Origin of the sequence: Kouleothrix sp. (assembly GCF_046328425.1) — a bacterium.
Taxonomy (GTDB): domain Bacteria; phylum Chloroflexota; class Chloroflexia; order Chloroflexales; family Roseiflexaceae; genus Kouleothrix.
Genome location: NZ_JAXLWP010000003.1, coordinates 689402 through 747072 on the forward strand (window position 1 = coordinate 689402; position 57671 = coordinate 747072).

A 57671-nucleotide genomic window follows, 5' to 3' on the forward strand; every position below is an offset into this window, starting at 1 on the left:
GACGATCGCCCTGCTCGACACCGGCGTGTCGCCGAGCCACCCCGACCTGGCCGGCAAGCTGCTGCCCGGCTACGATTTCTTCAACAACGACAGCGACCCCAGCGACGACGAGGGCCACGGCACCTATACCGCCGGGGTCGCCGCCGCCAACACCAACAATGGCATCGGCATCGCCGGGATCTGCTGGGGCTGCCGCATCCTGCCGGTGAAAGTGCTGGGCAGCCGCGGCCAGGGCGACGACGCCACCATCGCCCAGGGCATCCGCTGGGCCGTCGATCAGGGCGCGCGCATCATTAGCATGAGCCTGGGCGGCCCTGAAGATACCCAGGTGATGCGCGACGCCGTGCAGTACGCCCACGATCGCAACGTGCTGATCATCGCTGCGTCGGGCAACGGCCAGGCCGAGGGCAATCTGCCGAACTACCCGGCCGCCTACCCTTCGGTGCTGGCCGTCTCGGCCACCAACAGCAACGACGGCGTCACCGGCTTCTCGACCACCGGCAGCTTTGTCGATATCGCCGCGCCGGGCGTGGGGCTGTGGAGTACGATCTGGAGCCGGAGCGAGGGCGATAGCTACGGCGTGGAAAATGGCACCTCGGCCTCGTGCCCGCACGTGGCCGGCGCCGCCGCGCTGGCGCTGACGCTGCGCCCCGACCTGAGCGCCGACCAGCTGGCCGAGATCCTCGAGGCCGCCGCCGACGACCAGGGCGCGCCCGGCAAGGACCCGGAGTATGGCTACGGCCGCCTGAACCTGCTGCGCACGGTGCAGCTCGCCGCCGACCCGAACATCCTCAGCCGCGCGCGTATCCAGGGCGTGGTGGCCGGCGCCGCGCCTGGCCAGGTGACGGTATCGCTCAGCAATGGCCAGCAAATTCAGCCCGACGCCACCGGCGCGTATCGTTTTGAAAACTTGCCGGCCGGCGCCTATACGGTGACGGTGAGCGGGCCGAGCCTTGCCAGCACCGCGCAGCAAGCCTGGGTCAGCGGCACGCCGCTCAGCGTGGCGACGCTTAACTTCAGCGTCGGGCCCGACGCGGCGCAGTTTTTCGCGCCGGTGCCGGCCCCCGCCGACGGCGCGGCCTATTTCGCGGCCACTGGCCACACGCTGCGCGGCACGTTTCTGGCCTACTGGCAAAAGCACGGCGGCCTGCCGATCTTTGGTTACCCCACCAGCGAGGAGTTTGCCGAGCGGGGTGAGGATGGGCGCGACTACACCGTGCAGTACTTCGAGCGCCACCGCCTCGAGCTGCACCCCGAGAACCCCCCACCCTACCATGTGCTGCTGAGCCGCCTGGGCGATACCATCCTGCGCCAGAGCGGCCGCAGCTGGTTCGACTTCCCCAAAGGCACCGCCGGCCCCGGCTGCCTGTTCTTCGCGGCCACCGGCCACAGCCTGTGCGAGCCGTTCCTGAGCTACTGGCGCGCCAACGGCCTCGAGCTCGACGGCCGGCGCGGCAAAACCTACGCCGAAAGCCTGGCGCTGTTCGGCGCCGCGCTCTCCGAGCCGCAGGTCGAAACGCTCAGCGATGGCCAGCCGCATATCGTGCAGTGGTTCGAGCGCGCGCGCTTCGAAAGCCATGGCGACCAAGGCGTGCTGCTCGGGCTGCTCGCAAACGAGCTGGCCACGGCGCGCGGCTGGCGGCGCTAGCTAAAACTAAGCAGTATGGTTAGGTCTTTGCGGACGGCATCCTAAAAAACAGTCGAGCTACGTTCAATAAGCGAATGATATGCTGCGTGGCATATGCAGCAAAGGAGGCGCGAAGCAGGCAGGCTTATACAGGCCTACCCCGGCGCTGGGCCTGCCCTACGCAGCTATCTCATACGCTGTTCGCTTGATCACGTATAGATAGTGTTGCACGACGTGGCGAAGCGTCGTGCAACACAATAAGAAATTTGGGGGCGGGAAGCCGCCCCCAAACCCCCACCAAAGTGTAAGTAATCAAGCGAATTTCGTATCACACGTCTTTCTTTCGTTAAAGCACAGGAGTGAGAAATGAACCGATCCCGGTTATCTCGTTGGGCGGTGCTGTTGTTTGGCGCTGCGGTGATCCTGGCGATTGCTCCGCAGGGCCGCGCCCAGGCGCAGACGAGCCAGCGCTGCTTTGCCGAAACGGGCTTTTGCATCGAAGGGCGCATCCGCGAGTTCTGGGAGCAAAACGGCGGCCTGCCGGTGTTCGGTTTCCCGGTTGGCCCGCAGCAGCTCGAAACGATCGAGAACCGCCAGCTCCAGGTGCAGTGGTTCGAGCGCAACCGGCTCGAGCTGCACCCCGAGAATGCGCGCCCCTACGACGTGCTGCTTGGGCGGCTTGGCGCCGACCGGCTGGCGCAGCAGGGCCGCGATCCCTTTACCTTCCCCAAGACCAGCGCACAGCCCGGATGCCGCTTTTTCGCCGAGACCGGCCACAATGTCTGCGGCGACATCCTGAAGGCCTGGCGCGCCAGCGGCCTGGAGTTCGACGGCAAGAAAGGCAAGAGCGAGGCCGAGAATCTGGCGCTGTTCGGCCTGCCGCTGAGCGACCCGCAGGTCGAGACGCTCGGCGACGGCAAGCAGTACACCGCGCAGTGGTTCGAGCGCGCGCGCTTCGAGCTGCACCCCGAGAACCAGCCGCCCTACACCGTGCTGCTGGGCTTGCTAGGCAACGAGATCCGCGCCAACACTGCGGCGCCGGCCCCCACGCCAGCGCCCAACCCCTGCGCCGACGTGCCCGAGCCGAAAAACGCGCGCATCCGCCCCGGCAAGTGCGTGAAGCAGGGCGAGGTGATCGCAATGGACATCTACGGCTTCCAGCCGAACGAGCAGATCGGCTTCTGGCTCACTGCGCCGAACGGCGCCGTTCTCGGCACGGTGCACACCTACAATGTCGGGCCGAATGGCGCCGTCGAGGGGCTGCCGTTTGATACCAAGGATCTTGACCCCGGCCTGTGGTTCTGGGTGTTCAAGAGCTCGACCAGCGACTATGCCTCGGTGATCTACTTCAAGGTGCTGAAGCCCTAGCGCCCTGCTCGGCCTGAGTGGCCTGTACGAGGGTGCTCGCGCTGCGCGAGCACCCTCGTACGATTCTGATGTCAGCCGAACTCTTTTGCCCCGATGTCGCCGCGGTAGCTGCGGCCCTCGAACGCCACCCGGTCGGCATTCACAAGCGCCACGCCACGTGTTCCCGCGAGCGTGGCGCCGCTGGCCACCAGCGTCAGCACCAGCCCGCCGCTGCTGCGCAGCGCGCCGCCGGGCTGGCCCGCGCCAAAAAAAGGCAGCCCGGCAGATAGCCCGCCGAACAGGCTGCCCGCCGAGCGCTGGCGCTGCGGCGTGTAGCGCAGCCCGGCGCTGCTCTCGGTGGCGCTGTGAAACGCGCGCACGCCTTCGTCGAGCGTTTCGAGCCCGTCGATCGGCCCGCCGACCGCAAAGTGGTGCGGGTAGCCGCGCGCGAACAGCCCGAGCCCGACCGTGGCCAGCGGCGACCACTCCGGCGCTGGCCGCTCGTGCAGGCGCTGCGCGATCATGGCCTGCACCCACGGCAGCAGATCGTCTTCGAGGCGCGGCAGCACCACCTGGGCCTCGCCCTCGTGCATGCCGGCGCGCAGCGCGGTGAGCCGCGGCCCCTGCTCGGTGACAATGCAATCGACGCCGATGATGCCCCAGAACGGCAGCCCGTCGCGCGCAAGGCCATCGACCACCGGCAGAATCAGGCGCTCGTGCAGGTAGGCGCCAAGCTTGCGCGCGTAGGTCGAGGCGCTGGTGTGCGCGCCGATCCCGCGCGCCGGCGCGCCGCCCTCGCCTGGCTCGGCGCGGTCGTACAGGCGCGTGGGCAGCATCGGCACGGCGGTGCGCCCGTCGGTGAAAGCCGACATCACCACGCGCGGGCCGCTCAGCGCCGCTTCGATCACCACGCCGCCATTCGCGCCGCCCGGCACGCTGGCTGCGAACAGCTCGCGCAGGCCCTCGATCGCCAGGTAGCGGTCGTCGTAGCACGCCTCGCCGCCAGCCGGGTCGTCGGCCTTGATCATCACAGGCAGGGGCAGCGTCGCCAGGTATTTCTCGGCGGTGGCGTGGTCGGTGAAGGCGCGGCCTGGCGCCGTAGGCAGGCTGTGGCGCAGCATGAACTCTTTGGCCTGGCAGCGGCTGCGCGCCAGCTCGCTCGAGCGCTGCGACGGCCCGCACACGCCGATCTGCATCGACACGACTTCGTCGACCAGGCCGGCGTGCAGCGGGCGGCTGCCGGCCGGCACAATGATGTCGACGCCCTCGTCGAAGGCCCAGCGCGCAATCGCGGCGGCGTCGCCGAGGTCGATCTCGGCGGCGGGCGCCAGCGCGCTGGTGCCGCCATTGCCGGGCGCGCAGATCAGCTCGGTCACCAGCGGGCTGTTGAACAGCTTCCAGGTTAGCGCGTGCGCGCGGCCATCGCCGCCAAGCACGAGTACTTTCATGGCATTTGCGTCGTTTGTGTGCGGCCTCGCCAGCGGCCATTATAGCATGCGCCCCCTGGCGCCCGGCAAGATGGCTCGCAGCGGTATGCGTAATCTCTTCGTCATCCCCAGGCCAAACAAACCACTATCTCGAACGTTTATAGGGTATATGGTGCTGCTCTTCGCAGCCAACGGCCTGCCGATGTTGGGCGATCAGCCAGGCTATTCGCAACGCAGGCCGAATGAGAGGCAGTTATGTTCGATCGATCGCTGTGCATTCACGGCCACTTTTACCAGCCGCCGCGCGAAGACCCGCTGCTCGGCTCGATCCCACAGGAGGCCGGCGCCGCGCCGTACGCGAACTGGAACGAGCGCATCCACGCCGAGTGCTACCGCCCGAACGCCGAGCGCGGCAACTTCGGGCGTATGAGCTTCAATGTCGGCCCGACCCTGTTCGGCTGGATGCAGCAGCACGACCCGGCGGCGTACCGCATGATCGTCGAGCAGGATCGCGCCAACCTACGGCGCTATGGCGTCGGCAACGCGATCGCGCAATGCTACAACCACACGATCATGCCGCTGGCGACGCGCGCCGACAAGGCGGCCCAGGTGGCCTGGGGGATCGCCGACTTCGCGCACCGCTTTGGCCGCCGGCCGCAGGGCATGTGGCTGCCCGAAACGGCGGTAGATAGCGAGACGCTGGCGATCATGGCCGATTTCGGGATCGAGTTCACCATTCTGGCGCCCTGGCAGGCCGCCAACGACCAGCTCGATCCAACCGAGCCGTATCGCGTCGAGCTGCCGGGCGGGCGCTCGATCGTGGCATGCTTCTACCACCAGGGCCTGAGCGGCCGCGTCAGCTTCGACTCGGCCATGACCTCCAACGCCGACGCGTTTGCGCTGCACGATCTGGCGGCGCAGTTCAACCCGGCGAAGGCGCAGCGCGGCGAGCCGCAGCTCATCCTGGTGGCGAGCGACGGCGAGCTGTACGGCCACCACCAGCCGTTCCGCGATATGTTTCTCGAGCACCTGCTGGGCACGGCCAGCGCGCAGAGCGGTATCGAGCCGACGTTCCTGGCGCGCTGGCTGCGCGATCACCCGCCGCGCCGCTCGGTCGGGCTGCGCGAGCGCACGTCGTGGAGCTGCCACCACGGGGTGGCGCGCTGGATGGATAGCTGCGGATGCACGCCCGAGGCTGGGCGCTGGAAGGCCGCGCTGCGCTATGCCTGCGACCAGGTGGCGGCGGCGTTGGACATGGCCTACGCGGCGGTGCTGCGGCCGTTTATCGCCGACCCGTGGCGCCTGCGCGAGCGCTACATTCACGTGCTGCTGGGCGAGATGACGGTGGCGGATCTGATCGGCCAGGCCGCCGGCCGCCGCCTGCCGGCCGACACCGCTGGCCGCATTCATATGCTGCTCGAGGCCCAGCGCGAGCGCCAGCGCATGTTTACCTCGTGCGGCTGGTTCTTCGAGGATTTCGACCGGATCGAGCCGAAGAACAATGTGGCCTATGCCGCGCGCGCCGTTCAGCTGACGCACATGGCGGCCGGCGTGAACCTGGCGCCGCTCGCTGCCGATGCGCTGCGCCAGGTGGTGAGCCAGCGCACCGGCCTGCGCGGCGACCAAGTGTTCGCGCGCCATTTTGAGCGTGCGTATGCGTACGGCCCCGAGCCGCAGCCGATGCTTGCCGGCGCGCTGCCTCTGCGCAATCTTCAGCTGCTGTAATACGCTCTGCGCTTGATCACGTAGAAGCTGTCTGAAAAGTGGATATTTGGAGGGACGAAGTCCCTCCAAATATCCACTTTTTCTGGTGGGTGGCGGCCACGCGGCCGCCACCCGCCAGAGGGGAAGTGCGAGGGGCATAGCCCTTCGCGCACTCCCCTTAGGTAGGTGGCACCGATGGCTTCGCCACGCAGTGCCACAATTGTCCGAGCCCCTTGCTTGCACCAGCGACTGCAGCTGCTCGATCTGGTAGCCCGCCTTCGTGGCGGCGTCGCGCAGCTGGCCCAGCAGCTCGTAACACCGGCGACGTCTCGCCCGTGCCCTCGTCTGCCGCGCTGAGCGAGATCAGCGCCACCTGCCCCAGCCAGGCCAGCAGCTGCTCGAAGGCGTTCTTGTCGAACCAGAGCACGCCCTGGTAGCGGTTGATCCGCAGCAGCTGGCGCACCTCGGCGTCGGCCAGCAGCGCCCTGGCGCAGCTGCGCGGCTGCTGCAGCTCGGCCGATTTAAACCAATCCTGGTAGCTGGTGAGGTACTTCAGCACCTGGCCGCCTGGCCAGGCGGCCGGGTCGTCGGCGCCAAGCTCGTGCAGCACGCTGCTGAGAATGCGGCCCAGCCGCCACTCGTCGATCCAGCTGCGGCTCTGCTCGGCGTAATCGCCGGCGCCGGTGAGCTTGCCCAGCCCGTGGATCGCCGCCCAGCCGAACAGGCTGCCCCAGCTCGCCGTGGTATCCTCGATCGCCGGCGCGTCGGCGGGTGCCAGGCGCTGCTCGAGCGCCGGCAGGCGCAGGATGGCCGCCAGCTCGGCGCGCGCCTCCCCGGCCCCACGATGATCATCGATGCGCATCATCGTAGAGACGTCACCCTGCGTCAGAAACCCATATGAGAACGATGCGTCGTGTCAGGGCGCGATATGTGCCTTTGCTGCCCCAGCTTCCGAGAAAGGGTACTATAAACACCTAGTACCTTTGGGCTATTACGGGGGGGGGGGGAATTCGTGTACTATGGATGCATCTACGAGTATTCCTTCCTCTGGTGTGTAGTGCATACTTCGTGCGTTTGCCTACACAGTACAGCTTCTGCATCTGTTCTTCTGCAATTCCTTCGGTCTGGGCTTTGCCTGTACTAGCCTGACAACTATGTGCTGTGCTTGATACTATCAGTCAAAGTACTATCGGCACAACACATAACCGTACCTGTGCGCTTAGTGCAGGTAAGCGGCGTTCTCGCGCATTTGCAGAAGAAAGGCACTCCCATGCGTAAGGCGTTATCGATTCTCGTGCTGACCGCGCTGCTTGGCCTGACTTTACCGAGTAGTATTGCGTTTGCGCAAGCAGTAGGCACCGGAACATACGATGATGCCAATACTGCGATACAGTATAGCGGTACTTGGTCAACCGTGAGCGGCGGGACATATGCAAATGCTATGTCTGGTACGTTGCATTTTACTCAAGATCCAAATGCGACAGCCTCGCTTACATTTATTGGGAGTTCGATTACAGTTTGGTATACGGCAGCGTATAACCGTGGCATCATGCAAATACTCCTTAATGGGACATCTATTGACGTTTTTAATACTAATCTCCCAGAAATACGCCGGCAAGTAGGTAAAACATACTACACAACCAGCTCAACTACCCCACAGATCATTACGGTCAGACCGTATGGTGGCTGCGTATGCACAATTGATGTTGATGCCTTTTCCGTGAATATCGCATCGAACGGAGTGGGGACATACGACGATTTCGGTACGTTGGTAAGTAGTCGATTTTTTGGCTCCTGGACCTCATCGACAAGCACAAGCGGCGCTTTCCAGAGTACACTTCACTGGAGTGATACGCCTGGTTCGTTAGTACGTTTCACATTCTTTGGCGAGCAAATTCAGGTTGTATTCAGTCGCGGTCCTAATCGAGGTCGCGCGCTAGTTACAATCGATGGAAAAGATAAAGGAACCATTGATCAATACTCATCAGATAGCGCATATCCAAGGCAATATACCAGAACCTATAAAAATTTGGGATCTGGTATTCATGTCATAAATATCGTTGTATCCAGCAATAAACATTCGTCGTCCACCGGTACCCGTGTTGATCTCGATGCTTTCGATGTACCTGCTTGCCCAGGTGATGTGAAGTCTTGTAGAGCTTATGCTAGAGTGCATAAAGAGTATGATAATACTTATAGCGCAGTTGCCAGCAATATCGATTTCGCAGATCCGCTACTTAGGAATACAACAAACGAATCATTTTCGTCTGGTGTTCTTTGGATTGGAGATTTCAAGTTCAAAAATATCGGTAGTTATTTTGAAGCTGGGTGGCATAAAGAGATGGGAGGAAACAATAATGCCTCTGTCCTTTATTATGGTTATTACGTTAGCGGGAGTAAATTCCAACCAACGGTCTTTGCATATGCATACGACACTCGCTATAAAATCCAAGCATATCAACAGGCTGGTCCGCCAGGATGTTACTGGCGTATGTATACTGATGCTGTAGAACGGACAGGACCCCTTGGAGCTGACCTTGGTATTTGTGCTGGAAATATTCGTGCTGGCGGCGAAGTGACCGATACGAGCATTTCTATTCATAATGAAATGGGTGTCTCATTCTTCTCGTCGCTCACATATGGGCGGAATCTTTCTGCTCCAACAACATCTTGGAATGGCTGGGATTTTCAAACTGAGGACTATAACTACGGTATTGACAGAGTCGATGGGAATTCATTCTATATTAAGGGATATAATGGGTCACTCCCATGACAGCAGCATATCGGGCGCCGAAGGCGTTCCCGCGCTGGCTTGTCAGAATCTCACACGACGTTCTTTGCCCGCAGGGAAGGAGTATGTCATGCCCTGGAAAGTAGGCAGTATTCTCATCATTCTTTGTTTGCTACTCAATGCCTGTGGCACGCCTGACGCAGTCACCTCGCAAGGCGCAGGCGGCGATGCCGCCACAGCCATGCCGGTGCTGGCCTCATCATCGGTAGATGCCGCAATCAGCCACGACATTGCCAAGCTGCTGCGTAAGCGCCCAACGCCGGGCGAGCAGGTCGAGCTGGATGTCTATAATTGGGTGGGAAGTTATCGCGAAGCTAGCTACGATTGGGATAGCCAAAGTTGCCCAAATTTGGCAACTGAGAGTCTGCTAACTGATCAGCCGGTTGCTGGCTTCATCAATTATGTGAACAGCGGCCAAACCAATTGGTTGCCTACATACCCACCTGACACCGAGCCCTGGCTGGTGCCAATGTTTGCCGCGCAAAAGATCCTGGCCTACCCGCCGCCGGATGAGCAGGCGGCCAATCCGCGCAACCTGGGCTACCGCCTGCGCGTGCGCGGGCATCTCGACGACCCGTATTTCGGCCATTGCGAGCACGCCGATCGCATCTTTGTGATCGACCAGATCGTGACGATCTATGCCGAGAGCGAGCCCAATCCCGGCAGCGTGTTCGACGTTACGCTGCCGGTCGATTTCCCGCAGTGGCAGCGCTTTAGTGCGCCCAGCAGACGGCTACATTTTCCGCGTCGCGTGGGCTGGGCCGTTGCGCCTGTGGCCGACCCAACGGCGCGCGAGGCGCTGCAGGTGCACATGCCCGAGTGGCCCAAGCACCCGATCAACATCCGCGTCCTAGACGCGCCGTCACCCCGCACGCCGCGCGCCAATGGCAACGGCGATGCGCCGCTCGACCAGGCGTTCCTGCGCCAGCGCTTGAAGCTGCCTACGAATGGGCAGGTGTTCACTGGCGAGGCATTGATCGAGAACGTCGATGCCTACACCCAATCCTGCACGGTGGTGCTGACGCAGGGCGATACGACCTACGAGCTACAGGTAAGCTTCCCGGTGGGGCTGCACGCCGACCGCGACTTGCTGCTGGCCTTTACTGCGCTGGTGGCCGGGTTCGAGGTGGATCAATAATGAGGTAGTCCCCCTCACCCCCCTGCCCCCGCTCCCCACCGGGGAGCGGGGGGTATTTGTTGTGGTGCTGGTGCGGCGGCAAAGCCGCCGCACCACAAAACGTTTTCCCCTTTCCCTGCCAGGGGAGGGGGAAGGCGGTGGGGTCAGCTAAAGAGCCTGGCGCAGCTGCTCGATCTGGTAGCCCGCCTTCGTGGCGGCGTCGCGCAGCTGGCCCAGCAGCTCGTAGCAATCGGCGATTGTGTCCTCGCCCGTGCCCTCGTCTGCCGCGCTGAGCGAGATCAGCGCCACCCGCCCCAGCCAGGCCAGCAGCTGCTCGAAGGCGTTCTTGTCGAACCAGAGCACGCCCTGGTAGCGGTTGATCCGCAGTAGCTGGCGCACCTCGGCGTCGGCCAGCAGCGCCCCCAGCAGCTGCGCGGGCTGCTGCAGCTCGGCCGATTTGAACCAATCCTGGTAGCTGGTGAGGTACTTCAGCACCTGGGTCGCCTGCCAGGCGGCCGGGTCGTCGGCGCCAAGCTCGTGCAGCACGCCGCTGAGAATGCGGCCCAGCCGCCACTCGTCGATCCAGCTGCGGCTCTGCTCGGCGTAATCGCCGGCGCCGGTGAGCTTGCCCAGCCCGTGGATCGCCGCCCAGCCGAACAAGCTGCCCCAGCTCGCCGTGGTATCCTCGATCGCCGGCGCGTCGGCGGGTGCCAGGCGCTGCTCGAGCGCCGGCAGGCGCAGGATGGCCGCCAGCTCGGCGCGCGCCTCGGCCGCGATCGGCGCCGCGTCGCCGGAGGCGCCCGCGAAGCGCTTGACTTCGTCGAGCAGCCGCAGCATCTTCTGCTCGAAATCGTCCAGCAAAGTTTGCAGGCTGCCAGGTTGCAGGCTGTCGGGTTCCTGGGGGGCCGGCTGTGCTGGCTCGGCCTGCGAGCTTGCAACCGTGTCGGCCTGTGCTGCCGCAGGCGGCTCGGCCTGCGCGGCCTCAACAGCGTCGATCAGCCGGCGGAACATATCGGCGTTTACCAGCTCCTTGAACGGGTAGTGCAGCGGCTGGAGGAACAGCTCTTTGAGCGCCTCGTCGATGCTGGGCACGCCGCGCCCGGCCAGGAAGCCGGCCAGCTGCGCATACTGGTGCACCGCGTCGCTGCGCACCTCGCGCCAGTCGATGAACACGTGGCATTTGTAGGCGCTCAGCTCGATATACATGCCCTGCTCGGCCAGCTCGGCGCCGTTGCGCAGGTACTCCAGGCCGGTGACGTGATCGCGGAAGATGTAGAACACATCGCTGGACGATTGCAGGCCCAGCCCTTCGCCCAGCGTGCGCTGCACCAGCGCGCGCTCGTCGCCGCTGCCCGTTCTCACCGAGAAGGCCGCCGAGGTGCGCACCCAGCCACGTACATCGGCGTACTTGTTGTGGTACACCACCAGCGCGCGCTCGTCGCCGTAGCGGTTCGAGTAGGCGTACACATCCTCGGCCACGCCGCCGTCGGCGGTGAAGAAATCGTACAGCAGGAAGCTATCGACATTGGCAAACAGGTAGCGCCGGTGCGCCAGCGGAAAGATCTCGCGCTCGTGACGCTCGATCAGATGCTCGTCGGGCTGCTCGTCCCAGTAGGAGCGCTGGTACTCCATGCCATACTTCTCGGCGAAGCCCTCGATCTGGCCGTGGCCCAGCATCGGCAGCCCCGGCAGCGTCAGCATCACGGTGCAGATGCCGAAGTATTTGTCGCCTTTGCCGAACTGCTCGACGGCGGTTTTTTCGTCGGGGTTGTTCTGAAAGTTTACATAACGCTTGAGAATCTCGGGGTCGAACTCAAGCGTCTGCTTCATCAGCGAGCGATACTTGGCGTTATCTTCGTCGCGCAGCAGGTGCATGAACGCGCTGTTGTAGACCCGGTGCATGCCGAGGGTGCGCACGAAGTAGCCTTCCATCAGCCAGAATGCCTCGGCGAGCAGCAGCGTGTCGGGCACCTCGGCGGCCACCCGGTCGACGACCTCGCGCCAGAATTCGTTTGGAATAGCGGCCTCGAAGTCGGCTTTGGTCATGGCGTGCTCGGCGCGCGAGGGGATGGCGCCGCCCGCGCCGGGTTCGGGGAACCACAGCCGTTCGATATGGCGCTTAGCCAGGGTCATAGCGGCGTCGAAGCGGATCACCGGGAACTGCCGGGCGACATGGAGGATCGTCTGGATCACGCCCTCGCGCGCCTCGGGGTTGAGGTAGTTGATCTGCGCGGTGTCGTTCCAGGGCATGCTGGTGCCGTCGTTGCCGTGGTAGATATAGCGCACGTCGTCGTTCCAGCGGTCGTGGCGCTTGAACACCACTGCCGCGTCGGTGCGGTCGTAATAGTGATCTTCCATGTAGATGCCCACCCGGCCATCCCACGAGAGGTCGGGGCCGTTGAAGCTATACGATGGGTAGGGGCTCTCGGGCACTGCGAGGAACCAGTCGGGGTGCTCGATCACCCAGCGGCCGTCGATGCCGACGTGGTTAGGCACCATGTCGCTGGCCAGGCGGATGCCGCGCTGCCAGGCGCGCTCGCGCAGGTTCTGGCATGCGGCCTCGCCGCCCAGCCGCGCGGCGATCTGGTAGTCGAACAGCGAGTAGGCCGAGGCCACCGCGTCGGGGTTGCCCATCATCTGCTTCACGCGCTGCGACGCGGCGCTGCGCTCCCACAGGCCGATCAGCCACAGGCCGGTGACGCCCCAGCGCTGCAGCTTGTCGAGCTCTTCGTCGGGCACTTGGTCGAGCGTGGCGACCGGCCGCTGGTACTCTTTGGCCAGCTGGTCGAGCCAGACATACGCGTTCTTGGCCAGCATCACCAGCCGCGGCATCCAGTCTTTGTCGGGGCTGAACTGCTCGGGCTCGGCCACAAGCGCGTCGAACGCGTCGGTGGGCAGCTCGACCGGGCCGGGGCCGAAGAACACCGGCTTCTCTTCTTCTTTGATCAGGTCGAGCCCGCCGAGCAGGCGGTAGACCTCTTTGCCCAGCGTCAGGCCCCAGCGCCCGCGGATGAATTCGAGCTGGGCCTCGAGCGAGTAGGGCGCGGCGCGCGACGGCGCCAGCAGCAGGTCGATCAGGTTTTCGCCGGCCCCCGCGAGGCCGAGCGCGCGCCCGCCGCGCCCACCGGTGTCGTCGGCGGCGGCAGCGCTTGCCCCGCCGAAGAAGCTGTACAGCGACGACATAATCGTCGGGTAGGGCGTCTCGCGCTCGAGCTGGTGGTCGTCGAAGAGCTCCTGAAACGGCGCGAACGCCGGGTTCGCGTTCTCGATCCACAGCATCAGCATCTCTTCGAGCACGACATGGCGATTGGGCGTGCCGTCGGTCTCGCCGGCAAGGTAGGTGTCGACATCGGCTTCGCGCCGGTAGACTGTTAGCGCAGGGAACTCGTCGGCGAACTTGCGCAGCGAGGCCTCGACGGCGGCGGGGCCGATCTGGCGGTTCAGCCACTCGAGCGACTGCTCGAGGATGTGCGGGTTCTGCTGCTCGCGGTACACGCGGAACATGTGGTGCGTCAGCTCGTGGATGAGCGCCAGCGCGTTGATCTGCGACGCCTTGACGGCATCTTCGGGGAAGCTTACCAGATCGCGCTTCTCGTTCATGCGCTGGGCGAACAGCCGGGCCGCGCGGAAGTTTGCGAACACCACGTTTCCGCTGATCGAGTACAGCCAGTCGTCGAAACGGTAGCGGTCGCGCGCGTCGCGGGCTACGTGGAACTCGAGCCCGCGCGGGCCAGGGCTGCGGTATGTCGGCATAGTCCCCTCTTCATGTATAGCAGGTTGCGCGTAGTCGCTTCTGGCATCAGAACCGCGCGGCCGGCGCTTCTGCGGGCCGCTCCGCTGCGCTCTGCGCCTGCCTACTACGGCAATGCTTATGTGCGGCGAGCGCGAGCATTGGAGCCGAGCCGGCTCGGCCGATCTGCCGCAGGCCGCGTTGTCTCGCGCGGGCATCCGCGTGTACGGTGTATAAGGCGCAGGCAGAGATGCTGATACATGCTAGGGCATAGTTGCGATTTGGTCAATTGCTGCGGCGCTGGCGCGCCGTGGCCGTGCGCGACCCTGATGCCGGCGCGCTAGGGCTCGCGAAGCTGTCCGAGCACGCGCTTGAGCGCAGGCTCGTCGTTGGCCTGGTCGCCCTGCTCGATCAGCCAGCGCGTCGCTTCGGCCAGCGTGGTGCCGGCCAAGGCGCCGCTCAGCACGTCGCCGGGGTAGTGCGCGCCAAGGTAGATCCGCGAGAAGCCAACCAGCCCGGCGATCGTGTACCACAGCGCGGCCAGGCGCGGGTAGTGCCGGCGCAGCAGCCAGGCGCCCGCGAACGCCGCCGCCGAGTGGCCCGAGGGGAACGAAAAGGTGCCGGGCTTTTTGCCCACCGCGATCGCCTGGACGATATCGATGAACGGCCGGCGGCGGCGGAAGTAGTATTTGATCGGGTATTCCACCGACATCGTGGCGAACCAGAGCGGCGGCAGCACCTGCAGCAGCGCCTGGCGCCCGCGCCGCCGGTCGAACAGCGCCGCGAGCACCAGGCCCAGCACCCAGCCAAAGCCGCCGTTCATGATCACCGTCAGCGCATACATCAGCCGGTTGGTCAGCGGCGTGTGCGGCAGGTGGTTCACCGCCAGGTACAGCCGTGCGTCCAGCGCCTGGTAGGGCTTCATCTGGTGCAAGATCGCCTCGCGCAGCAGGTCGAGCGGCGCGCGCTCGGGCGCGTCCACGCGGCCCTCCTGCTCGGGGTTGGTGGCTTGCTGGATCGCCTGCTCGAGCGCCTCGCGCGTCTCGCCGCTGCTGCTGGCCACCTGGCGCGCGGCCTCGACGATCGTGGCGGGCGCTTTTTGCGGGCCGTCGGTTGCCTCTGCGGCGGCCTGAATGGCCTCGGCCGGGTCGGTTGCCGCCGGCGCCTGCGCCCGCAGCTCGTGCTCGGTGGTGCCCTGGGCGGCGGCGGCCAGCTGCTGGGCTACCTGTGCCGCCTGCTCGGGCGTGGCGATCGTGCCCACGGCCTGCTTCACCGCCTGCTTGGCCGGCTCGGCTGCGGCCTTGGCGGCGGGCGAGGGCTGATCCCAGGGGTGCGGCGTGGCCGGGTCGATCTCGAGCTGGTCGGCGCGCGGCGCGCCGCTGGCCGCATCCTCGCGCTCGCCCGCCGGGGCCGGCACGATCACCTGGACGGCGTGCGGCACGACCTGGATCTGCAGCGGGGTATCGCCGACGATCTCGCCGTCGGCCTGCACCGGCAGCGGCTGGTCGGCGCTGATCGAGATGCTTGACGTGGCGGCCAGGTAGCGCACGTTGCGGTCGCGGCGCTGCTGGCCCAGCACGGTGTGCCAGATCAGGCCAACGTAGTCGAGCAGCGTGCGCGCGCTGACGATGCACACGTCGATGCGGCCGTCGTTGGGCGTGATGTGCGGCCCCCAGCGGAATGGCGGCACGCCGAGCACGCCGCCGTTGGCCACCAGCACCTGCGAGGCGCGCGGCCGCAGGCGCTTGCCGTCGGCCACGATGGTGAAGCGCAGCGGCTGGTAGCCAAACAGCCGGGTCAGCATCGTCCAGATATACGCCGCGCGCCCGAAGCGGCGCTTGGCCTGGCGGTCGGTGTCGCGGATCATCAGCGAGTCGATGCCGATGCCGATCTGCAGCACGAAGTATTTCTCGCCAACTTTCATGGCGTCGACGGGCGAGGTCGCGTGATCGCCAGCTATCAGCGCGCAGGCATCGTCGAGCGTGAGCGGCAGCTCCAGCTCGCGCGCGAACACATTCGCGGTGCCCACCGGGATGATGCCGAGCGGCACGTCGCTGCCGATCAGGCCCTCGGCTACGTCCGAGACGGTGCCGTCGCCGCCCGCAGCCACGACCAGCCTGGCGCCGCGGTCGGCGGCGGCGCGCACCAGCTCGCCGATATTTTCGCCCTCGTCGCCGGTGGTCTCGTATATGTCCACATTGGTGTCGCCAAAGCTGCGCTCGAGCGCGGCGCGCACGTCGTCGGCAACCGAGCTGCCGGCCATCGGGTTTAGAACTACGAACACCCGCGCGTCGGCCGGCCCATCCTGGGCGTCCGCGGCGGGCGAATCGGGCGCTTGCAACATAGCATACACTCCATCCACTGGCGCTGGCGTGGCCAGCATCGCACCCACTCCTGCGCGCTTCGAAGTGCAAGATCTATTCCGTTGCTTGGCGCGGCGCTGGTTGCTGCCGGGGGCGCATAGCGGTACAATACACCGGCTAAACAAAGATGTAGAGGACGCCAGTGATAACCTACGACGAACTCGCGGCCGGCCTTGAAGATGCGTGGCTTCTGGCCGGGCTGCACGACCACCTGCTGGCCGAGAGTGTTCACCCCGACACACTCGAGCGTGTCTATCGCGTCGAGCTGTTCCCCGAACATCCCGAGCCGCTCACCGAAGGCACCGCGCCGCCGTGGGTTGAGCTGACGTTCACGTGGACCGCGGCACACCAGTTGCACTCTGAAGGCAACGAGATCTCGCCGGGCCTGCTCGAGCTCGCCTGGACGTATACCGTCGATGTGCGCGGCCACGCCGATCGTGGCGATATCGACCTGACGCGCGCGTTCAACGCGGCCGTGCGCGCCGCCCTGCGCCGCGCCGCGCCGGATATGCCCACGCCTGGCGAGTATGTGGCGATCGAGGTACGCCGTGGCTACCGCACCAGCGGCGACCGGCCGGTGCAGGCGTATGTCCAGCTGGTCGGCACGAATGTGACCGACCTGGGCGACCTGTGGAGCGACCGCCATCACGACGCCCTGCGCGATGCGCTGCGCGACGAGCTGATCATCGTGGCTGCGCTGCTGCACTCGCTCGGCGAGGCGTTTACCCCCGGCGGCCTGGGCGGCTATCGCTCGGTCGATACCGCCTGATCGCTCGGCGGTATGGTATAATTTCGCCGGTCACGGCCGCGCTGCGCCGCAATGCTGGGGCGCCGCCGAAGTCTTCGCGATGTGGAGGAGCTATGGCCAGCAACGAAGTATTCGAAAGAATCCGCGCGCGCCTCGAAGCCGAGCGCCGCGAGCTGCAAGACGATGTCGCCGCGATCGATGCCGAGAACAAAGCGCCGCAAGACGACGCCGGCATTGGTAACCATCTGGCCGACGACGCCAGCGATGTCATGAACCGCGAGCGCAACCTGGCGCTGCGCGGCAACGCCGAAGATCTGCTCAGCCAGGTCGACGCGGCGCTCCAGCGGCTCGACGCCGGCTCGTACGGGGTCTGCGAGCGCTGTGGCCAGCCGATCAACCCCGAGCGTCTCGAAGCGCTGCCGTATGCCATCCACTGTATCACCTGCCAGTCGGCGATCGAGCGCGAGCGCTGATCGCCGCGCTTGCGTGTAGCCGAGCCGACGTATTGAGCCAGCCTAAGCGAGAGCTAGCGGCCTCGGTGCGCCATAATTGCCAACTGGCCCTTGCCTCCTGCTTACTGGTATAGACGCGGAGAATGACGTGCGCGAGGAGTTTCGGCTGCGGTGGGCGCGCCCGCTGGCAGTGGTGGTTGCGGTTATTCTGCTCGATCAGCTTACCAAAGCCTGGATCCTACAAACCCTTGGCCCGAACGAAGGGACGACGCGCCCGCTGCTGGGCGCGTGGCTCAGCTTCACCTACGTGAAAAACAACGGCGTTGCCTTTGGCCTGTTCCGCGGCATCCCGTACTTTTTTACGATCACTTCGATCGTAATCAGCATCGGCGCAATCCTGTTCTACCGCTTTCAGCTGCCGAATAACCGCCCCTGGGTGCAGTACAGCCTTGGCCTGATCGTCGGCGGCGCGATCGGCAATATCATCGACCGCGTGCGCTACAGCTACGTGGTCGATTTTGTGCATGTGCGCTGGTTCCCCGGCATCTTCAACCTTGCCGACAGCGCGATCACCATTGGCGTGATCATGCTGGCCGGCTACCTGCTGCTGTTCGGCGAAAGCCGCGCCACCGCCCCCAGCAGCCCCGGCGACGAGACGCTGCTGGGCGAGCTGCTCAGCCAGGAGCAGTGGCCCGGCCGCGGCGATCGGCAGTGATGCGATGACGATGGACGACGATAGCGCGCCCGATGCGCGGCGCCACGCCGAGGTGCTGCGGCTGGCGGTCGAGCCTTCCGACGAAGGCGCGCGCCTCGACCGCTACGTTGCCGACCGCATCGCCGACCTTTCGCGCAGCTATGCCCGCCAGCTGATCGAAGACGGCCACATCCGCCTGAATGGCGCCGACGCGCGCCCCAGCGCCGCGCTGCGCGCCGGCGACGTGGTGCTGGTGCTGCGGCCGATCGCCCAGCCGACCGACCTGCTGCCCCAGCCTATCCCGCTCGACGTGGTGTATGAGGATGGCGACGTGGTGGTGATCGATAAGCCCGCCGGTATGGTGGTGCACCCCGCGCCTGGCCACCTCGACGGCACGCTGGTGAATGCGCTGCTGGCGCGCTACCCCGATATCACCGTCGGCAGCGACTTGCGGCCCGGCATTGTGCACCGGCTCGACCGCGATACCTCGGGGTTGCTGGTGGTGGCGCGCAACGACGCCGCGCGCCACAGCCTGCAGGCCCAGCAGCAGGCCCATACCATGGCCAAAGCCTACCTCGCGGTGGTCGAGGGCCGCTTCAAAGAGCCTAGCGGCCTGATCGACGCGCCGATCGCCCGCCACCCGACCGACCGGCTGCGGCAGGCGATCGTCGCGAGCGGGCGATCGGCGCGCACCCACTGGCGCGTGCTCGAAGCGCTGGGCGAGTATACGCTGATCGAGGCGCGGCTTGAAACCGGCCGTACGCACCAGATCCGCGTCCATTTCAGCTATAAGAGCCGCCCGCTGCTGGGCGACCCGCTGTATGGCCCGAAAAAGCCGCGCGCCACATTTGGCCTGGCGCGCCAGTTCTTGCACGCCTACCGGCTCGGCTTCGCGCTGCCCTCGAGCGGCGCGTGGGCCGAGTTCGAGTCGCCGCTGCCGGCCGATCTGCAGGCCGCGCTGAACAAGCTGCGGGCGCAGGCCGCCTAGCTCTAGCTGGCGCAGCACGCGCTAACTGGTGCTATACTAGGTGGCGTCGATCAGCAGGCGCCGAGCGTGCCCAGCTCGCCGCGGTTTGCCATCCGCGATGTGGAATTCGCAACTCTAGGTGGTGTAGCTGTAACCCAATCGGTACGGGGCTGTGTTTCGATCAAGCCGTACTTCCGTATCGCTCTCTGAACCTAAGGAGAAGTCTATGCGACCGAAAATCACCATCATTGGTGCTGGTTTCGTCGGTTCGACTGCCGCCCACTGGATTGCCGCGAAAGAGCTTGGCGACATTGTGCTGGTCGATATTGTCGAGGGTATCCCGCAGGGCAAAGGGCTCGACCTGCTTGAATCCGGCCCGATCGAGGGCTTCGACCTGCACGTGAAAGGCACCAACGACTACGCCGACACCGCCGGGTCGGACGTGATTGTCGTCACGTCGGGCGCGCCGCGCAAGCCCGGCATGAGCCGCGAAGACCTGATCAAGATCAACGCCAACATCACCCGCGATTGCGTCTCGAAGGCTGCGGCGCTCTCGCCCGACGCGGTGATCATTATTGTCAACAACCCGCTCGATACCATGGCCTACCTGGCCAAGCAGGTCAGCGGGTTCCCCAAGAATCGCGTGATCGGCCAGGCCGGCGTGCTCGATAGCGCGCGCTACCGCACGTTTATCGCGCTCGAGGCGGGCGTGTCGGTCGAGGATATCCAGGCGATGCTGATGGGCGGCCACGGCGACGAGATGGTGCCGCTGCCGCGCTACACCACTATCGGCGGCATCCCCGTCACCGAGTTCATCGGCGCCGAGCGCCTGAACGCGATCGTCGATCGCGCGCGCAAGGGCGGCGGCGAGATCGTCAACCTGCTGAAGACCGGCAGCGCCTACTACGCGCCTAGCTCGGCCACCGTGCAGATGGTCGAGGCGGTGCTGCGCGACAAGAACCGCGTGATCCCGTGCTCGTGCTACCTCGAGGGCGAGTACGGCCTGAACGATATCTATTTCGGCGTGCCGTGCGTGCTTGGCGCCGGCGGCGTCAAGAAGATCGTCGAGCTGCCGCTCAACGACGACGAGCTGGCGCTGATGAAGAAGAGCGCCGACGTCGTGAAATCGTCGATCGACGCGCTTAAGGCCATGTAGTGGCATATGATCTGCTGCGCGCTGTGTGTGGCTAGTCCTAGCGCAGCGCGCGGCACTGTTGGGTCGCCGACGATGAAGTCGGTGGCGCACTTATGAACAAGACGAGCCAGCACAGCGACGAAAGCGACGCATCCGCGCTCCAGGCGATCGCGCGTGGTCGCCTCGACGCGCTCGAAACCGTGTTCGGGCGCTATCAGCGGCAGGTATACCAGCTGGCGCTGGGTATCACCCGCAACGCCGAGACGGCCGAGGAAGTGCTGCAAGATACATTCTACCGGCTGTACCGGCAGGCTGGCGAGCTCGACGGCGCGCAGCCACTGCTGCCATGGCTGTACCGCGTGGCCGCCAACCTATCGTACAATTGCGCGCGGCGGCAGCGGCTGTGGCACGAACCGTTTCACGCGCTGGCCGAGCGGCTGTTCGCGCCGGCCCGGCGCTCGCCCGAGCAGATTGCCGAGCAGCACGAGCTTCAGACGATCGTCCGCGCCGTGCTCGACGACCTGCCGCCCAATCATCGCTCGGTGCTGGTGCTACACTACCTGGAAGATCTGTCGATTCCTGAGGTTGCCGCGATCCTCGATTGCCCTGAGGGCACGGTCAAATCACGGCTGCATCACGCTCGCAAGCTTCTGAAAGGCCAGCTTCAGCGACGCTATGGCAGCGGCGCGATATTGCCCGATCAACTATGAGTGCATCGACCACCTCGCCCCGAACCATAAGCTCACGCGTCCGCTGGCAGCTGCTTGGCGGCGATCGCTTCTACATCGCCGCGCGCTGGGGGGTGTTCATACTGCTGGCGCTGATCGGCACGCTGCTGGTCAAGCAGCCGCTCTGGCCGTTCACGCTCACGATGCCGCCGGTGCTGATGCTGGTGTGGGCCTATGGCCTGTTCAATCTGCTGGCCACCCTGGCGCTGTTTGTGTCGGCGCTTAGCGGCTTGCTGAACATCGCCTTCGTTATCGATATTATCTTCATCTCGCTGTTCACCTATTTCGGCCACGACCCGCGCGACCTGTACTACCCGCTGTACCTGCTGCCGCTGGTCGGCGCGGCTTTCCGGCTGCGGCCGATGTCGAGCCTGCTGGCCGGGGTGTTCGCCGCGGCGGTGTATGTCAGCGCCTACCTGCTGGCGCGGATCGGCCCGAACAATGGCCCGGCGCCCACCGAGGCGGTGGCGCTGCTGGGCCTTACGCTGCGCGCGGTGGCGCTGGTGTGCATCCCCTGGCTCACCAGCGGCCTGGCCGAGCGCTGGACGGCCAACAACCGCCTGAGCGTCGAGCTGGCCGAGCAGAAACAGCAGGACGCGCTGAGCGAGGCGAATGCGTACCGCGACCAGATGCGCTCGCTGTACGAGGTCGCCTATACGCTCTCGACGACCATGAACTACCAGAGCGTGCTCGACGCCACGCTGGTCGAGAGCCGCAAGCTGGTGCCGCACCAGTGCGCGCTGGTGCTGCTCTCGACGGGCCAGCCCGACGAGCTGTATGTCGCGGCTTCGTACGGCGCCAGCGATCTCGATACTCAGCAGCGCCTGCAGCTCGGCACTGGCCAGATCGGCCAGGTGCTGCGCTCGTCCGACGCCTGCCTGATCGACGATGTTAGCCAGGAGCCCGAGCTGGCGCCGATCGCCGCGCTGGCGCAGTGCCACGCCGCCTGCCTGGTGCCGCTGCGCGCGGCGCTGCGAACCTATGGCCTGCTGCTGATCGCCAGCGACCGCGCGCGCGCCTTTAATACGGAGCAGCTGGGGATGCTGACGGCGCTGGCGAACTACGCGATCATCGCGCTGCATAATGCTCAGCTGGTGTACGACCTGCGCCAGGAGCGCTCGAAGCTGCTGTCGAAGGAAGAAGAGGTGCGCCACCAGCTCGCGCGCGACCTGCACGACGGCCCGGCGCAGGCGCTTGCGGCGATCACCATGAATGTCGAGTTCATCAAGCGGCTGCTCGAGCGCGACCCCAAGCGCGTGTTCAACGAGCTCGACAAGCTCGGCCAGCTGGCCAAGCGCACGACCCACGAGGTGCGCACCATGCTGTTCGAGCTACGCCCGCTGGCGCTCGAGACGCAGGGCCTCGACGTGACGCTGCGCCAGTATCTCGAGCGTTTCCAGAGCAACACCACCAAGATCGAGCTTGAGTCGAACGAGATCTCGGTCGATCTCGATACCAAGGTCGAGGGCACGCTGTTCAATATTATCCAGGAGGCGATCAACAACGCGCTGAAGTACGCCAAGGCCGAGCATATCTGGGTGCGCCTGAAGCAGACGCCCAGCGCGCTCGAGGTGACGGTGCAGGACGACGGCGCCGGCTTTGATCTGCAGAAGGTGCTCGAGTCGTACGAGAAGCGCGGCTCGTTTGGCCTGCTCAATATCGAAGAGCGCGCCAAGCTGATCGGCGGCGCCTCCGAGATGATGTCCGCGCCGGGCCAGGGCACCACCGTGCGCGTCACCGTTCCCCTGATATAACACGAGTTACGCGGTGTCCTCCCGCGTGGGGAGGCTTGGAGGGCGCAAGCCTCCCAAAATCATCTCTTTTTTGGCCGGTCGCGGCCACCGCCGTGGCCGCGACCGGCCAAAAAGGAAGCTGGGGCGGCTTTGCCGCCCCCGAACCCCCACCACGTAACTCGTGTGATATAACGCAGATTGTGAGATAATAGCTTGCCGGTAACAATAGCCTGCGCTCTGCAATCTGCGATCTGCGGTTTGCAATGACTAACCCGTACCTCGAGCCGGCCCGCGTGCGCGCGGCGCTGCGCTCGCTCGATCTGCGGCCTACCCGCGCCATGGGCCAGAACTTCCTGCTCGACGCCGCCGTGCTGGGCGCGATCGTTGGCGCGGCCGAGCTTGTGCCCGCCGATACGGTGGTGGAGGTTGGGCCGGGCCTCGGCGTGCTGACGTGGGAGCTTGTGCGGCGCGCCGGCCGCGTCGTCAGCGTCGAGCTCGACGCGCGCCTGGCCGAGCGGCTGCGCGCTGAGTTTGCGGGCGAGCCGGGCTTCACGCTCGTGCAGGGCGATATCCTGCGCCAATCGCCCGAGCAGCTGCTGCAAAACAGCCAGGAACCAAAAAACGAGAGCCAGCCCAGCCCGGGCGGTTCTCAGTTTCCGGCTCCCGGCCCTCGCTACAAAGTCGTGGCGAACCTGCCCTACGCGATCACTTCAGCGGCCCTGCGCCACTTCCTCGAGGCCGCGCCGCCGCCGGCGCTCATGGTGGTGCTGGTGCAGTGGGAGGTGGCCGAGCGCATCGCGGCCGCGCCCGGCGACATGAGCGTGCTGGCGCACTCGGTGCAGCTGTACGCCGCGCCCGAGGTGATTGCGCGCGTGCCGGCCGCCAGCTTCTTCCCGGCTCCAGCGGTCGACTCGGCCATTCTGCGCCTGCGCATACGCCCGCAGCCCGCCGCCGACGTACCGCCCGCCGCGCTCATGCGGCTGATCAAGGCCGGCTTTTTGCAGGCGCGAAAGAAGCTTGCCAACGCGCTGCCCACCGGGCTGGCGGCCATAGGCACGCCGCTCGATAAGCCGCGCGCGCTGGCCGCGCTGGCCGCCGCCGGTATCGACCCGGATCGGCGCGCCGAGACGCTCTCGCTCGCCGAGTGGGCCAGGCTGTACTCCCAGCTCGAGGGCGCCGGGAGCGAAGAACCCGGCGCTCGGCTGTAGGCTTCAGGCCGCGCGGATCAGGCCACCGCGCCCACATCCTGCTCGGCGCGCTCGGCGGCCGAACCGATGCTGAAGTACTTGGCCTCGGGGTGGTGCACCACGATCGCGGCGGTGCTCTGCTCGGGCACCAGCTGAAAGGCATCGGTGAGCGTTACGCCAATGCGATCGGCCGGCAGAATGCCGAACAGCTTGGCGTGCTCGTCGAGGTCCGGGCAGGCCGGGTAGCCCCACGAGTAGCGCTTGCCCTGCTCGCCCTTCAGCCCCAGGCTCTGGCGCACCACGCGGTTGGTGTACTCGGCTAGCGCTTCGGCCAGCGATACGCTCAGGCCGTGGATGAAGTAGCCGCTGCTGTAGTCGCCGGCCTTCTGAAGCTCCTCGGTCAGGTCGTCGACGCGCGCGCCCATTGTGACGATCTGGAAAGCCGCGACATCGTACTCGCCGCTCTCGGCCGGGCGGAAGTAGTCGGCCAGGCATAGCCGCTCGCGCCCAGGCTGGCGTGGGAACACAAAGCGCGTCAGCTCGCGCGCAGAGCCGAGAGCCAAGAGCCGAGAGCCATGCTCCTTGCCGGTGCTTGAATCCTGGCTCTTGATACTCAGGCTGGCCGGGTCGTAGACAACCAGCTCGTTGCCGTCGGCCTGCGCCGGGAAGTAGCCGTACACCACCTGCGGCTCGAGCCAGCCTTCGCGCTCGGCGGCGCGGATGAGGTCGCGCACCTTCAGCTCAAACCCGGCCTTGAGCTTTTCCCACTCGGCGCCCTTGGCGTTTTTGGCGCCCCACTGCAGCCGGAACAGCGCGTTGCGGTCGAGGCAGTCGACCACGTCCTGCAGCTTGATGCGCTTCACCACCTGCGCGCCCCAGAACGGCGGCGTGGGCACCGGCACGTCGCGGCGCACGGCCGAGCGCGCGGTGTCGCCGCGGGTGGCGCGCCCCAGATCGGCCAGCGCCACGCGCCCGCGCTGCTTCTGGTGCAGCACCTGCGCCGCGTCGCGAATCGTCTGCTCGACGAAGCGCGCGCGCGCCGACGTATTCGAGAGCTTATCCATCGTCTCCAGGCCTTCGAACGCGTCTTTGCAGTAGAACACGCCGGCCGCGTAAGGCTCTTCGTCGGCTACAAACGTGATGCGCTGGCCATACTGCTGGTTGATCGCCGCGCCGCCCACCAGCACCGGGAAGCTCAGCCCGCGCCGGTGCAGCTCCTGCACGCACAGCGGCATCTGCTTCGACGTGCTCACCAGCAGCGCCGAGAGGCCGATCGCGTCGGCGCCAACTTCTACTGCCTTCTCGATGATCGTGTTCAGCGGCACCTGCTTGCCCAGGTCGTACACCGTGTAGCCGTTGTTCGCCAGGATCGTATGCACCAGATTCTTGCCGATGTCGTGCACGTCGCCGTAGACTGTGGCGAGCACCACTTTGCCCTTGGTGGCGCCTTCGAGCTTGTCGAGGTAGCGCTCGAGGTAGGCTACGGTCTTCTTCATCACCTCGGCGCTCTGCAGCACGAATGGCAGGATCAGCTGGCCGGAGCCGAACAGGTCGCCAACTTCTTTCATGGCCGGCAGCAGCACGTTGTTGAGAATGTCGACGGCGGCATCGCCGCGCGGCACCGCGCTAGGCGGTTGAGCGGTTTGCACGTTTGCAGGCTGAACAGTGCTATCGCTGTCACCCGATACTGAACCTGCAACGAGCAACCTGAAATCTTCAACCGATAGGCCCAGCCGTTGCGCCATCAACACATCCACGTCCTCTTCCACGCCTTCTTTCACCCGGTGCACAATCTTCCAGTGCAAGCGCTCGGCCACGCTTAGGCCAGCGGTCGGGTCGGCGCGCGCTGTGGCTACGGCGGCGGCGTTCTGCTCGAAGAACTGGATGAATCGTGCAAGCGCCTCGTCGCGCCGGTCGAAGATCAGGTCTTCGCACAGCTCGCGCTGCTCGGCCGGAATCTCGGCGTAGGGCGTCACGTGGGCCGGGTTGATGATCGCGGTGTCGAGCCCCGCGTCGACGGCGTGCTTCAGGAACACCGAATTGAGCGCGGCGCGGGCGTGCGGCGCGACGCCGAACGACAAATTGCTGACGCCCAGGGTGGTGAAGCAGCCGGGGATATGCTGCTTTACCAGCCGGATGCCCTCGATCGTCTCGATCGCGGCGCGGCGCAGTTCGTCCTGGCCGGTGGTGATCGGGAAGGTCAGCACGTCGAAGATCAGCGACTCGTGCGGCACGCCGTACTCGTCGCGCGCGATCTGGGCGATCCGCCGGGCCACCGCCAGCTTGCGGCCGGCGGTGTGCGCCATCCCGTCCTCGTCGATGGTCATGGCCATCGCGGCCGCGCCGTAGCGCGCTACCAACGGCATGGTGCGGTCGAGCTTCTCGCCGCGGCCGCCCTCGAGCGAGAGCGAGTTGACGATCGCGCGGCCTGGGTAGATCTCGAGCGCGGCCTTGAGCACGTCGGCCTCGGTGGTGTCGATCGCCAACGGCAGCTCGACGTTCATGGTCAGCTTTTTCAGCAGCGCGACCATCTGCTCACGCTCGTCGGCGCGCTCGGTGGTAGCCACGCACACGTCGAGCAGGTGCGCGCCGCCGTCGGCTTGCTCGCGCGCCACGTCGAGCACGCCGTCGTAGTCGTCGTTCAGCAGCAGCCGCTTCACCTTGCGCGAGCCAAGCGTATTGACGCGCTCGCCGATCATTGTGAGCGTCACGTCCTGGCGCAGCGCGGCGGCCTTCACCCCCGACGACACGCTGGGGATGTACTCGACCTGGCGCGCGGCTGGGGCGCGCTCGTAGCCCACGGCCGCGCGTAGCGCCCGGATGTGCGCCGGCCGCGTGCCGCAGCAGCCACCGACGGCGCTCACGCCATACTCGCGCACGAACTCGCCGAGGATGCGCGCGAATGGCTCGGGCTCCATTGGATATACCGTCTCGCCGTCGACCTCGAGCGGCAGCCCGGCGTTGGGGATGCACGAGATCGGCAGCCGCGAGTGCGCGCATAGGTACTGGATGGCCTCGCGCATATGCTCGGGGCCGGTGCTGCAGTTCAGGCCGATCACGTCGACCGGCATTGCCTCGAGCGTCGCGATCACCGCCGGCACCTCGGTGCCCAGCAGCATGCGGCCCGAGAGGTCGAGGAAGATCTGGGCCTGCACGGCCACGTGCGCGCCAGCCTCGTGCTTTGCGCGCCGGATGCCGTCGAGCGCGGCCTTGACCTCGAGAATATCGACGCTGGTCTCGACGAGCAGCACGTCGACGCCACCGGCGATCAGCGCGGCGGCCTGCTCGCGAAAGATCTCCGATAGCTCGTCGAAGGTAATATCCGAGAGCGCCGGGTCGTTCGACGAGGGCAGCTTGCCGGTGGGGCCGATCGAGCCGGCCACGTAGCGCGGCCGGCCGTCCTGGGCGGCGAAGCGCTCGGCGACGCGGCGGGCCAGGCGCGCGGCGGCGATATTCAGCTCGGCGGTGCGATCGGCCAGGCCCCACTCGGCCAGGCGCAGGCGCGTGCTCTGGAAGGTGTTGGTCTCGAGCACGTCGCAGCCGGCCTCCATGAACGAGGTGTGGATCTGCTCGATCACGTCGGGCCGGGCGATCGCCAGGTAGTCGCGGTTGCCGTAGGTGCGCTCGCCGCCGTAATCCTCGGCCGAGAGCCCGAACTGGTCGATGCTCGTGCCCATGGCGCCGTCGAAGATCAGCACGCGCGAGCGTAGCGCCTCGAGATAGGTTGGTTTTGAGCTCATGTGGCTTGACCTCGCCTCAGTGATACCAAATTCGGCCGATCACTTGGTTGATGCTGGGGGTTCGGGGGCGGCGTGGCCGCCCCCGAATTTCTTGTTGGTATGCCCTGCCAGGCTTTGCCGGGCAGGGCATACCAAAAAGAACGTGATCATAACGGAGTTGGTATGAACATGTATGCCTTGGCTTGTTGAACGCAAACAAATACCCTCACGCGCGGGCATGAGGGTTACTACGCTGTCCTCATCTCCCAGCTTGCGCTGTCGGAGTTGGCACCTTCCTTCCGGAGTTTCGAGTGCTGAGTGCTGAGTTAGCCAAGTGCAACTCAAAACTCACGACTGAGAACTTGGGAAGGGGTTGCCGGGGTTTCACAGGGCCGATCCCTCCACCCCTCTTGATGAGCGGTATTCAATTGTTGAGCCGCAGTATAGCAGCCGTCTGGTGGCTTGTCAACGGCGCTGCGCACTTGTCGATCACCTGCGTGGTGTGGCGCCCTGCCCCGCGAGGCCAGCAGGGTACCACACAACCAGAGCTTGGCGGAGCCGGAGCTACCACCAGAATGCGCGGCCGGCCAGCATGCTGCGGATCTGGTCGCAGATCTTATCGGGCTGAATCGGCTTGCTGATGAAGCTGTCGAAGCCGGCATCCTTGGCGCGCAGCCGCGTCTGGTGCATGATATTGGCGGTGATGGCGGCGATATGCGCGCGGGCCGACTGCGGGTGCGCGCGCAGGCGCTTGAGCACCGCGAAACCATCTTCGCCGGGCAGGCCAATGTCGAGCAGCACCAGGTCGATCTGCGGCAGCACCTCGATCAGCTGGATCAGCTTGGCGCCGCTGCCGCGGTGGTAGAAGTGCTTGAAGCCGGCGTGCTTCAGCAGCTCTTCGATCACCAGGTAGGAGTTTGGGTCGTCTTCGACCAGAATAATATAGGCGTTTTCGGGGCGGTCGGGCGGCGCGGTGGGGCGATCGGCGTGTGGCGTAGTTGCCATAGTGTTCCTATCTGCTGAGCGCCGGCTGTGGCTCGCTGGCCAGTGCGCGATGCTCAAGCTGCAGTGGCGTATTCAGCAGCTCCCTGGCCTGGCGCAGGTGCGCGTCGGCCACGGCCGGCAGCGTGAAGCGGAAGGTCGAGCCGCGCCCCAGCGTGCTGGCCACTGTCAGGCGGCCGCCGTGCAGCTCCACCAGCCGCCGGCTGATCGGCAGGCCCAGGCCGGTGCCGCCATAGCGCCGCGAGAGTGTCTCGTCGGCCTGGCGGAACTCCTCGAAGATCAGCTCCAGGTTTTCGGCAGCGATGCCGATGCCAGTATCTTCAACTTCCACCACCACATACCCGCTGTCGGGCGGCTGTTCGCCCTGCGGCGTGTCGGCGGGTGGGGTGTGAAAGGCCGGGTAGACGCGCAGCGTAATGCTGCCGTGCTCGGTAAACTTCACCGCGTTCGAGAGCAGGTTGAGCAGCACCTGGGCCACGCGCATGCGGTCGGCGTACACCAGCGGCAGGTCGCTGGCAAGCTCGGTGCGCAGCGCCAGCGGCTTGCCGTGCGTAAGGCTGCTGGCCGTCACCAGCACCTCGTGCACGATCGGCTCGAGCTGGCTTGGCTCGCGCTGTAGGTCGAGCCGGCCGGCCTCGATCTTGGCGTTGTCGAGAATGTCGTTGAGCAGCTTCAGCAGGTAGTTGCCGGCGTCGTAGATCCGGCCGACATAGTCGTGCTGGTCGGGCGCGAGCGGGCCTTTAAGCTCTTGCTTAAGGATGTACGAGAAGCCGATGATCGCGTTGAGCGGCGTGCGCAGCTCGTGGCTCATATTCGCCACAAACTGCGATTTCATGCGGTTGGCGTACTCGGCGACGGCGCGCGCGTTTTCGAGCTGCTTGTTCGATTCTTGCAGCCGGTGGTTGAGCGAGTCTTGCTCGCGCAGCGCGCGCTGGAGCTGCTTCTCGCTCTCGTACAGCTGGGCCTCGCGGCGCTCGACCTTGTGGTAGCTATCGATCGCCCACTCGACCACGGTGAAGAAGCTGAGCGAGGCCAGCATCGCCACCGCAGCGCTCAGGTAGCCCAGCAGCACGGCGGCGAGGAATGGTAGCTGCCACATCTGGCTGGATTGGCCGTAGCTGATCGCCGCGAGGATCATTGCGGCGATCGCGGCGGTGGCGGCCACAAACCCGGCGCGCGGGCGCAGCAGCACCCCGGCGATGCACACTACCAGCGGCGTGAAGAAGATGAACGGGTTGCTCGCGAGCGGGTAAAAGCCGAAGGTGACGATGATCGCGGCTAGCGCGCCGGCCAGAAACAGCACCACTGCCAGCCGGTAGCGCTTGCGCTTGCGCAGCATGTTCGCAAGCCAGTAGGTGAGCACCAGCACGCCGCCGATCTGCGCGCCCATGCGCATGCTTTCGACGTTGATCAGCCCGGTGGAGAGCAGCACGAGGCCAAACACGCCCATGCTATACAGCAGCGTGACGAACGATTCTTCGCGGAGCGATTGAGTGTACTCTTCGAGGCGCGGCTGGTTGATGCTGGTGTCGCTCATAGTACGCGCGTGTCGGCTAGGCGGCGCCCGCCAGCGCGCAAGCTCGCGGCGTCGGGCGCGATGATACCAGGCCAGGTGTGCCTATGGGCTGTATTGTACGATCGTTCCTATGATTGTGAATAGTTTTCCGGTGACAACTGAATGACAATATTGATATCAACTTCGTTTGACGCTTGTTTTTGGTATGCCCTGCCCGGCTTCGCCGGGCGGGCATACCAAAGAATTCGGGGCGGCGAAGCCGCCCCGAGCCCTATATACAGCACGTAATCAGCCGGATGTGATACTACAAAGCAGGGCATAGCAAAAAGAAATTCGGGGGCGGCGAAGCCGCCCCCGAACCGCCACATACAAGGGATCAGCGGGGCAGCTGCCTTCTAACCCCCCGCAATGCCGGGCGCCTACGAATGGCCTTCCGAGCCACTGGCGTGGCCGGGCACCTTGTCGCCGCCGCCGGCAGGCGCGCTGCGGCCGAGCAGCTTCAGGCCACGCGCCACGACATCGCCGACGGTCAGCCCGTAGTGCTTGTAGATCTCTTTGTACGGCGCCGAGGCGCCGAATGTCTCGACGCTCATGACGTCGCCGCGCTCGCCGACCCAGCGATGCCAGCCCTGGCCCACGCCGGCCTCGATCGACAGGCGCGCGGCGACGGCGGGCGGCAGCACGCTTTCGCGATACTCCTGCGATTGTGCGGCGAACAGCTCCCAGCTGGGGAAGCTCACGACGCGCGCGGCGACGCCCTGCTTCTTCAGCTCGGCGTGGGCCTCGACCGCCAGCGCCACCTCGGAGCCGGTAGCCAGCAGGATCAGCTCGGGCGCGCCGCCTTCGGCGTCGATCAGCACATACGCGCCGCGCAGCGTGCCCTCGGCCGCGCCCGTGGTCGCACGGTCGAAGGTTGGCAGCTTCTGGCGGCTGAGGATCAGCGCGGTAGGCCCGCGGGTATTTTCGAGCGCGGCGCGCCAGGCGAAGCTCGCCTCGTTGGCATCGGCCGGGCGAATGACGGTGGTGTTGGGGATGGCGCGCAGCGCGGCGAAATGCTCGATCGGCTGGTGGGTCGGGCCGTCCTCGCCGAGGCCAATGCTGTCGTGCGTGAACACGTAGGTGATCGGCTGGTGCGAGAGCGCGGCCACGCGGATCGCGCCGCGCATATAGTCGCAGAAAGTCAGGAATGTGCCGCCGTAGGCGCGCACGCCGCCGTGGGCATCCATGCCGTTCAGGGCCGCGCCCATGCCATGCTCGCGCACGCCGAACCAGACGACATTGCTCTCGTAGCTGCCGGGCTGGAAGCTGCCACTGGTAACCATAGGCGTCTTGGTCGATCCGGCAAGGTCGGCCGATCCGCCAAACAGCCAGGGCACCACGCCACGCAGCGCCTCGAGCGCGCTGCCGGCGGCCTCGCGGGTAGCCAGCTCGGTGCCGGCCGGGAATGACGGCAGCGCGCTCTGCCAGCCGTCGGGGAGCTTGCCGGCGAACGCCAGTGTGAGCTGCTGGCCTTCGGCCGGGTTAGCCTCGGCGTAGGCGTCGAAGCGCTGCTGCCACTCGGCCTGCAGCTTGGCGCCGCGCTCGCCGGCCTGGCGCAGCGGCGCGAGGGCCTCGGGCGGCACCACGAACTGCTTGTCGGGATCCCAGCCGTAGTACTCTTTGGTTTTGCGCACGCCCTCGGCGCCGAGCGGCTCGCCGTGCACCTTGCTGGTGCCGGCCTTGGGGCTGCCGAAGCCAATGATCGTGCGTACCGCGATCAGCGAAGGGCGCTCGGTGTCGGCCTGGGCCTCGCGGATGGCCGCGTCGATCTCGATCAGGTCGTTGCCGTCGTGCACGCGCAGCGTCTGCCAGCCGTAGGCGTCGAAGCGCTTGAGCACATCCTCGGTGAAGGCCAGGTTGGTTGGCCCATCGAGCGAGATCAGGTTATCGTCGTACAGGTAGATCAGCTTGCCGAGCTTGAGGTGGCCGGCGAGCGAGGCGGCCTCGGCGGCCACGCCCTCCATCAGGTCGCCGTCGGAGACGATCGCGTAGGTGTAGTGGTCGATCGGCGTATCGCCGCCGCGGCTGTAGGCCGCCGCGAGAAACGCCTCGGCCATGGCCATGCCCACGCCATTGCCGAAGCCCTGGCCGAGCGGGCCGGTGCTGACCTCGACGCCGGGCGTCATGCCAAGCTCGGGGTGGCCGGGGGTGTTCGAGCCCCACTGGCGGAACTGCTTGAGGTCGTCGAGCGACACACCGTAGCCAGCCAGGTGCAGCAGGCTATACAGCAGCATCGAGCCGTGGCCGGCAGAGAGAATGAAGCGATCGCGGTTGGGCCAGCGTGGCTCGGCCGGGTTGAAGCGCAGAAAGCGCGACCAGAGCACGTAGGCCATGGGCGCCGCGCCCAGCGGCAGGCCGGGGTGGCCCGAGTTGGCCTTCTGTACGCCGTCGATCGAAAGCATGCGGATGGTATTGACTGCCAGCTGATCGAGATCAGTATATGTCTCTGTCATGTTCCTAACCTTTCAGATGACGAAAGACGAAAGACGAACGACGAGCGCTAGAGCTGTTCGTCCTTCGTCCTTCATCCTTCATCTTTCGTCCTTCGTCTGCTACTGTCGCGCCTTCCAATCGGCCAGGAACTGATCGATGCCCTTGTCGGTGAGCGGATGCCTCATGCTCTGCTGCAGCACCTTGAACGGGCAGGTGGCGATGTCGGCCCCAGCCAGCGCCGAGTCGATAATATGGCGCGGGTGGCGGATCGACGCCGACAGAACCAGCGTCTTGATCTCCGGGTCGGTGCGGTAGATCTGCGCGATCTCGCGGATGAGCGTCATGCCCTCGGCGCCGGTGTCGTCGACGCGGCCGACGAACGGGCTGATGATAAACGCGCCGGCGCGCGCGGCCAGCAGCGCCTGTGCAGCATTGAAGCACAGCGTCACGTTGGTGCGGATGCCGTCTTTGGCCAGCTGATACACGGCCTTGAGGCCCTCGGTGGTGCTGGGCACCTTGATGATGACATTCGGGTGCCACTGCGCATACTCGCGGCCCTCGCGCAGCATGCCCTCGGCGTCGAGCGAGATCGTCTCGGCGCTGATGGGGCCATCGACCAGCGTAGCGATCTCGGAGATCGTGCTCTTGAAGTCGGCGCCCTTCTCCTTGGCGATCAAGGTCGGGTTGGTGGTGACGCCGCTCAGGATGCCCCAGCTGGCCGCCTCGCGAATCTCGTTGATATTCGCAGTGTCGAGATAGATCTGCATCGCTCAAACTCCTTTGTTGTGCATTGGTAGATGCTGCTTGCACCGAGTACTATACCTCGGCGCGATTGTGAATAAAATCTCCAAAAGGGGAATGTTGTTCCTCGTCTTTTGGCCGGGCTGGCCCACCGAAGTGCCAGCATATACTATGCCTTGATGATGGGTTCACGTGAAGTATACCACCGTGGTACGAACAGCGGTATTCTTGACATACTAAAACAGATGTACTATTCTAAACGCACGCGCCGCCGCATCAGTGTAAAGGAACCGCGATGGCTCTTGATCTTTCGGCGCTCAGCCGCCAGGTGCGCGCCATGAGCGGCTCGCTGGCCGTCGAGGCCGGCGACAAGCACGGCCGCCAGGCGCTGGCGCTGGGCCGCTACCTCGAGAGCGCCGACGATCACGCGCTGTGGGCGCAGGCCGCCGAGCTGAGCCGCGAAACCTCGGCCTGGCTGCTGGCGCGCCCGCTCGAGCCGCTGAACCGCACCCACGATCTGCCGCCGCGCCCGGCCGACTACGCGCTGGTGGCCACCGACGGCTCGCAGATCGATGTCGAGCGCCACGGCATGGCCGCCTGCTATGTGATCAATATCGGGCGCGTGTTTCTGCGCTATGGCGCCCACCCCGCCGCGCGGCTCAGCTCGCGGCCCTCGCTGTACTACCGCGACGAAGACCTGTACCTCTCCGACGGCGTGCGGCGCATCCCGATCGAGGGCAACTACCTCAGCGCCAAGCGCGATATCGAAGAAGGGCTGGCGCTGGCCGAGCTGGCCGACGAGTTCCTGCCCAGGCATGGCCCCGGCCCGCGCGCATATCGGCAGGAGACGTTCGACACCATTCGCGTGAATCCGCCCGAGCTGGCGGAGGGCATCCCGGCGATCGCGCTGCAGGATGGCACGCTGGTGCGCTGGACGCTGGCCGGCGCCGAGAAGTTCGTGCAGGACGCGTTTTTGCAGCCGTACCTGCGCTACCTCGACGCAATGCGCGCGCGCGGCGTGCCGGTGGCCTCGTATATCAGCCGGCCGCGCGCCCCCGAGGTGGCCGGCACCATCCGGCTAATGTTCTGCCCCGACGTAGACGTGGCCCAGGGCCGCGGCGCCAAGTGCAGCGCCTGCAGCGACGCCGCGGCGAACCGCACGCCCTCGTGCATGGCCTGCCAGGGGCTCACCGACGCCGATATTCTGGCCGATATGCTCGACGAGGGCCAGCGCGGCCCGCTGTTCGCCTCGATGTCGCGGATCAACGTCGAGTGCTACGGCGAGCACCTGATCCACTTCTTCTACCTGCGCGTGGGCCGCGAGGTGGCGCGCGTCGAGCTGCCGCGCTGGGTCGCCGAGGATCGCGCGCAGGTCGACCTGGTGCATACGCTGGTGTACGACCAGTGCATGAAGGGCCAGGGCTACCCGGTGGCGCTGGCGCGCGCCCACGAGCAGGCGATCGTGCGCGCGGCCGACCGGCGCGCCTTTCTGGGGATCGTCGAGGGCAGCCTGCTGCGCGCCGAGCTGCCCGCCAGCGACTCGCGCAAGCGCGAGAGCAAAGAGCGCCAGGCGCTCTAGCCGGGCGCTGCGCCGCCGCGACGAAACACCAGCGGGCTGCTGGCTGTAGCGAGCCGGCGCCAGCGAGCGGCGCCCTGCGGCTATGCCTCAGGGCCAACCCGCACGTGCCTCGGCCGCCTGATACCAACTCCGTTTGATTACTTGTGTTTTCTTATGCGGCGCCCGGCAAAGCCGGGCGCCCATAAGAAAAGATTTCGGGGGCGGCGAAGCCGCCGAAACCACCATAATCCAAGCGATCAGCCGGATTTGGTATGAGGCATGCACCACCGGCGCTGCGGCCCAGGCGGCGCTCTTTTCATATCAGCTCCGTTTGATGACTTTAGGAGTTGCGCACCTGCGCTCTTCGGCTTCCTCAAGCGGCGAGATTGCAGCCTGCGGCAGCATGGTACTTCTCCATCTTGTGTATGCGGTTGTTCCGCGCGGAGCGCAGAACAACCGCATACACTCCACGAGGATAGTACCGCGCTGCCGAAGGCTGAGCGCGCCAACCGCGTAAGCCCTAACAACATTTCGGGGCGGCCAAGCCGCCCCGAACCCCCGCCATGGCGTGCTTGACCAGCCGCACACCCTGCGGTAGACTGCGCACAGCTATGGAGGCACCCCAATGGGCATACTGACAGGGAAAGTCGCGCTGGTGACTGGCGGCGGCCGTGGGATCGGGCGCGCGATCGCGCTGGCGCTGGCCGAGGCGGGGGCGGCGGTGGCGATCACCGGGCGCGATGCCGCCCGGCTCGACGCGACCCGCGCCGAGCTGGCCGGGCATGGCGTGGCGGCGCTGGCGCTGCCGTGCGACGTGGCCGACTCGGCGGCGGTGGGCCGGGCGTTTGCCGAGGCGCGCGCGCAGCTTGGCCCGATCAGCATCCTGGTGAACAACGCCGGCATCACCGCCAGCGTCAAGTTCGCCGAGATGGACGACGCGACGTGGGACAGGATCATGCGCGTGAACGCCGCCGGCCCGTTCTACTGCTGCCGCGCCGCCGTGCCGGACATGATCGCGGGCGGATGGGGGCGGATCATCAATATCGCCTCGTACGCCGGCCTCAGCGGCATCGCCTACTCCTCGGCGTATAGCGCCTCGAAGCACGCGCTGATTGGCCTGACGCGCTCGCTGGCGCTGGAGCTTGGCCGCGCCGGGGTGCGCGCCAATGCAATCTGCCCCGGCTGGGTCGAGACCGATATGGTGCACGACGCCGTGGCGAATATCGTCGCCAAAACCGGCCGCGCCGAGGCCGACGCGCGCGCCAGCATGCTCGCGCTCGCCGGGCAGCAGCGCATGATCGCGCCCGAGGAGGTGGCCGCAGTGGCGCTGCGCCTGGCCGGCCCCGAGGGCGACGCGGTGAATGGCCAAGCACTAACAATTGAGTAGCCAGGGAGATCAATGGGCCAGTATCTCGTCAGTGTGCGCGCGCGGCACGGCGCCGGCGCGCCTCAGCATCTGTACCTGCTCGACGGCGAGCTGGCCGACAGCGACGTGGCGCGCCTGGCGCGCGAGCTGCTGCACGACGCGGTGGTGCAGCAGGCCGAGTGGTGCCGGCTGGCCGACCTGGCCGAAGCCGCGCCTGGCGCCGAGGTGGCGTTCAAGCCCGGCGTGACCGACAACGAGGCCGAGAGCGTGCTGATTGGCGCGCGCCGGCTCGGCGTCGGCGGGCTGCGTACCGTGCGTACGCTGCGGCGCTTTCCGCTTGGGGCCGGCGAGCCGGCCGCCCTCGCGGGGCTGTACAACCCGCTGATCCAGACGGTGCTGGCGCCCGAGCCAGGCCCGGCCGCGCGCGCGGCGCGCCAGGCGTTCTATGCCGATCTGCTGCGCCCGCCGGCCGAGGCCGCGCCGCAGATCGCGCGGGTGCCGCTGCTCGCGGCCGGCGACGAGGAGCTGGCGCAGATCAGCCGCGAGGGCGTGCTCTCGCTCGACCTGGCCGAGATGCGCGCGATCCAGGCGTACTTTCGCGCCGAAGAGCGCGCCCCCACCGACGGCGAGCTTGAGACACTGGCGCAGACCTGGAGCGAGCACTGCTCGCATAAGACCTTCAAGGCCAGGGTTCACTACAGGAACCACGAGCCACCTGCCGAGAGCCGCGCGCAGCCGCTGGATGAGCGCTACGCTGCCTATCGCATGCTCGGCGCGGACTGCGAGATCGACAGCCTGATCCGCACGTTTCTGATCGCCGCGACGGACCGGGTGCTTGCGCAGAACGAGCGCCAGAGCGGCCAGCTCTCGGTGCTCTCGGCGTTTGTCGACAACGCCGGGATACTTGCGTTTGGCGAGGCCCACGAGGTCTCGATCAAGGTCGAGACGCACAACCACCCCTCGGCGCTCGAGCCGTTCGGCGGGGCCAACACCGGCGTCGGCGGCGTGGTGCGCGACGTGCTGGGCGTGTCGGCGCTGCCGATCGCCAACACCGACGTGCTCTGCTTCGGCCCGCTTGGCACGCCCGAGGGCGCGGTTGCGCCCGGCGTGCTGCACCCGCGCCGCGTGGCCGCCGGCGTGGTGGCGGGCGTGCGCGACTACGGCAACAAGCTGGGTATCCCCACCGTCAACGGCGCGGTGCTCTACGACCAGGGCTACATCGCCACCCCGCTGGTGTTCTGCGGCACGGTTGGGCTGGCGCCGCGCGGCAGCAACCCGCACAACCTGCAGCCGGGCGACGCGATCGTGGTGCTGGGCGGGCGCACCGGCCGCGACGGCATCCACGGCGCTACGTTCTCCTCGGCCGAGCTGACGCACACCACCGCCGAAGATGTCGGCAGCGCGGTGCAGATCGGCGACCCGATCACCGAGAAAAAAGTGCTCGACGTGCTGCTGCAGGCGCGCGACGCCGGCCTGTACAGCGCGATCACCGACTGCGGCGCGGGCGGGCTTTCGTCGGCGGTGGGCGAGCTTGGCGCCGACACCGGCGCGCGGGTGTCGCTCGACGACGTGACGCTGAAGTATGCCGGCCTGCAGCCGTGGGAGATTTGGCTCTCGGAGGCGCAGGAGCGCATGGTGCTGGCGGTGCCGCCGCAGCACCTCGGCGCCCTGCTGGCGCTCTGCGCCGCTGAAGATGTCGAGGCCACGGTGATCGGCCAGTTCACCGACGACGGTCGCCTGACCGTCACGCACCGTGGCGAGCGCGTGGTCGACCTGTCGATGCGCTTTTTGCACAAGGGCATTCCGCAGCGCGTGCTTGATGCGCTCTGGACGACCGTGCGAGAGCCAGGAGCCAGGGGTCAGGAACCAGGAGATAGTGCCGGTTTGCGGCTCTCGGCTGCTGGTTCTTCGCCAGAGAATTTTGGCGAAGCGCTGAAGGCGCTGCTGGCGCACCCGAACATCGCCTCGAAAGCGCCGATCGTACGCACGTACGATCACGAGGTGCGCGGCGGCACTGTTGTGAAGCCGCTGGTCGGCGCGCGCTGCGACGGCCCCGGCGACGCGGCGGTGCTTCAGCCACTGCGCGCCGACACGGCTGGCGTGGCGCTTGGCTGCGGCATCAACCCGCGCTATGGCGCGATCGACCCGTACTGGATGGCGCTGGCCTGCGTCGACGAGGCGCTGCGCAATGTGGTGGCGGTGGGCGGCGACCCGGCGCGCGCGGCGATCCTCGACAACTTCTGCTGGGGCGACCCGCGCCAGCCCGACCGGATGGCCGGCCTGGTGCGCGCGGCGGCCGGCTGCCACGACGCCGCGCTGGCGTATGGGGCGCCGTTCGTCTCGGGCAAAGACTCGCTGAACAACGAGTATCGCGGCGCCGACGGCCAGCGCACGCCTATCCCGCCGACGCTGCTGATCACCGCGCTGGCGCACGTGCCCGACGTACGCCAGGCCGTGACGATGGATCTGAAATTGCCCGACAGCTACGTGTACCTACTGGGCGAGACGCGCGACGAGCTGGCTGGCGCGCATATTTTGGATGTCGAAACTGGGATCTGGGGCGCGAGCGACCGGGAGTCGGCGGTTCCAATGGTCGATCTGGCGACTGCGCCGCGGCTGCTCGCGGCGCTTCACGGCGCCATCCGAGGCGGCCTGGTGCGCGCCTGCCACGATCTCAGCGAGGGCGGGCTGGGCGTGGCCGCCGCCGAGATGGCATTTGCCGGCGAGGTTGGGCTGCGGCTCGATCTGCGGGCGGTGCCGCGCCCTGCCGGCCTGCACGACGACGCTACGATTTTGTTCGGCGAGTCGCCCACGCGCCTGCTGGCCGAGGTGCGCCCCGGCGATGCGGCAGCGTTCGAGGCCGCGCTGGCCGGGCTGCCGTGCGCGCGGGTGGGCGCCACAACCGCCGCCGCCGAGCTGGTGATCGCCGGGGTGGCGGGCGGCGAGCTGCTGCGCGCGCCGCTTGCCGAGCTCAAAGCCGCCTGGCAGGGAACCGCAGTGGTGTAGGAGTTGCAGGCGCGCCTGCCTACGGTACCATCTTCGTTACATAGAGGACTTACGCAGTTGCGCAGTTCGGCTTCCCGAAGCCGTGCATGGTGCCTGCGGCAGCACGGTACTTGTTGATCATCGTGTGTGCGATTTTTCCGCGCGCAGCGCGGAAAAACCGCACACGTCCAATAGGAAAATACCGCTCTGCCGAAGGCTGAGCACGCCAACTGCGTAAGTCCTAACATAGAGGAATGCTATGAGCAACGGGCACGGCAATAGCCCGCGGCAGGGGGCCAACGGCGGCGCGCCGCCCATGAGCGCCGAGCAGTTCGCCGGCTATATGGAGCAGCGCCTGTCGCTGTACGACGAGATCGAGCTGCTCGACCGCGCGGGCATGGAGCTGCGGCTGCGCGCCGGCGGCGCCGACGTGACCGCTGACCTGAGCAACTTCTACAGCGCCTACCAGCGCGACCCCGGCCAGCTCGATGTGGTGGTCGAGACGTTCGTGCGCACAATGCTGGGCATCCAGCCCGACCGCAGCGCCAGCGACTACCAGAGCCTGGCCGGGCGGCTCTACCCGATGATCAAGCCGCTGGAGATGCTCGCCGAGGTGCGCGAGCGCCGCCTGCCGATGCTGGCCTACCGCGAGTTCCTGGGCGACCTGATGATCGCCTATGTGATCGACGAGGGCCGCAGCGTCGCGTATATCAACGACGAGCATCTCGAGCGCTGGGGCGTGAGCGTGCAAGATCTGCACGCGCAGGCGATCGAGAACCTGCGCCGCCGCACCGACGAGCACGTCAAGTACACCACCGTCGGCGCGGGCGACCAGCGGCTGTTCATCTATAGCAGCGGCGACGGCTACGATGCCTCGCGGCTGCTGCTGGCCGATGTGCTGGCGCAGTGGGCGCGCGAGATGCCCGGCCACCTGGTGATCGGCATCCCCAATCGCGATTTCCTGATCGCCTTCAGCGATGCCAACCCCGAGATCTTGCGCGCGGTGGCCGCGCAGGTGCAGGCCGATTCGGCCCAGCGCCAGTATGGGCTTACCGATCAGCTGTTTACACTCGAGCAGGGTGTGGTGCGGGAATATAGGTGGGAGTAACACGCGGTATGGAAGTTGGCGTTATTCTTCTAACACTGGTCGCTTATGGCCTGGCGATCTACCTGTGGGTGCGCGAGCACACGCCCAACTACACCGTGGCCATGCTCGGCTCGCACCTGGCGGTGCTGCTTTCGCCGTTCTGGCAGGCGCTGTATCGCTTCAGCTACAACCCCACGCTGCCGGCGCTCTACCGGCTGGGCATCGACGAGCGGCTGCAATCGCTGACGCGCCTGCAAGAGTACTCGCTGCCGCGCGCCGTGTTCGCCGCCGCATGGCTGAGCCTGCTGCCGGCGCTGGTGGTGTTCTATCTGTACCGGCATCGCTGGTGGTTCCCCGGCTATGTCACCAGTATTCTCACATTCACGCTGTTTGTGGTCTACCACCTGATGGTCGATATTGTGGTGCAGCGCCAGGGCTGGCTGCTGTTCAACGGCGACTCGCTGCTGCCGCTGGGCGTGCCGCAGCTGCTGCTCTCGGCGCTGATGAATGGCCTGGTGTCGTTGGGCGTGCTGGCGGCGCTGCTGCTGACGCGGCGCTACTCGATCACCAGCCTGCTGTGGATCGTGCTGCCCATCCCGCTGGCGCTGAGCCTGCTGGTGCACGGCCTGCTCGGCGCGCCGCTGTACACCGCGCTGCTGCTCCAGGCGCAGTCGTGGGCCGGCGCGATCGGCCTGCTCGGCACGCTCGGCCTGGTGTTCTCGGGCGCGCATATTATCGCTGGCTCGCTCGAGCGCCCGGCCGACTGGCGGCAGACGATCTAGCTGCGCAGAAACGCGGCCTGCAAACCAAAACCGCGAAGCTCGACGCTTCGCGGTTTTGGTTCTCGGTTGGCTGTGCCAGGCGCTAGCGGCTGAACACGCTGTTGCCGCGTAGCTCCTTCACAAGATCCTGGGCCTGGCCGGTTAGATCGTTGATCCGCTTGGTCAGGTCTTTTCGCCCGCGCTGAATCTGCTTGTTGCTGACCTCGGGCAAGCGGTCGCGGATCTCTTCCAGCGTCGCCTGAATGCGCGTGAGCGCCTCTTCGCTGGCGATCTGGGCTTTGTTGGCCACAATCTCGCTGCGATCCTTCAGCGCGCCGATCGGGTCGTCGCGGAAGCTGCGCGGCTTGCGCTGGCGCTGCAGCAGCCGGGTAATGCCGAAGCCCGCCAGAATCAGCGCGAACGCCAGCGCCACGTATTTCCCATAGCCGTTCTCGTCCATTGTCGCCTCCATCATTCGCTATAGCCGGCTTTGCTGGTGCAAGAACCGTGCCGCTAGCGCAGCACGGTTTTCGTCCAGGCGTCGACCCACTGCTCGCGGTTCTGGTCGATCTGCTCGGGCGCGACGCGCACCGGCTCGGCCGGCACTGCCGCGAATTTGGTGAACAGGTCGGGCAGCGCGCTGCCGGGCACCACCGGGTACACGAACATCTGCAGCGGCATGTCTTCCTGGAAGCGCTTGCCAAGCATGAAGTCGATCAGCTTCTCGGCCAGGTCGCGGTTTTTCGTGCCCTTGAGAATACCGGCGAACTCGACCTGCAGGAAGCTGCCGCCGGCCATTACGCCTGTCGGCGCGTCGGTGAGCTTGCCCTCGCTGAAGAACACTTCGGCCGGCGGGCTGCTGGCGTACGACACCACCAGCGGGCGCGGGCCTTTGCCGCTTGAGCCGCTGAACTGGGTGTTGTAGGCGTCGCTCCAGCCATCGACGACCAACACGTCGTTGGCGCGCAGCGCCTTCCAGTAGTCGAGCCAGGTGTAGCTGCCGCTGGCGCCGAAGTGGCCGATCGTCGCGAGCATGAACGCCAGGCCAGGCGACGAAGTCGCCGCGTTCTCGACAACCAGCTTGCCCTTCCACTCGGGCTTGGCCAGGTCTTCGAGCGTGGCCGGCGGCGCGAGCTTGTTCTGGGCCAGGTAGGCTTTGTCGTAGTTCACCGATACGTAGCCGTAGTCGATCGGCACCAGGCTGTTGCTCGGGTCGAGCTTGTACTCGGCCGGGATGCTGGCGAGCGCCGCGGCGTTGTATGGCTCGAAGATGCCGGCCTTGAGCGCGCGCGTCAGGAAGGTGTTGTCGACGCCGAAGAACACGTCGGCGAGCGGGCTGCCGGCGCTGAGCGTGGCTTTGTTCAGCGCCTGCCCGGCGTCGCCGGATTTGAGCACCTCGACCTTCACGTTGTTCTGCTGCTCAAAGGCCTTGAGCACGTCTTCGCTCACGCTGAAGCTGTCGTGGGCCATCAGCGTGAGCGTGCGCGCGCCGGCTGGCGCGGCCGGGGCGGCAGTTGGCTGTGGCGCGGCCGGGGCGGCAGTCGGCAGCGGCGCGGCCGCCTGGCTGCCGCATGCGGCCAGCAGCCCGGCCAGTGCCAGCGCGGCGAGTATACGTCGATACATAGCGTCTCCTTCAACCATACGGGCGCCCTCCGGCGCCAACCACAACAAAAAATCGCTGACCAGGGAGGTCAGCGATCTGTATCGCGCTGGAGCTTCCCTACGCTGGCATAACCCAGGTCAGGTTCGAAGGGTCAGCGGCATCGGTTGGGCCGCGCTCTCAGCCAGGCTCACCTGGCTCCCCTAGCAATCTTCAGTTTTGCCACGCGCGCTGCCTGTACCGCAGGCGGCCACGTAACGCACGTGTTAAATCAGGCGCAACGATACCACGCGGCCACGCGCCTGTCAAGGCTGTGCAGGCAGCTTGCGGGGCTCGTGCAACGTCCTTACCTCCCTCCCCTGGCGGGGGAGGGGCCGAAAGACGTTGCACGAGCCTTGAGGCAGCTTGCCGAACCACGCCCGCGCCAGCATATGGTATTATTGCCGTGCACAACAGCACGGAGTACCCGCATGAAAACCAACCCGACACACCGTGTCGTCGTCACCGGCATGGGCGCGATCACCCCGCTTGGCAACAGCGTGCCGGCATTTTGGGATGGCATGCTGGCCGGCCGCTCGGGCGTGCGCCTGGCTACGCGCTACGACATCGCCGACTTCCCGTATGTGATTGCCGCCGAGGTGCGCGACTTCGAGCCGCGCGAGTATATGGACGCCAAGGCCGCCCGGCGCATGGCTCGCTTCGCCCAGTTTGCGGTGGCCGCCGCCGGCGAGGCGCTGCGCGACAGCGGGCTGGATCTCGAGCGCCTCGACCGGTCGCGCGTGGCCGTCGATATTGGCACCTCGCTCGGCGGCACCGCCAATGTCGAAGAGCAGATCCAGGCGTTTGTGGCCAAGGGCCGCAAGCGCGTCGACGCCTTCTACCTGCCGACATTTATCTACAACATGGCCGCCTGCCAGGTGGCGATCGCCTACGGCCTGCACGGCCCCACCACTGCGCCGGTGCTGGCCTGCGCCACCGGCACCTACGCGATCGGCGAGGCCGCGCGCGCGGTTCACCGTGGCGATGCGCTGGTGGCGATCTGCGGCGGCACCGACGCGGGCGTCACGGCGCTGAACGCCATGGCCTTCGGCGTGATCGGCGCGATTGCACCGCCCGGCGACGACCCATCGGCCGCGGTGCGGCCGTTCGACGCGCGGCGCCAGGGCACCGCTGGCGGCGAGGCCTGTGGCGTGCTGGTGATCGAGCAGCTCGAGCACGCGCAGGCGCGCGGCGCGCGGATCTATGCCGAGCTGGCCGGCTTCGGCGCCACCGAGGATGCCTTTCACCTCACGGCGCCCGCGCCCGGCGGCGAGTACGCCGCGCTGGCGATCAGCCGCGCGATCGAAGACGCCGAGCTGCGGCCTGAGGATGTCGACCACGTTAGCGCCCACGGCACCGGCACGCCGCTCAACGACGCGGCCGAGACTGCGGCGATCAAACGCGCGCTCGGCGGCCACGCCTACAGCGTGACCGTCAGCGGCATCAAGTCGATGATCGGCCACACCGCCGGCGCCGCCGGCGCGCTGGCGGTGATCGGCTGCGTCAAAAGCGTCGAAACCGGCATGGTGCCGCCGACGATCAACTACGCCCAGCGCGACCCCGAGTGCGATCTCGATTATGTGCCGAACGTGGCGCGCCAGCAGGATGTGCGCGTGGCGATCGCCAACGCGTTCGGCTTTGGCGGCCAGAACGCGGTGGTGCTGGTGCGCCGCTTTGAGGGATGATGTGCGGTGTTTCCGCACGGAGCGCGGAAACCCACACGCAGATAGCTGAGTACCATAGAGATAGCTATGCCAGCGAAAAGCCAACCACGGCGCGGCCAGCCGCGCGCCCGCACCGCCGAGCGGCACACCTACCGGCCCAGCGCCGCACTGCGCGGCGTGGCGCTGTCGCTGATTGTACTATTCGGCGCGCTGGCCGTGGTCTTCGCCTACTTCTCGACACGCTCGCTGCTCTCGACGGTGTTCTGCGCGCTGCCGATTGTGCTGTTCTTCCTGCTGGCAGTATCGTACATCTCGTACCTGGCGCGGCGCACCTCGCTGGTGCTGGCAGCCAGCGGCCTCGAGTACCACACGCCCAACCTGTCGCTGCGCACCTCGTGGGAAAATGTCGAGCGGCTCGTCGACGAGCCGCTGGCGCCACGGCTGGTGCTGAGCCGGCCGGCCAACGTCGACCTGCACACGCGCTCGGCGCGCGTGCGCGCTGGCGATGGCCCGGCGGCCGGGCGCGCCGTGCCGCTGCGGCTGTTCGGCTATACGCGCGGCTCGCAGCTCGATCAGGATCTGCGGCGCTTTGCCCCGCATCTCTTCGCCTCGCCCGAACGATCTCCTCAGTGATAGGGCTTGCGCGGTGCGCGTTTTAGCCCTCGGCGGAGCGCTCCTTTTCGCGTATGCTGCTCGGAAGGCTGCGTGTTGCGCCAGCTTCGCTGCATACCAAAGGGCAAGCTCGTGCTGCCTCCGGCAGAGCAGAAAGGATGGATTGCTCGTGCGACGACGAAGATTTCTGACAGCGGCCGGCGGCATGCTGGCGGCGGTAGCTGGCCATGCCTGGCTGCCCGCCGCGCCCGCGCTGGCCGCCGCCCCAACCCGCGCGCAGGCCTGGCAGCCGAACGCAAATGTGCTGTTCGAATGGCGCTACATCGCCGGGCGGATCACCGCCGGCGCCGACGACTACGGCTTTATCGTGTCGCTTTCGCGCCCGACTGCGCTACTGCCCGGCCGCGTGCCCGAGCTGCTGGTGATGCGCCAGAGCTTTACCGGCAGCGACTTCGGCACCAATGTGTACCCTGGCACGCTCGGCTACGATGGCGCCACCGGCACGTATAGCTTCCAGGCCAATGGCAATGCCGCCAGCGCGACCGCGCGCTACGATGCGGCGGCGCAGGCGTATCGCATCAGCGTCACCTCGCCCGAGCTGAACTTGGCCGACGTGCTGCTGCGCCCCCAAGGCGGCCTGATCGCCGAGGGCGGCGACGGCCTGATCGACGTCGGCCAGGTGCTTGGCTTTACCGTCGAGTCCGACTACTACGCCGATTGGGCGTCGGTCGAGATCGGCGGCGTGGCGCGCGGCGTGGCCCGCGTCGATATGCAGGGCCTGCGCCCCAAGAGCTTCTCGAACGTGCCAGGCGGCGACTACGACCACCACTGGTTTGTGGTGGCCGGCAGCATCACCAGCAAAAGCGGCACCCAGCCGGTGTGGGTCAGCGCCTGGCGGATCGTGTCGGGCGGCACGTTTTGGGATGTGACGATCGCAACCGGCACGGGCGCGGGCTGGCAGGCGTCTTCGTATACCGAGGCGAGCAGCGTGGCCGCGCCGCTGGCGGTGGCCGAGACGCTCTGGCAGCCGGTGCCGGCGCTGGGCAGCACGGCGGTGCGCTACACCGGCCGGGGCTGGCACGTCGCCGCTGGCGCCAGCGCGCCGGGCGACCTGCTGGATCTAACGATTACGGTGCCGGCCGGGCAGTTCACTAGCGGCGCGCGCGCGTTCCCCGACGGCTCGCTGAGCTTTCTTGAAGAGGGCGTGGGCTTCAGCGCCAGCGGCACAGTGCTGGGCCTGCCGCTGAGCGATGTTCGGCTGGCGGTGGCCGAAACGACTGCCGAGTTCGCGCTGAGCTACCTGCCGCTGGCGCTGCGCTGAGCGCGACGCTCCTCAGAAGCTGTCTGAAAGGGTGGCGGCCACGAATGTGGCCCAGCCAGAAGGGCAGCGCGAGGGGCTATGCCCCTCGCACTGCCCTTTTCAAACAGGCTTTCATAGAGCGATCAGATACGGGTTGAACAGTCCACGCCAATCGTTGCTGTAGACACGAGCATCAGCTGTGCGACCTGTGGATGCTCGCGCTCGCTCTATCAGGCTTCCTGCCGCAGCGTCAGCAGCACCGTTGTTTCGCCGCGGCGTGTCTCGGCGGTGTAGGGCACCCCTAGGCTGCGGATCAGCCGCATCACCGCCTGGTTTTCGGCCAGCGTATAGGCGCGCAGCCAGCGCACCCCGCGCGCGCTCGCCACGTCGCCCAGCATGCGCCCGAGCATGCGCCCGATCCCTTCGCGCTGGTAGTCGTCGCGCACAACCAGCGCCACCTCGGCGCTGGCCGGCTCGTGCGGCAGCTGCACCAGCTGCGCCAGCGCCACCGCGCTGCGCTGGCCCCGCACGCCGGCGGTGCCAACCAGCGCCACGCAGCCCGCCAGCACACCGGCCATCTCGTCGCGCAGCGCCGCGTCGGCCAGGGCTGGGCGCGGCCCGCCAAAGCGCAGCCGGATCGTACGCTCGGACAGCTGCCGGTACATGCTCACCAGCATATCGGCGTCGGCCGGCGCCCCGTAGCGCACCGTGATCTCGCGCTGGCGGCTGGTCGCAAGCCGCTGGCCGCCCAGCGCCAGGCCGTCGATCGTGGCCGTAGTTCCGCTCAGCATTGCGTGCCTCCCTTTTTCCGACCAATCGGTCGGTTTTGTGCCAAAAAAAGCCCGGCTAGCCACCGGCCGTGCTCGGCGGCGGTGTGAAAAGGCTGGTTTGAAGAGGCGGAGCCCTTCCGGTGCTCAGGCTTTGAGCGCGCTGTCGATATACCACTCCAGGTGCGCGATTGCGCGGTGGATATGCGCCGGGTCGCCGTACAGGCGGCTGAGCATGATCGCGCCTTCGAGCGTGCTGATCATCAGCGTGGCCACCGCTTCGGGCTCGGCGCCGGCGCGCAGCTCGCCGCGCTCCACGCCCTTCGCCACCACGCGGCGGGTCATCGCGAACCAGTCGCTCATGGCCAGGCGGGCGTGCGCGCTCAGCTCGGGGTGGGTATCGTCGGCCTCGATCGCCGTGTTCATCACCGGGCAGCCGCCTGGCACGATCGGGTCGTCGATCATCTCGCGGAACACCGCGATGATCGCGTGCAGCCGGTCGATCGCGTGTCGCTTGCCGTCCAGCGCGCGCGCGAACCGCTGCTTCACCAGCCCGATCGAGTAGTCGAACGCGGCCAGCGCCAGGTCGTTCTTGCTGGCGAAGTGGTTGTAGATCCCGCCCTTCTCCAGCCCGGTGGCGCGCATAATGTCGGCCATCGAGGCGCCGGCGTAGCCCTGCCGGTTGAACAGCGGCGCCGCGCGCGCCACAATCATCTCGCGGGTCTGCTCGCCTTTGCTCATGCATCGCCACCTTTCCAAACCGATCGGTCTGGAAGAAGTATAGTAGAATATCCGGCACCGGTCAATCGTCCGTTGGGCCGAGCGTAGCTGCACCGTGCGGCGGGCTGCGGCGGTTTGCGGATGAAGCCAGGCCGTGCCAGCGGCAATGCCCGGCGCGCATGCCTCAGGGTGGCGCGGCACCTGCCGGCGCGCCACGGGGCATCCGCCACTGGCGCGAAGCGTGCGGCGGCGCTCTTTTCCAGATACGAGTTACGCACTTGCGTGATTCGGCTTCCTCACGGTATGAGGTTGCAGCCAGCGGCTGCAGCGCGCCTGCGAGACCTTGTGTCTTTGTGCAAATGTCTACGCTCACCGTATTGGAAAGGTATTGCACCATGATCCTGATCGCATCGGCCAATGGCGAGGTTGGCATGGCCGCAGGCTGGGCCGTGCTGCAGGCCGGCGGCTCGGCGCTCGACGCCGTCGAGGCTGCTACGCGCCCGGTCGAGGCCAACCCCGACGACCACAGCGTGGGCTATGGCGGCTACCCAAACCTGCTCGGCGAGGTCGAGCTCGACGCGTCGATCATGGACGGCGCGCGGCTGCGCGCTGGCGCGGTGGGCGCGCTGCGCGGCTTCCGCCACCCGATCAGCGTGGCGCGCCAGGTGCTCGAGCAGCTGCCGCACGTGCTGCTGGTGGGCGAGGGCGCGGCGCGCTTCGCCGCCGAGCTAGGCATGGCCGCCGAGAACCTGCTCACCGCTCCGGCCGAGCAGGCGTGGCGCGCGGGCCTGGCCGGGCGGCTGCCCGACGAGTTCCGCGACGCGCAGGGCCAGATCATGGAGCGCATGCTCGCGCGCGCCACCCGGCTCGCCACCGACCCCGAGCGCGTGGCCGGCACGGTGAACTTCATCGCCCAGGACGCGGCCGGCCACATCGCCTCGGCCGTGAGCACCAGCGGCTGGGCCTGGAAGTACCCCGGCCGCCTCGGCGACTCGCCGATCATCGGCGCGGGCAACTACGCCGACGACCGCTACGGCGCGGCGGCCTGCACCGGCTGGGGCGAGCTGGCCATGCGCGCAGGTACCGCGCACAGCGTGGTGCTGTACCTCAAGGCCGGCTACGCCCTCGAAGACGCCTGCCGCGAGGCGTTTCGCGATCTTGGCGCCCTGGGGCTGCCGCCCGAGCAGTGCATCATGAGCATGGTCGCACTCGATCGCCACGGCCGCCACTGCGGCGTCAGCACCTCGCCGGGCCGTAGCTACGTCTACCAGGCCGATGGCATGGCCGCCCCCGCGCAGCTGCCGCGCCTGGTGCTCGGCACGCAGGTGTAGCACAAACCGCCAGCGCGCCGAGCAGGGCTCGTACAAAGTCTTTCGACCCCTTCCCCTACCCCCTCCCCTGTCAGGGGAGGGGGAAACACATCTGGCTGTGAGGTGCGGTCGCCGCCGCGACCGCACCCCTTCCCCCTCTCCCGCGCGCGGGAGAGGGGGAAGGGGGTGAGGGCCGACGTTGCGAGAGCCCTGGCGCGCCGAGGCATCGCCTTGCACCGCGCTTGGCCGGCGTGCTATAATCTGGCGCAAGATTCAGAATCGCCGGGAGCGCGGGAACACCGCGGTCGAGCAGTGCCACGCTCGTCGTGGGCTGCTCTTTTCTATGGCTGTGGTGTGGCCGGCGGGCATAGATGTGTTTTGAAAGCGAGCGGGTTTGATACCGCGGCCTGCGATGATTCGTTGGGTATGCGCCGTTGCGCTGCTGCTTGTGCTGGCCGGCTGCAGCGCCGGCGCGGCGCCACCGGCGGCCACGCCAACCGCGCCCGCCCCGGCCGGCGGCACGCTGGTGCTGTGGAACGGCTGGCCGGCCAGCGCGCGCCAGCCGCTCAGCCGCCTCGTCGATCGCTTCAACCAGCAGCACCCCGATGGCCGGATCATCCTCCAGTCGATCCCGCTGGCCAGCTTCGAATCCGACCTGCGCGCCGCGCTCGCGGCCGGCGGCGGCCCGCATATCGTGCTGATGCCCAACTCGTGGGTCGGCAGCCTGGCCGAGCAGAATGCGCTGCTGCCGCTCGACGACCTGGTGCCCGCCGCCGAGCGCCAGGCGCTGCTGCCATCCGCGCTGGGCGGCGCCCAGGCGCGCGGCCCCGACGGCACGGCGCGACTGTATGGCCTGCCGATCAGCATCGATACGCTCGCGCTATTCTACGACAAGCGCAATCTGCTGCGCCCGCCCGACGACACCGACACGCTGATCAGCAACGCGCGCGGCCTGGGCGACCCGAGCGCGCCGCGCTGGGGGCTAGCCTTCAACCTCTCGCTCGATAATACGATTGGCTACCTGTACGCCGCCGGCGGGCGCGTGTTCGACGACGCTGGCACGCTGGTGCTGGCCGATGCCGGGCGCGCCGGTGCCGAGCGCTGGCTGGGCTGGCTGAAGCAGCTGAGCGACGACCGCCAGCTGCTGGCCCGCGCCGACGGCAGCATCGAGATCGACCGCGCCGTAAAAGGCGGGCGCGTGCTGATCACCTTCGACTGGGCGCACCAGCTTGGCTTCTACCGCAGCCTGTGGGGCGAGAACATGGGCGTGGCCCGCCTGCCGCGCCTGGCCGCCACCAACCAGCCGCCCCAGCCGTATGTCCGCAGCGACGTGCTGGCGATCAACAGCCGCGCTACCGCCGCCGAGCGCCAGGCCGCGCTGGCGTTCCTGGCTTTCATGGTCGGCCCCGAGGCCCAGGCCGATCTGCTGCGCGGCGATGTCGAGCCCGCGCGCGCCGACCTGCAGCTCGATACGCTTGGCCTCGACGCCGGGCAGCAGCTGGCCGCCGAGGTTTTCCGCGACGAAGCGCGCCAGGGCCTGCCCGTGCCCAACGGCCCGGCGCGCGATCTGGTGCGCCGCGAGCTGGCGCAGATGCAGCGCCAGGTGCTGCGCGGCGACGCCAGCCCCGCCGACGCGGTGACCGACGCCGCCACGCGCTTACGCGATCAGATTGGCACGCCAAAGCCCTGAAAATTATGTAAAAACCAGGTAAACAGCTGTTGCGGAATGGTGACAATATATGAGCAGATCAGGCTTCCCTACGACTTGCCTAGTTGCTCTCTGTCAAAAAGTGTAGTAGAATGGGGTTCAGTTATGGCTTGGGACGCGCTATTTATTGCAGCTTCGGCAAACGGTAGTAGCCTGTCGCATACATCCCTGGTTGCGTTGACGCCCTTTGAGGAGGATCTGAATGGCTAGCAGAACCGAAGAAATGGTACGGCATCTGAAGGCCTTGCAGATGAATACGCCCGATATTGAAGCATCCGCCGTCGTGAGCGTCGACGGCTTGATTATGGCTTCACAGCTTCCTGCCGATGTCGAAGAAGATCGCGTGTCGGCCATGAGCGCGGCAATGCTTTCGCTGGGCGACCGGATCGCCAACGAGCTTAAGCGCGGCCAGCTCGATCAGGTGTTCGTGCGCGGCGAAGACGGCTACGTGGTGCTGGTGTCGATCGGTGAAGAGGCCGTGCTGACGGCCCTGGCGCTCAGCCGCGCCAAGCTTGGCCTGGTGTTTCTCGAGATGAAGCGCACCGCCAACGAGCTGAGTAACCTCGTCTAGCTTTTTCCCTCCCCAAAGCGCAACAAGGTCAGGTGGTTAGCCATCTGGCCTTTTTTGCTGCGCGAGCCCTGCCAGGCTGCCCAGGGCTCGTGCAACGTCTTTCGACCCCTCCCCCTACCCCTCCCCTGTCAGGGGAGGGGGAAACACATCTGGCTGTGAGGTGCGGTCGCGGCGGCGACCGCACCACCCCTCCCCCTCTCCCGCGCGCGGGAGAGGGGGAAGGGGGTGCAGGGCCGACGTTGCGCGAGCCCTGCCAGGCTGCCGCTGGCACAAGCCGTGCGCCGCTGCATTTGGTATAATAGGCTTCATCTTTTTTTATTTCCAATAAAGTCTAATAGGCCGGCTGGCCTGCTGCTGTCTGTTGCCGTGAAGGAGCGCGCTGTGACGACCAACCTGAGCGATCTCATTCGCAACATCCCCGATTTCCCGATCCCCGGCATTCAATTCAAAGATATCACCACGCTGCTGAGCAACGGCCCGGCGTTCGCGCAGGTGATCGATACCCTGGCCGAGCGCTACGCCGGCCGCGGCCTCGACGCAGTTGTCGGTATCGAGTCGCGCGGCTTTATCTTCAGCGCGCCGCTGGCCTACCGCCTGGGCGTGGGCCTGGTGCCGGTGCGCAAGCACGGCAAGCTGCCTGGCGCTACCCACCGCGTCGAGTACGAGCTTGAGTATGGTTCGAACAAGCTCGAGATCCACCGCGACGCCCTGCCCCACGGCGCGCGCGTCGTCGTCGTCGACGACCTGCTGGCCACCGGCGGCACTGTGGCGGCCGCCTGCGAGCTTGTGCAGATGGCCGGGGGCACCGTCGAGGAAGTGGCGTTTATTATCGAGCTGAGCTTTCTGAACGGCCGCGAGAAGCTTGCGCACTACCCGATCTATTCCATGATCCAGTACTGATGCGCCAGATCCGCTGCTCTGCCGGCTGGCTGGCGCTGCTGCTAACCATCTGCCTGGCCGCGTGTAGCGCCGCGCCGGCCGCGCCCACCCCGCCGCCAGCCAGCCCGGCCGCCAGCCAGCCAACCGCCACGACTGCGCGGCCAAGCGCTACCCCGGCGCCAAGCCCCAGCGCTACCCCGGCGCCTACACCCAGCGCCACGGCCTCGCCGTCGCCAACGGCAACACCCCCGCCGCTGGGGCCGGGCGGCCTGCCCTACCCGCTTGCCACCAGCGCGCTTGAGTTTGGCGTGGCCGCGCACCTATTCTATGTCAACCGCTCGCTGCCGCTGCGCCGCGCTGGCCAGGCCGGCTTCGGCTGGATCCGCCAGCAGATACACTGGAAGGATCTCGAGGGGCCGCGCGGGCGCTACGCCTGGGGCGAGCTCGACGCAGTGGTGAATGCGGTGCACGCGGCCGGCTTCAAGCTGCTGCTCTCGGTGGTGCGCGCGCCGTCGTTCTACACCGCCGGCGGCAACGGTATGCCCAAAGATCCGCGCCCGCTCGGCAATTTTCTGGCCGCGCTCACCAAGCACTATGCCGGCAAAGTTCAGGCGATCGAGGTTTGGAACGAGCAGAACCTCGCCGTCGAAAATGGCGGCCGCGTGGCTCTGAGCGACGCCGGCCACTATGTCGAGCTGCTGAAAGAGGCGTACACCCGCGTCAAGGCCGTCGACCCTGGCGTGTATGTGCTGGCCGGGCCGCCTTCGTCTACTGGCGTGACGAAGGCCAGCGTGGCGATCGACGACATGAGCTATTACAAGGCCATGTATAGCTACAACGGCGGCATGATCCGCGATTACTTCGACGCCCAGGCGGTGCATCCCGGCGGCTCGGCCAACCCGCCCGACACCATGTGGCCCGGCAACCCCAGCAAGGCCAAAGGCTGGACCGACCACCCGACCTTTTACTTCCGGCACGTCGAAGATGTGCGCGCGCTGATGGAGCAGTATGGTCTGGCCGATCATCAGATCTGGATCACCGAGTTTGGCTGGGCCACGCGCAACAGCTCGCCCGGCTTTGAGTTTGGCAACCAGGTGTCGTTCGGCCAGCAGGCCGAGTACGTGGTTGGCGCGATGCGGCGGAGCAAAGAACTGTACCCGTGGGTGGGAGCGATGTTTCTGTGGAACCTGAACTTCGCGCTGTTCAAGCCGCGCGCCCACGAGCAGGCCTCGTTCGGCATCCTCAACGCCGACGGCAGCCCGCGGCCGGCGTTTCTGGCGATCCAGACATACCTCGCCGAGCTGCGGCAGTGACCAAACTTGGCTCTGGTTCGAGCCTCTATTGAGACTTTCCAAGCCCCTAAAGGACTTGGAAATTGGCCATCATCCAGCGGGAGGTTTGGAGGGTCGCAGACACCCCAAAGGTATTCGTTTTTCGCGCTGTGGCAGAGCCGCGGCTCTGCCACAGCGCGAAAAGAGCATATCGGGGCGGCTTTGCCGCCCCGCGCCCCCACCAAGCGGGATGATGTGGACTTTCCAAGCCCCTAAAGCTTTGCCTCGGCCGGCCGCCGCTCCGCGTCTCTTCTGCGCAGCCGCTGGTAGCTGAGCGCCAGGTAGCCCACCAGCAGAATGACCGCGAACGCGAACCACTGGATGGCGTAGCCCAGGTGTGGGCCTTCGCCCAGGTCGGTCAGCGGGTCGCGCTTGGGCAGCGCCGGGTCGCCTGCTGCCGGCAGCTGCTCGATAAACACAGGCAGCAGCGGGTAGCCAGTTTGCTGCGCGACGCGCTGCGGGTCGACATGAAACCACGCGTCGAGGCGCGGCCGCTCGGCGCTGAGCGGCGGATCGCTGGGGCCGCCAAAGTCCTCTTGCGAGCGCCGGATCTGGCCGAGCAGCGCCACCTGGCCGCCTGGCGCGGCGTAGGCGGCGCGCTCTGCTGGCCCGGCCATGCTCTGCGGCAGCCATCCGCGATCGACGAGCACCGCCAGCTGGTGGCCCTGCGCGTCGGTGAAGCGCAGCGGCGTGAGCACATGCACGCCCGGCGCGCCGTCGAGCGTGCGGTTGCGCTGCACGATCTCCTGAGCCGAGTCGAACACGCCGCGCAGCTCGACGCGCCGATACTCCTGGGTGGCGTCCTGCGCCAGCGCGGTATTCAGCTGCGCCGCCGGCTCGGCGCGGCGCGCCCCGATCGCCGCGTTGACCGCCCGGCGCTGCGCCAGCCGGTCGAGCTGCCAGATGCCCAGGCGCGCCAGGATCAGCGCGCCAGCCACCACCGCCAGCGTCGCCCACAGCCGCCGGCCACGAAACAAAGCCTCGAACATAGCTCTACACCGATCTGCTGCCGCGCCAGCGGCGCCGCTTGTGCGAAATGGCGCCATTGTACCAGGCGCGGCGCATCTGCGCTGGCGCGCTACGCAGCCGCAAGCGGCGGGCGTACCGTCGCGGGCAACATCCCGGTGTATTTGTCGCACGTACCTGGATCAGGTACAATGAGCGCATGATTTACGAGGAGCTTACGTATATGCGGAATCTTCTAGCGATTCTGGCTTGTGTCGGCGCCGCCGGCTGGATAGTACTGCTTCAGCGCAGGCTGCGCGCCGCCCAAATGCGCGGCGATATGTATCGCGACATTGCCACGCGGCTCGATCGCCAGCTAAGCGAGCAGCACGCGCAAGGACATTGATCGATGCAAGAACGCATCGGCGTCATCGACCTTGGCTCGAACACCACGCGCCTGGTGGTGATGAGCTACACACCGCATCATTCGTTTCGCCTGCTCGACGAAGTGCGCGAGACCGTGCGCCTGGCCGAAGGGGTCGGCGAGGACGGGCAGCTTCAGCCTGCCCCGATGGCGCGCGGCGTCGAGGCCATGAAGATGTTTCATGGCTACTGCAAGTCGACGGGCGTCACCAAAATCGTGCCGGTGGCCACCAGCGCCACCCGCGAGGCAACCAACCAGGCGGAGTTTCTCACGCGCGTGGCCCGCGAGTCGGGCTTGAAGCTGCGCGTGCTCTCGGCCGACGAGGAAGCCTACTACGGCTACCTCGGCGCCGTCAACGCGCTCGACCTGCGCGACGGCTTTTTGGTCGACATCGGCGGCGGCAGCGCGCAGGTGACGGCTATTCGCGGGCGCGGGTTTGTGCGCTCGTTCAGCCGCCCAGTGGGCGTGGTGCGCTTCACCGAGCGCTACGTGCGCTCCGACCCGATCAGCAGCCGCGATTTCAAGGCTTTGCAGGATGCCGCCGCCGCGAGCTTCGCCGAAGTGGGCTGGCTGGGCGACGCGCGCGGCACCACGCTGGCCGGCATTGGCGGCACGATCCGGACGCTGGCCGAGATAGACCAGAAGCTCAGCGGCTACCCGCTCGACCGGGTGCACGGCTATAGCTTCGGCCGCGCGCGCCTCGACGAGATCATCGGCATGCTGCGCGGCCTGAGCTTGCGCGAGCGCGCGGAGGTGCCGGGGCTCAGCCGCGACCGCGCCGACGTGATCGTGGCCGGCGCGGTGATCTTGCAGCAGCTCATGGAGCGCGGCCGCTTCGAGAGCATTCTTGTCTGCGGCCAGGGGCTGCGCGAAGGGCTGTTCTACGAACACTTTCTGGTGGGCGAGTCGCCGCCGCTGTTTTCAGACATGCGCGGCTTCAGCGTGCAGAACCTGGCGCGGGTGTATAACTACGAGGCTATCCACTGCGCCAAAGTGCGCGATCTCTCGCTCTCGCTGTTCGACCAGCTGCGGCCGCTGCACGGCTATGGTGAGTGGGAGCGCGAGCTGCTGGGCTACGCGGCGCTGGTGCACGATATTGGCGTGGCGGTGGGCTACTACGATCACCACAAGCACGGCGCGTACCTGGTGCTAAATTCGGCGCTGCAAGGCTTCAGCCAGCGCGAGATGGTGCTGCTGGCCCTGCTGGTGCGCTACCACCGCAAAGGCGAGGTGTCGGTCGACGATTATCGCAAGATCCTGCACCCCTCCGACGGCGAGCGCGTGGCGCGGCTGGCGGCGATGCTGCGCCTGGCCGAGTACCTCGAGCGCAGCAAGAGCCAGGTGGTGCAGAGCCTGCATGTCGAGCTGGGCGATACCGTGCGCGTGATCACGCGCACCGTCGGCGACGCGGCCGTGGAGATCTGGGATGCCAACCGCCGCGCCGGGCTTTTTCAGAAGGCCTTTGCCAAGCCGATCGAGATCGTCTAGCCTGTGGCGCCAGGCCAGCTTTCCCATACCCCGCTGCAAAGAAATACCACCAGCGTCAGCGCGCCGGTGGTATTTCTATGATGAAAAAATTGCAATCCCCAGCCCGAATCTCGTCGCGTCGCCGGCGCGTTTGGAATCAGTACAAGTCGATCAATCAGCGCCCGGACTCGCGATCATCGTTTTACACTACAACACGCAGGCTGCGACTAGGCGTTCAGTAGCGAGGTGTAAGGTGGCGCATATTCTCATCGTTGAAGACGCCCCCGATAATCGGAACATCGCCGAGCTGATCCTGCTCGACGCCGGCCACTCCGTCGTATGCGTCGGCGACGGGGCCAGCGCGCTCACTACGGCCGCGCGCATTCAGCCCGACGTGATCCTGATGGATCTGTCGCTGCCGCGGCTCGACGGCTGGGAGGCCACGCGCCAGCTGAAATCGAACCCGGCCACCAGCACGATCCCGGTGATCGCCTTCACCGCGCACACGCTGCCCGGCGATATCGAGCGCGCGCGCGCGGCTGGCTGCTCGTCGATCATCTCCAAGCCGTTCGAGATCGATTTCTTCCTCAAGCAGATCAACCTGCTGATCGAGCGCAGGCCGCTCGAGCGCAGCCACGAGCGCTGATGCCCAGCGTTACTGCTTCCAGGTTTTACGCAGCACGCGCAGCCAGTTTTCGTACGCCAGCTTGCGCAGCGAGGCGTCGTCGAAGCCGCTCTGGCGCAGCGCAGCAACGAGCTTAGGCAAGCCCGCTACGTCGCCAATCGCCTGCGGCACGCGCGCGCCGTCGAAATCCGAGCCGATGCCAACGCGCTCGATCCCCAGCTTCTCGACCAAGTAGTCGATATGTTGCACCATCACCTCGAGCGGCGTATCGGCGTTGTTCGCCCCATCGGCGCGTAAAAAGCCCACGAAGAAATTCAGCCCGACCATGCCGTCGGACTCGCGGATCGCGTCGAGCTGGCGGTCGGTCAGGTTGCGCGGCGAGGGGCAGAGCGCGTGCACATTCGAGTGCGTGGCCACCAGCGGCGCGTCGGAGATCTTCGCGACATCCCAGAAGCCCTGCTCGTTGATATGCGAGAGGTCGATCATGATGCCGAGGCGGTTGCACTCGCGCACCAGCGCGCGGCCGGCGTCGGTGAGGCCGGGGCCGGTGTCGGGCGAGTGCGGGAAACGGAATGGCACGCCCTCGGCGAAGGCGTTTGCGCGGCTCCACACCGGCCCGATCGAGCGCAGGCCGGCCTGGTAGAACACTTCGAGCGCGTGCAGCTCGGGGTCGATCGGCTCGGCGCCCTCGAAGTGCAGAATCGCCGCCATAATGCCGCTGCTCAGGCAGGCGGCCAGCTCGTCGGCCGTGC

The 57671-nt window shown here is 66.7% G+C and carries 44 protein-coding genes and 2 riboswitches (2 of these 46 running past the window's edge); of the genes, 29 read left to right on the plus strand and 15 right to left on the minus strand.

Annotation, left to right across the window (positions count from 1 at the left end; genetic code table 11):
• Positions 1 to 1648: the 3' portion of a S8 family serine peptidase gene (locus U0177_RS02585; protein ID WP_409569015.1), read on the plus strand. Its footprint begins 443 nt before the window's first position; 1648 of the gene's 2091 nt are visible here — the last part of the coding sequence; the start codon falls outside the window, past its left edge; it ends in the stop codon at positions 1646 to 1648.
• Positions 1649 to 1993: 345 nt separating this feature from the next.
• Complete coding sequence (locus U0177_RS02590; RefSeq protein ID WP_409569016.1) at positions 1994 to 2995, plus strand: hypothetical protein; 1002 nt, start codon at positions 1994 to 1996, stop codon at positions 2993 to 2995.
• 71 nt (positions 2996 to 3066) lie between these two features.
• Here U0177_RS02590 and U0177_RS02595 read toward each other — a convergent pair whose 3' ends face one another.
• Positions 3067 to 4422, minus strand: a complete 1356-nt coding sequence (locus tag U0177_RS02595; RefSeq protein ID WP_409569017.1) for a phosphoribosylamine--glycine ligase — start codon at positions 4420 to 4422, stop codon at positions 3067 to 3069.
• 234 nt (positions 4423 to 4656) lie between these two features.
• Between U0177_RS02595 and U0177_RS02600 the strand changes: the two genes are divergently transcribed.
• Positions 4657 to 6126, plus strand: a complete 1470-nt coding sequence (locus tag U0177_RS02600; RefSeq protein WP_409569018.1) for a DUF3536 domain-containing protein — start codon at positions 4657 to 4659, stop codon at positions 6124 to 6126.
• Between the two features lie 157 nt (positions 6127 to 6283).
• Here the strand turns inward: U0177_RS02600 and U0177_RS02605 are convergent, their stop codons facing one another.
• A complete protein-coding gene (locus U0177_RS02605; RefSeq protein WP_409569019.1) occupies positions 6284 to 6970 on the minus strand; it encodes a hypothetical protein in 687 nt (228 codons plus the stop codon).
• A 405-nt stretch (positions 6971 to 7375) separates the two neighbouring features.
• Between U0177_RS02605 and U0177_RS02610 the strand changes: the two genes are divergently transcribed.
• Both U0177_RS02610 and U0177_RS02615 read left to right on the plus strand, forming a co-directional pair.
• On the plus strand, positions 7376 to 8878 hold the full coding sequence (locus tag U0177_RS02610; RefSeq protein ID WP_409569020.1) for a hypothetical protein: 1503 nt from the start codon (positions 7376 to 7378) through the stop codon (positions 8876 to 8878).
• A complete protein-coding gene (locus tag U0177_RS02615; protein WP_409569021.1) occupies positions 8862 to 10034 on the plus strand; it encodes a hypothetical protein in 1173 nt (390 codons plus the stop codon). Before U0177_RS02610 ends, U0177_RS02615 begins: the two co-directional genes overlap by 17 nt.
• 147 nt (positions 10035 to 10181) lie before the next feature.
• Here U0177_RS02615 and U0177_RS02620 read toward each other — a convergent pair whose 3' ends face one another.
• Together U0177_RS02620 and U0177_RS02625 are read right to left on the minus strand one after the other, a co-directional pair.
• Entirely contained in the window at positions 10182 to 13766 is a 3585-nt protein-coding gene (locus tag U0177_RS02620) for an alpha-amylase family glycosyl hydrolase (RefSeq protein ID WP_409569022.1), read from the minus strand.
• Between the two features lie 317 nt (positions 13767 to 14083).
• A complete protein-coding gene (locus U0177_RS02625) occupies positions 14084 to 16087 on the minus strand; it encodes a YegS/Rv2252/BmrU family lipid kinase (RefSeq protein ID WP_409569023.1) in 2004 nt (667 codons plus the stop codon).
• A gap of 161 nt (positions 16088 to 16248) precedes the next feature.
• Between U0177_RS02625 and U0177_RS02630 the strand changes: the two genes are divergently transcribed.
• The 8 genes from U0177_RS02630 (at position 16249) to rsmA (ending at position 23771) form a co-directional block, all read left to right on the plus strand.
• On the plus strand, positions 16249 to 16875 hold the full coding sequence (locus tag U0177_RS02630) for a hypothetical protein (RefSeq protein ID WP_409569024.1): 627 nt from the start codon (positions 16249 to 16251) through the stop codon (positions 16873 to 16875).
• Positions 16876 to 16967: 92 nt separating this feature from the next.
• Positions 16968 to 17327 (plus strand): TraR/DksA family transcriptional regulator, encoded by a 360-nt coding sequence (locus U0177_RS02635; protein WP_409569025.1) that lies wholly within the window; start codon positions 16968 to 16970, stop codon positions 17325 to 17327.
• A gap of 127 nt (positions 17328 to 17454) precedes the next feature.
• The gene (gene lspA, locus U0177_RS02640) at positions 17455 to 18021 is read left to right on the plus strand and encodes a signal peptidase II (RefSeq protein WP_409569026.1); all 567 of its coding nucleotides are present in this window, start codon (positions 17455 to 17457) and stop codon (positions 18019 to 18021) included.
• 10 nt (positions 18022 to 18031) lie between these two features.
• The gene (locus U0177_RS02645) at positions 18032 to 18988 is read left to right on the plus strand and encodes an RluA family pseudouridine synthase (RefSeq protein ID WP_409569027.1); all 957 of its coding nucleotides are present in this window, start codon (positions 18032 to 18034) and stop codon (positions 18986 to 18988) included.
• 205 nt (positions 18989 to 19193) lie between these two features.
• A complete protein-coding gene (gene mdh / locus U0177_RS02650; RefSeq protein WP_409569028.1) occupies positions 19194 to 20123 on the plus strand; it encodes a malate dehydrogenase in 930 nt (309 codons plus the stop codon).
• Between the two features lie 92 nt (positions 20124 to 20215).
• Complete coding sequence (locus U0177_RS02655) at positions 20216 to 20812, plus strand: RNA polymerase sigma factor (RefSeq protein WP_409569029.1); 597 nt, start codon at positions 20216 to 20218, stop codon at positions 20810 to 20812.
• Positions 20809 to 22584 carry a GAF domain-containing sensor histidine kinase gene (locus U0177_RS02660; protein WP_409569030.1) on the plus strand — a complete coding sequence of 592 codons (1776 nt, stop codon included), beginning with the start codon at positions 20809 to 20811 and terminating at the stop codon, positions 22582 to 22584. The genes U0177_RS02655 and U0177_RS02660 overlap by 4 nt, the downstream gene beginning before the upstream one ends.
• Before the next feature lie 242 nt (positions 22585 to 22826).
• Positions 22827 to 23771 (plus strand): 16S rRNA (adenine(1518)-N(6)/adenine(1519)-N(6))-dimethyltransferase RsmA, encoded by a 945-nt coding sequence (gene rsmA / locus U0177_RS02665; protein ID WP_409569031.1) that lies wholly within the window; start codon positions 22827 to 22829, stop codon positions 23769 to 23771.
• A 17-nt stretch (positions 23772 to 23788) separates the two neighbouring features.
• Here the strand turns inward: rsmA and U0177_RS02670 are convergent, their stop codons facing one another.
• From U0177_RS02670 to fsa, 5 genes are all read right to left on the minus strand, one after another.
• The gene (locus U0177_RS02670; RefSeq protein WP_409569032.1) at positions 23789 to 27490 is read right to left on the minus strand and encodes a homocysteine S-methyltransferase family protein; all 3702 of its coding nucleotides are present in this window, start codon (positions 27488 to 27490) and stop codon (positions 23789 to 23791) included.
• Between the two features lie 235 nt (positions 27491 to 27725).
• Positions 27726 to 27889: riboswitch (SAM riboswitch) on the minus strand.
• A gap of 144 nt (positions 27890 to 28033) precedes the next feature.
• Positions 28034 to 28474 (minus strand): response regulator, encoded by a 441-nt coding sequence (locus tag U0177_RS02675; RefSeq protein WP_409569033.1) that lies wholly within the window; start codon positions 28472 to 28474, stop codon positions 28034 to 28036.
• Positions 28475 to 28481: 7 nt separating this feature from the next.
• Complete coding sequence (locus tag U0177_RS02680) at positions 28482 to 30008, minus strand: ATP-binding protein (RefSeq protein ID WP_409569034.1); 1527 nt, start codon at positions 30006 to 30008, stop codon at positions 28482 to 28484.
• Positions 30009 to 30406: 398 nt separating this feature from the next.
• The gene (tkt, locus tag U0177_RS02685) at positions 30407 to 32479 is read right to left on the minus strand and encodes a transketolase (RefSeq protein WP_409569035.1); all 2073 of its coding nucleotides are present in this window, start codon (positions 32477 to 32479) and stop codon (positions 30407 to 30409) included.
• Positions 32480 to 32578: 99 nt separating this feature from the next.
• Entirely contained in the window at positions 32579 to 33226 is a 648-nt protein-coding gene (gene fsa, locus U0177_RS02690; protein WP_409569036.1) for a fructose-6-phosphate aldolase, read from the minus strand.
• A gap of 269 nt (positions 33227 to 33495) precedes the next feature.
• Between fsa and U0177_RS02695 the strand changes: the two genes are divergently transcribed.
• The 5 genes from U0177_RS02695 to U0177_RS02715 all read left to right on the plus strand — a co-directional run bounded on the left by U0177_RS02695 (position 33496) and on the right by U0177_RS02715 (position 40978).
• A complete protein-coding gene (locus U0177_RS02695) occupies positions 33496 to 34779 on the plus strand; it encodes a DNA double-strand break repair nuclease NurA (RefSeq protein WP_409569037.1) in 1284 nt (427 codons plus the stop codon).
• 604 nt (positions 34780 to 35383) lie between these two features.
• The gene (locus U0177_RS02700; protein ID WP_409569038.1) at positions 35384 to 36145 is read left to right on the plus strand and encodes an SDR family NAD(P)-dependent oxidoreductase; all 762 of its coding nucleotides are present in this window, start codon (positions 35384 to 35386) and stop codon (positions 36143 to 36145) included.
• A 12-nt stretch (positions 36146 to 36157) separates the two neighbouring features.
• A complete protein-coding gene (gene purL / locus U0177_RS02705) occupies positions 36158 to 39130 on the plus strand; it encodes a phosphoribosylformylglycinamidine synthase subunit PurL (protein ID WP_409569039.1) in 2973 nt (990 codons plus the stop codon).
• 238 nt (positions 39131 to 39368) lie between these two features.
• Positions 39369 to 40217 carry a DUF1444 family protein gene (locus U0177_RS02710; RefSeq protein ID WP_409569040.1) on the plus strand — a complete coding sequence of 283 codons (849 nt, stop codon included), beginning with the start codon at positions 39369 to 39371 and terminating at the stop codon, positions 40215 to 40217.
• Between the two features lie 8 nt (positions 40218 to 40225).
• Complete coding sequence (locus U0177_RS02715; RefSeq protein WP_409569041.1) at positions 40226 to 40978, plus strand: hypothetical protein; 753 nt, start codon at positions 40226 to 40228, stop codon at positions 40976 to 40978.
• 82 nt (positions 40979 to 41060) lie between these two features.
• On the opposite strand, the gene U0177_RS02720 is transcribed toward U0177_RS02715, so the two are convergent.
• Both U0177_RS02720 and U0177_RS02725 read right to left on the minus strand, forming a co-directional pair.
• The gene (locus tag U0177_RS02720; protein ID WP_409569042.1) at positions 41061 to 41417 is read right to left on the minus strand and encodes a hypothetical protein; all 357 of its coding nucleotides are present in this window, start codon (positions 41415 to 41417) and stop codon (positions 41061 to 41063) included.
• Positions 41418 to 41470: 53 nt separating this feature from the next.
• Positions 41471 to 42580 carry a thiamine ABC transporter substrate binding subunit gene (locus U0177_RS02725; RefSeq protein ID WP_409569043.1) on the minus strand — a complete coding sequence of 370 codons (1110 nt, stop codon included), beginning with the start codon at positions 42578 to 42580 and terminating at the stop codon, positions 41471 to 41473.
• Between the two features lie 77 nt (positions 42581 to 42657).
• Positions 42658 to 42772, minus strand: a riboswitch (TPP riboswitch).
• A 255-nt stretch (positions 42773 to 43027) separates the two neighbouring features.
• Between U0177_RS02725 and fabF the strand changes: the two genes are divergently transcribed.
• The 3 genes from fabF (at position 43028) to U0177_RS02740 (ending at position 46193) form a co-directional block, all read left to right on the plus strand.
• Positions 43028 to 44281: a beta-ketoacyl-ACP synthase II gene (gene fabF / locus U0177_RS02730; protein WP_409569044.1), complete on the plus strand. Its 1254-nt coding sequence runs from the start codon at positions 43028 to 43030 to the stop codon at positions 44279 to 44281.
• Between the two features lie 66 nt (positions 44282 to 44347).
• Positions 44348 to 44893, plus strand: coding sequence for a hypothetical protein (locus U0177_RS02735; RefSeq protein ID WP_409569045.1), 546 nt, complete (start codon positions 44348 to 44350; stop codon positions 44891 to 44893).
• A gap of 148 nt (positions 44894 to 45041) precedes the next feature.
• Positions 45042 to 46193 carry a hypothetical protein gene (locus tag U0177_RS02740; protein ID WP_409569046.1) on the plus strand — a complete coding sequence of 384 codons (1152 nt, stop codon included), beginning with the start codon at positions 45042 to 45044 and terminating at the stop codon, positions 46191 to 46193.
• Between the two features lie 209 nt (positions 46194 to 46402).
• Here the strand turns inward: U0177_RS02740 and U0177_RS02745 are convergent, their stop codons facing one another.
• Positions 46403 to 46963 (minus strand): N-acetyltransferase family protein, encoded by a 561-nt coding sequence (locus U0177_RS02745; RefSeq protein WP_409569047.1) that lies wholly within the window; start codon positions 46961 to 46963, stop codon positions 46403 to 46405.
• A gap of 123 nt (positions 46964 to 47086) precedes the next feature.
• A complete protein-coding gene (locus U0177_RS02750) occupies positions 47087 to 47680 on the minus strand; it encodes a TetR family transcriptional regulator C-terminal domain-containing protein (protein ID WP_409569048.1) in 594 nt (197 codons plus the stop codon).
• A 374-nt stretch (positions 47681 to 48054) separates the two neighbouring features.
• Between U0177_RS02750 and U0177_RS02755 the strand changes: the two genes are divergently transcribed.
• From U0177_RS02755 to U0177_RS02775, 5 genes are all read left to right on the plus strand, one after another.
• On the plus strand, positions 48055 to 48990 hold the full coding sequence (locus U0177_RS02755) for a N(4)-(beta-N-acetylglucosaminyl)-L-asparaginase (protein ID WP_409569049.1): 936 nt from the start codon (positions 48055 to 48057) through the stop codon (positions 48988 to 48990).
• A gap of 391 nt (positions 48991 to 49381) precedes the next feature.
• Positions 49382 to 50659, plus strand: coding sequence for an extracellular solute-binding protein (locus U0177_RS02760; RefSeq protein WP_409569050.1), 1278 nt, complete (start codon positions 49382 to 49384; stop codon positions 50657 to 50659).
• 220 nt (positions 50660 to 50879) lie between these two features.
• Positions 50880 to 51248, plus strand: a complete 369-nt coding sequence (locus tag U0177_RS02765; RefSeq protein ID WP_409569051.1) for a roadblock/LC7 domain-containing protein — start codon at positions 50880 to 50882, stop codon at positions 51246 to 51248.
• 381 nt (positions 51249 to 51629) lie between these two features.
• The gene (locus U0177_RS02770) at positions 51630 to 52148 is read left to right on the plus strand and encodes an adenine phosphoribosyltransferase (RefSeq protein WP_409569052.1); all 519 of its coding nucleotides are present in this window, start codon (positions 51630 to 51632) and stop codon (positions 52146 to 52148) included.
• Positions 52148 to 53440 carry a hypothetical protein gene (locus U0177_RS02775; RefSeq protein WP_409569053.1) on the plus strand — a complete coding sequence of 431 codons (1293 nt, stop codon included), beginning with the start codon at positions 52148 to 52150 and terminating at the stop codon, positions 53438 to 53440. Before U0177_RS02770 ends, U0177_RS02775 begins: the two co-directional genes overlap by 1 nt.
• A 230-nt stretch (positions 53441 to 53670) precedes the next feature.
• Here U0177_RS02775 and U0177_RS02780 read toward each other — a convergent pair whose 3' ends face one another.
• Positions 53671 to 54447 (minus strand): SURF1 family protein, encoded by a 777-nt coding sequence (locus tag U0177_RS02780; RefSeq protein ID WP_409569054.1) that lies wholly within the window; start codon positions 54445 to 54447, stop codon positions 53671 to 53673.
• A gap of 176 nt (positions 54448 to 54623) precedes the next feature.
• Between U0177_RS02780 and U0177_RS02785 the strand changes: the two genes are divergently transcribed.
• The 3 genes from U0177_RS02785 (at position 54624) to U0177_RS02795 (ending at position 56940) form a co-directional block, all read left to right on the plus strand.
• Positions 54624 to 54809, plus strand: coding sequence for a hypothetical protein (locus tag U0177_RS02785; RefSeq protein ID WP_409569055.1), 186 nt, complete (start codon positions 54624 to 54626; stop codon positions 54807 to 54809).
• Between the two features lie 3 nt (positions 54810 to 54812).
• On the plus strand, positions 54813 to 56315 hold the full coding sequence (locus tag U0177_RS02790; protein WP_409569056.1) for a Ppx/GppA family phosphatase: 1503 nt from the start codon (positions 54813 to 54815) through the stop codon (positions 56313 to 56315).
• A 232-nt stretch (positions 56316 to 56547) separates the two neighbouring features.
• Entirely contained in the window at positions 56548 to 56940 is a 393-nt protein-coding gene (locus U0177_RS02795; RefSeq protein WP_409569057.1) for a response regulator, read from the plus strand.
• Positions 56941 to 56949: 9 nt separating this feature from the next.
• Here the strand turns inward: U0177_RS02795 and U0177_RS02800 are convergent, their stop codons facing one another.
• A protein-coding gene (locus U0177_RS02800; RefSeq protein ID WP_409569058.1) for a dipeptidase crosses the window boundary here: on the minus strand, positions 56950 to 57671 show its 3' portion. It continues 346 nt past the right edge of the window; only the last 722 of its 1068 coding nucleotides appear in the window; its start codon lies off the right edge, out of view; the stop codon is at positions 56950 to 56952.

Coding starts and splice junctions, on each gene's coding strand:
- U0177_RS02625 (WP_409569023.1), bottom strand. CDS start 16,087: ATGTTGCAAGCGCCCGATTCGCCCGCCGCGGACGCCCAGGATGGGCCG.
- tkt (WP_409569035.1), bottom strand. CDS start 32,479: ATGACAGAGACATATACTGATCTCGATCAGCTGGCAGTCAATACCATC.
- U0177_RS02590 (WP_409569016.1), top strand. CDS start 1,994: ATGAACCGATCCCGGTTATCTCGTTGGGCGGTGCTGTTGTTTGGCGCT.
- U0177_RS02765 (WP_409569051.1), top strand. CDS start 50,880: ATGGCTAGCAGAACCGAAGAAATGGTACGGCATCTGAAGGCCTTGCAG.
- U0177_RS02680 (WP_409569034.1), bottom strand. CDS start 30,008: ATGAGCGACACCAGCATCAACCAGCCGCGCCTCGAAGAGTACACTCAA.
- U0177_RS02635 (WP_409569025.1), top strand. CDS start 16,968: ATGGCCAGCAACGAAGTATTCGAAAGAATCCGCGCGCGCCTCGAAGCC.
- mdh (WP_409569028.1), top strand. CDS start 19,194: ATGCGACCGAAAATCACCATCATTGGTGCTGGTTTCGTCGGTTCGACT.
- U0177_RS02655 (WP_409569029.1), top strand. CDS start 20,216: ATGAACAAGACGAGCCAGCACAGCGACGAAAGCGACGCATCCGCGCTC.
- U0177_RS02735 (WP_409569045.1), top strand. CDS start 44,348: ATGCCAGCGAAAAGCCAACCACGGCGCGGCCAGCCGCGCGCCCGCACC.
- purL (WP_409569039.1), top strand. CDS start 36,158: ATGGGCCAGTATCTCGTCAGTGTGCGCGCGCGGCACGGCGCCGGCGCG.
- U0177_RS02760 (WP_409569050.1), top strand. CDS start 49,382: ATGATTCGTTGGGTATGCGCCGTTGCGCTGCTGCTTGTGCTGGCCGGC.
- U0177_RS02750 (WP_409569048.1), bottom strand. CDS start 47,680: ATGAGCAAAGGCGAGCAGACCCGCGAGATGATTGTGGCGCGCGCGGCG.
- rsmA (WP_409569031.1), top strand. CDS start 22,827: ATGACTAACCCGTACCTCGAGCCGGCCCGCGTGCGCGCGGCGCTGCGC.
- U0177_RS02710 (WP_409569040.1), top strand. CDS start 39,369: ATGAGCAACGGGCACGGCAATAGCCCGCGGCAGGGGGCCAACGGCGGC.
- U0177_RS02745 (WP_409569047.1), bottom strand. CDS start 46,963: ATGCTGAGCGGAACTACGGCCACGATCGACGGCCTGGCGCTGGGCGGC.
- U0177_RS02780 (WP_409569054.1), bottom strand. CDS start 54,447: ATGTTCGAGGCTTTGTTTCGTGGCCGGCGGCTGTGGGCGACGCTGGCG.
- U0177_RS02645 (WP_409569027.1), top strand. CDS start 18,032: ATGGACGACGATAGCGCGCCCGATGCGCGGCGCCACGCCGAGGTGCTG.
- U0177_RS02675 (WP_409569033.1), bottom strand. CDS start 28,474: ATGGCAACTACGCCACACGCCGATCGCCCCACCGCGCCGCCCGACCGC.
- U0177_RS02660 (WP_409569030.1), top strand. CDS start 20,809: ATGAGTGCATCGACCACCTCGCCCCGAACCATAAGCTCACGCGTCCGC.
- U0177_RS02720 (WP_409569042.1), bottom strand. CDS start 41,417: ATGGACGAGAACGGCTATGGGAAATACGTGGCGCTGGCGTTCGCGCTG.
- U0177_RS02725 (WP_409569043.1), bottom strand. CDS start 42,580: ATGTATCGACGTATACTCGCCGCGCTGGCACTGGCCGGGCTGCTGGCC.
- U0177_RS02615 (WP_409569021.1), top strand. CDS start 8,862: ATGGGTCACTCCCATGACAGCAGCATATCGGGCGCCGAAGGCGTTCCC.
- U0177_RS02785 (WP_409569055.1), top strand. CDS start 54,624: ATGATTTACGAGGAGCTTACGTATATGCGGAATCTTCTAGCGATTCTG.
- U0177_RS02670 (WP_409569032.1), bottom strand. CDS start 27,490: ATGAGCTCAAAACCAACCTATCTCGAGGCGCTACGCTCGCGCGTGCTG.
- U0177_RS02695 (WP_409569037.1), top strand. CDS start 33,496: ATGGCTCTTGATCTTTCGGCGCTCAGCCGCCAGGTGCGCGCCATGAGC.
- fabF (WP_409569044.1), top strand. CDS start 43,028: ATGAAAACCAACCCGACACACCGTGTCGTCGTCACCGGCATGGGCGCG.
- U0177_RS02595 (WP_409569017.1), bottom strand. CDS start 4,422: ATGAAAGTACTCGTGCTTGGCGGCGATGGCCGCGCGCACGCGCTAACC.
- U0177_RS02605 (WP_409569019.1), bottom strand. CDS start 6,970: ATGATGCGCATCGATGATCATCGTGGGGCCGGGGAGGCGCGCGCCGAG.
- fsa (WP_409569036.1), bottom strand. CDS start 33,226: ATGCAGATCTATCTCGACACTGCGAATATCAACGAGATTCGCGAGGCG.
- U0177_RS02600 (WP_409569018.1), top strand. CDS start 4,657: ATGTTCGATCGATCGCTGTGCATTCACGGCCACTTTTACCAGCCGCCG.
- U0177_RS02610 (WP_409569020.1), top strand. CDS start 7,376: ATGCGTAAGGCGTTATCGATTCTCGTGCTGACCGCGCTGCTTGGCCTG.
- U0177_RS02775 (WP_409569053.1), top strand. CDS start 52,148: ATGCGCCAGATCCGCTGCTCTGCCGGCTGGCTGGCGCTGCTGCTAACC.
- U0177_RS02755 (WP_409569049.1), top strand. CDS start 48,055: ATGATCCTGATCGCATCGGCCAATGGCGAGGTTGGCATGGCCGCAGGC.
- U0177_RS02620 (WP_409569022.1), bottom strand. CDS start 13,766: ATGCCGACATACCGCAGCCCTGGCCCGCGCGGGCTCGAGTTCCACGTA.
- U0177_RS02700 (WP_409569038.1), top strand. CDS start 35,384: ATGGGCATACTGACAGGGAAAGTCGCGCTGGTGACTGGCGGCGGCCGT.
- U0177_RS02715 (WP_409569041.1), top strand. CDS start 40,226: ATGGAAGTTGGCGTTATTCTTCTAACACTGGTCGCTTATGGCCTGGCG.
- U0177_RS02790 (WP_409569056.1), top strand. CDS start 54,813: ATGCAAGAACGCATCGGCGTCATCGACCTTGGCTCGAACACCACGCGC.